The 57,671-nt window shown below is 41.4% G+C and carries 46 protein-coding genes (2 of these 46 cut by a window edge); 2 read left to right on the top strand and 44 right to left on the bottom strand.

Annotated elements, in window-relative coordinates; translation table 11 throughout:
• Positions 1-1,169, top strand: the 3' portion of a protein-coding gene (locus tag JNN12_08785) for a hypothetical protein (protein ID MBL7978423.1). The gene continues 520 nt to the left of window position 1, outside the view; the window shows 1,169 of its 1,689 coding nt (coding positions 521-1,689); its start codon lies beyond the left edge, outside the window; it ends in the stop codon at positions 1,167-1,169.
• On the opposite strand, the gene JNN12_08780 is transcribed toward JNN12_08785, so the two are convergent.
• The 43 genes from JNN12_08780 to galE all read right to left on the bottom strand — a co-directional run bounded on the left by JNN12_08780 (position 1,113) and on the right by galE (position 53,818).
• Positions 1,113-2,375 (bottom strand): glycosyltransferase family 4 protein, encoded by a 1,263-nt coding sequence (locus JNN12_08780; GenBank protein MBL7978422.1) that lies wholly within the window; start codon positions 2,373-2,375, stop codon positions 1,113-1,115. The two genes, JNN12_08785 and JNN12_08780, sit on opposite strands and share 57 nt — an antisense overlap.
• A 39-nt stretch (positions 2,376-2,414) precedes the next feature.
• Positions 2,415-4,142: a hypothetical protein gene (locus JNN12_08775; protein MBL7978421.1), complete on the bottom strand. Its 1,728-nt coding sequence runs from the start codon at positions 4,140-4,142 to the stop codon at positions 2,415-2,417.
• A 7-nt stretch (positions 4,143-4,149) separates the two neighbouring features.
• A complete protein-coding gene (locus JNN12_08770) occupies positions 4,150-4,926 on the bottom strand; it encodes a glycosyltransferase family 2 protein (protein ID MBL7978420.1) in 777 nt (258 codons plus the stop codon).
• Complete coding sequence (locus JNN12_08765; protein ID MBL7978419.1) at positions 4,917-6,044, bottom strand: glycosyltransferase; 1,128 nt, start codon at positions 6,042-6,044, stop codon at positions 4,917-4,919. The genes JNN12_08770 and JNN12_08765 overlap by 10 nt, the downstream gene beginning before the upstream one ends.
• Positions 6,045-6,058: 14 nt before the next feature.
• A complete protein-coding gene (locus tag JNN12_08760; protein MBL7978418.1) occupies positions 6,059-7,096 on the bottom strand; it encodes a glycosyltransferase family 4 protein in 1,038 nt (345 codons plus the stop codon).
• Positions 7,093-8,469 carry an O-antigen ligase family protein gene (locus JNN12_08755; GenBank protein MBL7978417.1) on the bottom strand — a complete coding sequence of 459 codons (1,377 nt, stop codon included), beginning with the start codon at positions 8,467-8,469 and terminating at the stop codon, positions 7,093-7,095. Before JNN12_08755 ends, JNN12_08760 begins: the two co-directional genes overlap by 4 nt.
• Before the next feature lie 13 nt (positions 8,470-8,482).
• The gene (locus tag JNN12_08750) at positions 8,483-9,994 is read right to left on the bottom strand and encodes an oligosaccharide flippase family protein (protein MBL7978416.1); all 1,512 of its coding nucleotides are present in this window, start codon (positions 9,992-9,994) and stop codon (positions 8,483-8,485) included.
• A 6-nt stretch (positions 9,995-10,000) separates the two neighbouring features.
• Positions 10,001-10,942: an SDR family oxidoreductase gene (locus JNN12_08745; GenBank protein MBL7978415.1), complete on the bottom strand. Its 942-nt coding sequence runs from the start codon at positions 10,940-10,942 to the stop codon at positions 10,001-10,003.
• A 5-nt stretch (positions 10,943-10,947) separates the two neighbouring features.
• Positions 10,948-12,282: a UDP-glucose/GDP-mannose dehydrogenase family protein gene (locus JNN12_08740; GenBank protein ID MBL7978414.1), complete on the bottom strand. Its 1,335-nt coding sequence runs from the start codon at positions 12,280-12,282 to the stop codon at positions 10,948-10,950.
• 59 nt (positions 12,283-12,341) lie between these two features.
• The gene (locus JNN12_08735) at positions 12,342-13,463 is read right to left on the bottom strand and encodes an undecaprenyl/decaprenyl-phosphate alpha-N-acetylglucosaminyl 1-phosphate transferase (protein ID MBL7978413.1); all 1,122 of its coding nucleotides are present in this window, start codon (positions 13,461-13,463) and stop codon (positions 12,342-12,344) included.
• Positions 13,464-14,520: 1,057 nt separating this feature from the next.
• Entirely contained in the window at positions 14,521-15,216 is a 696-nt protein-coding gene (locus JNN12_08730; protein ID MBL7978412.1) for an acylneuraminate cytidylyltransferase family protein, read from the bottom strand.
• A 15-nt stretch (positions 15,217-15,231) separates the two neighbouring features.
• The gene (locus tag JNN12_08725) at positions 15,232-16,206 is read right to left on the bottom strand and encodes an NAD(P)-dependent oxidoreductase (protein MBL7978411.1); all 975 of its coding nucleotides are present in this window, start codon (positions 16,204-16,206) and stop codon (positions 15,232-15,234) included.
• A 15-nt stretch (positions 16,207-16,221) separates the two neighbouring features.
• Positions 16,222-17,187, bottom strand: a complete 966-nt coding sequence (locus tag JNN12_08720) for a nucleotidyltransferase family protein (protein ID MBL7978410.1) — start codon at positions 17,185-17,187, stop codon at positions 16,222-16,224.
• A gap of 289 nt (positions 17,188-17,476) precedes the next feature.
• Positions 17,477-18,820, bottom strand: a complete 1,344-nt coding sequence (locus JNN12_08715; protein ID MBL7978409.1) for a nucleotide sugar dehydrogenase — start codon at positions 18,818-18,820, stop codon at positions 17,477-17,479.
• 358 nt (positions 18,821-19,178) lie between these two features.
• Positions 19,179-20,702, bottom strand: coding sequence for an NAD-dependent epimerase/dehydratase family protein (locus tag JNN12_08710; GenBank protein MBL7978408.1), 1,524 nt, complete (start codon positions 20,700-20,702; stop codon positions 19,179-19,181).
• Positions 20,703-20,742: 40 nt separating this feature from the next.
• The gene (locus JNN12_08705) at positions 20,743-21,927 is read right to left on the bottom strand and encodes a DegT/DnrJ/EryC1/StrS aminotransferase family protein (GenBank protein ID MBL7978407.1); all 1,185 of its coding nucleotides are present in this window, start codon (positions 21,925-21,927) and stop codon (positions 20,743-20,745) included.
• A 34-nt stretch (positions 21,928-21,961) separates the two neighbouring features.
• Positions 21,962-22,609: an acetyltransferase gene (locus JNN12_08700; GenBank protein MBL7978406.1), complete on the bottom strand. Its 648-nt coding sequence runs from the start codon at positions 22,607-22,609 to the stop codon at positions 21,962-21,964.
• A gap of 13 nt (positions 22,610-22,622) precedes the next feature.
• A complete protein-coding gene (locus JNN12_08695; protein ID MBL7978405.1) occupies positions 22,623-23,186 on the bottom strand; it encodes an acyltransferase in 564 nt (187 codons plus the stop codon).
• Between the two features lie 13 nt (positions 23,187-23,199).
• The gene (locus tag JNN12_08690) at positions 23,200-23,796 is read right to left on the bottom strand and encodes a sugar transferase (protein MBL7978404.1); all 597 of its coding nucleotides are present in this window, start codon (positions 23,794-23,796) and stop codon (positions 23,200-23,202) included.
• Positions 23,797-23,865: 69 nt separating this feature from the next.
• Positions 23,866-25,083, bottom strand: a complete 1,218-nt coding sequence (locus JNN12_08685; GenBank protein ID MBL7978403.1) for a glycosyltransferase family 4 protein — start codon at positions 25,081-25,083, stop codon at positions 23,866-23,868.
• A 29-nt stretch (positions 25,084-25,112) separates the two neighbouring features.
• A complete protein-coding gene (gene wecB, locus JNN12_08680) occupies positions 25,113-26,198 on the bottom strand; it encodes a UDP-N-acetylglucosamine 2-epimerase (non-hydrolyzing) (GenBank protein MBL7978402.1) in 1,086 nt (361 codons plus the stop codon).
• A 64-nt stretch (positions 26,199-26,262) separates the two neighbouring features.
• Entirely contained in the window at positions 26,263-28,278 is a 2,016-nt protein-coding gene (locus tag JNN12_08675) for an alginate lyase family protein (GenBank protein MBL7978401.1), read from the bottom strand.
• A gap of 99 nt (positions 28,279-28,377) precedes the next feature.
• Complete coding sequence (asnB, locus tag JNN12_08670) at positions 28,378-30,345, bottom strand: asparagine synthase (glutamine-hydrolyzing) (GenBank protein MBL7978400.1); 1,968 nt, start codon at positions 30,343-30,345, stop codon at positions 28,378-28,380.
• Positions 30,346-30,384: 39 nt separating this feature from the next.
• The gene (locus JNN12_08665) at positions 30,385-31,659 is read right to left on the bottom strand and encodes an O-antigen ligase family protein (GenBank protein MBL7978399.1); all 1,275 of its coding nucleotides are present in this window, start codon (positions 31,657-31,659) and stop codon (positions 30,385-30,387) included.
• Positions 31,660-31,668: 9 nt separating this feature from the next.
• Entirely contained in the window at positions 31,669-33,009 is a 1,341-nt protein-coding gene (locus tag JNN12_08660) for an oligosaccharide flippase family protein (GenBank protein MBL7978398.1), read from the bottom strand.
• A gap of 46 nt (positions 33,010-33,055) precedes the next feature.
• A complete protein-coding gene (locus tag JNN12_08655) occupies positions 33,056-34,876 on the bottom strand; it encodes a hypothetical protein (protein ID MBL7978397.1) in 1,821 nt (606 codons plus the stop codon).
• A complete protein-coding gene (locus JNN12_08650) occupies positions 34,869-36,104 on the bottom strand; it encodes an N-acetyl sugar amidotransferase (GenBank protein ID MBL7978396.1) in 1,236 nt (411 codons plus the stop codon). Before JNN12_08650 ends, JNN12_08655 begins: the two co-directional genes overlap by 8 nt.
• Before the next feature lie 84 nt (positions 36,105-36,188).
• The gene (neuC, locus tag JNN12_08645) at positions 36,189-37,352 is read right to left on the bottom strand and encodes a UDP-N-acetylglucosamine 2-epimerase (hydrolyzing) (protein MBL7978395.1); all 1,164 of its coding nucleotides are present in this window, start codon (positions 37,350-37,352) and stop codon (positions 36,189-36,191) included.
• Complete coding sequence (gene neuB / locus JNN12_08640; protein MBL7978394.1) at positions 37,353-38,384, bottom strand: N-acetylneuraminate synthase; 1,032 nt, start codon at positions 38,382-38,384, stop codon at positions 37,353-37,355.
• Positions 38,381-39,580: an L-2-hydroxyglutarate oxidase gene (lhgO, locus tag JNN12_08635; GenBank protein ID MBL7978393.1), complete on the bottom strand. Its 1,200-nt coding sequence runs from the start codon at positions 39,578-39,580 to the stop codon at positions 38,381-38,383. The genes neuB and lhgO overlap by 4 nt, the downstream gene beginning before the upstream one ends.
• A 769-nt stretch (positions 39,581-40,349) precedes the next feature.
• A complete protein-coding gene (locus JNN12_08630; protein ID MBL7978392.1) occupies positions 40,350-42,110 on the bottom strand; it encodes a hypothetical protein in 1,761 nt (586 codons plus the stop codon).
• A gap of 69 nt (positions 42,111-42,179) precedes the next feature.
• Positions 42,180-43,223, bottom strand: coding sequence for a pseudaminic acid synthase (gene pseI, locus JNN12_08625; protein MBL7978391.1), 1,044 nt, complete (start codon positions 43,221-43,223; stop codon positions 42,180-42,182).
• Positions 43,223-44,626: a UDP-2,4-diacetamido-2,4,6-trideoxy-beta-L-altropyranose hydrolase gene (pseG, locus tag JNN12_08620; GenBank protein MBL7978390.1), complete on the bottom strand. Its 1,404-nt coding sequence runs from the start codon at positions 44,624-44,626 to the stop codon at positions 43,223-43,225. The genes pseI and pseG overlap by 1 nt, the downstream gene beginning before the upstream one ends.
• Positions 44,627-44,630: 4 nt before the next feature.
• Positions 44,631-45,350 carry a glycosyltransferase family protein gene (locus tag JNN12_08615; protein ID MBL7978389.1) on the bottom strand — a complete coding sequence of 240 codons (720 nt, stop codon included), beginning with the start codon at positions 45,348-45,350 and terminating at the stop codon, positions 44,631-44,633.
• Positions 45,344-46,108, bottom strand: coding sequence for an SDR family oxidoreductase (locus JNN12_08610; protein ID MBL7978388.1), 765 nt, complete (start codon positions 46,106-46,108; stop codon positions 45,344-45,346). Before JNN12_08610 ends, JNN12_08615 begins: the two co-directional genes overlap by 7 nt.
• The gene (locus JNN12_08605; GenBank protein ID MBL7978387.1) at positions 46,108-46,989 is read right to left on the bottom strand and encodes an aldo/keto reductase; all 882 of its coding nucleotides are present in this window, start codon (positions 46,987-46,989) and stop codon (positions 46,108-46,110) included. The genes JNN12_08610 and JNN12_08605 overlap by 1 nt, the downstream gene beginning before the upstream one ends.
• Positions 46,979-48,133, bottom strand: a complete 1,155-nt coding sequence (pseC, locus tag JNN12_08600) for a UDP-4-amino-4,6-dideoxy-N-acetyl-beta-L-altrosamine transaminase (GenBank protein ID MBL7978386.1) — start codon at positions 48,131-48,133, stop codon at positions 46,979-46,981. The genes JNN12_08605 and pseC overlap by 11 nt, the downstream gene beginning before the upstream one ends.
• Before the next feature lie 4 nt (positions 48,134-48,137).
• Entirely contained in the window at positions 48,138-49,160 is a 1,023-nt protein-coding gene (gene pseB / locus JNN12_08595) for a UDP-N-acetylglucosamine 4,6-dehydratase (inverting) (GenBank protein MBL7978385.1), read from the bottom strand.
• 728 nt (positions 49,161-49,888) lie between these two features.
• Positions 49,889-50,536, bottom strand: a complete 648-nt coding sequence (gene hisH / locus JNN12_08590; GenBank protein ID MBL7978384.1) for an imidazole glycerol phosphate synthase subunit HisH — start codon at positions 50,534-50,536, stop codon at positions 49,889-49,891.
• On the bottom strand, positions 50,533-51,393 hold the full coding sequence (hisF, locus tag JNN12_08585; GenBank protein ID MBL7978383.1) for an imidazole glycerol phosphate synthase subunit HisF: 861 nt from the start codon (positions 51,391-51,393) through the stop codon (positions 50,533-50,535). Before hisF ends, hisH begins: the two co-directional genes overlap by 4 nt.
• Positions 51,394-51,556: 163 nt before the next feature.
• Entirely contained in the window at positions 51,557-52,078 is a 522-nt protein-coding gene (locus tag JNN12_08580; GenBank protein MBL7978382.1) for a UpxY family transcription antiterminator, read from the bottom strand.
• On the bottom strand, positions 52,063-52,596 hold the full coding sequence (locus JNN12_08575; GenBank protein MBL7978381.1) for a hypothetical protein: 534 nt from the start codon (positions 52,594-52,596) through the stop codon (positions 52,063-52,065). The genes JNN12_08580 and JNN12_08575 overlap by 16 nt, the downstream gene beginning before the upstream one ends.
• A gap of 214 nt (positions 52,597-52,810) precedes the next feature.
• Complete coding sequence (gene galE, locus JNN12_08570) at positions 52,811-53,818, bottom strand: UDP-glucose 4-epimerase GalE (protein MBL7978380.1); 1,008 nt, start codon at positions 53,816-53,818, stop codon at positions 52,811-52,813.
• Between the two features lie 285 nt (positions 53,819-54,103).
• Between galE and JNN12_08565 the strand changes: the two genes are divergently transcribed.
• Positions 54,104-55,501 (top strand): phosphoglucomutase/phosphomannomutase family protein, encoded by a 1,398-nt coding sequence (locus JNN12_08565; protein ID MBL7978379.1) that lies wholly within the window; start codon positions 54,104-54,106, stop codon positions 55,499-55,501.
• Positions 55,502-55,721: 220 nt separating this feature from the next.
• Here the strand turns inward: JNN12_08565 and JNN12_08560 are convergent, their stop codons facing one another.
• Positions 55,722-57,671, bottom strand: partial view of a valine--tRNA ligase gene (locus tag JNN12_08560; GenBank protein MBL7978378.1) — the 3' portion only. The gene runs 714 nt beyond the window's last position; only the last 1,950 of its 2,664 coding nucleotides appear in the window; its start codon lies off the right edge, out of view; its stop codon occupies positions 55,722-55,724.

Below are 57,671 nucleotides of genomic sequence, written 5' to 3'. Positions count from 1 at the left end.
ATGTGGAACAGGTCCCGTATCCCGACACCGACGGCCACCCGCCCCGTCATGCCCATTTTATGTATTATCAGGACTTTGGAGGACGCCAGGATAACTACGACTACTTTGATGCAACGGGGATCGTAGGATACCATTCCAAGCATTTTGAAGTGCGGTTTGGACGTGATAACAACCGATGGGCCGAGGGTATGAATAGTGTTTTGCTGTCGAATTATCCCGCCAAGTATGACCAATTGCAAATTCGTACCACGCTGGGCAAACAAATACAATATGTGAACCTTTTTGCGGCCTTTAACGATTTATCCCGTCCTACTTTGGTCAATGGAATGGTTCCACGCCGTTTTGCGACCTTTCATGAACTTACACTCAGGATTGCTAAGCGCTTGGATGTTTCGGTATTCGAAAGTATTGTCTTTTCACGCCCCAGTGAGACGGGCAAGGAATTGTACAATTTTGAACTGACCTATTTAAATCCCATCATTTTTTATCGTTCCGTGGAACGTGACCGGGGCAGTCCAGACAATGCCTTGGTTGGTGCGCAAGCATCGTGGCAAACCCGAAAAAACATTCGCCTCTATGGCCAAATGATTCTGGACGAATTTACCTTCAAGGAAATTAAGGCACAAAATGGGTACTGGGCCAATAAGTACGCGGGTTTGTTGGGCTTCCACTGGGCTGGCCTCCAAAAAACCGATATTCGGATAGAAGCCGGATCGGCAAGGCCCTTTTTATATTCCCATTTCAATCCCAGTTCGGCCTATATACATGGCAATGATGTTCTGGGTTTGCAATCTGGCCCCAACTCCAGAACATTTTTGGCCTCCCTGCATCACCTGATGAATGACCGTTTATATGGCAACCTGACGCTTACTTATACGCAACGGGGACGTAATTCTTCCGATAAAAATGATGGCGCGGATCCCACCATCACCTATCATAGTACGGATTTGCTTCCGCGAAATACTTATGGCAACAACATGCTTCAGGGTATTCGGGTAAACACCCTGTTGGCAGAGTCGCGCATTTCTTGGCGGATGTTTAATACGGCGTTTTTGGATGTGGGGGTTATTTTCCAGAAAGAAGAAGACGCTATGTTGGGAAACAAGCAGTTTTTACTCCCGTTCTTGCAATACAGAGTGGGGCTGCCGTACACGTTTAGTCGGTATTAAGGCTACCGGGCCAGTAAGGACCTCCTCTAATAGCGGTTGAAATACCGCTTCAAAATGGGTTACCACGTGGGTCAGACCTTTGTTTTCAATGGCATTACGTGCATTAAGCCCAGCGATTTCTCTTTTACGTGGGTTCTGGCTCCACCATTCAATTCGCTTGACCAATTGTTCGGTTTGGAGGTTTTCCAAAACGTCTCCTGCATCGTTTTCCTGAATGAGCCGCGCCACTTCACTTTCCGGCGAACCAATGAACAACGCTGGTCGCCCGACGGCCATAATGCCATAGACCTTACTCGGAACCACCAGCCCCCGCAAAGTGGGGAACATTGTGGCCAAGTGCAAATCAGCCGCACTGAGGCTTTGGGCCAAGACATCTTTGGGCTGATAGGGCAATAAAAGCACATTATCTAAATGTTGAGCCTGGATAACGTGTTCAATCTGTGATTTTCTTGGGCCATCGCCAATGAGTACAAAACGGATGCGAGGGTTTTGTTTTTTGAGAATCCGAGCACTCTCTAATATTTCATCGAAGGGATGTGCCAACCCGAAATTACCCGAATACATGACCACAAACTTCTCTTCTAAGTGATGCAGGTTTCGGAAAGGGTTTTCTTTATGGTCTATGGGGAACACTTTTTGAACATCAGTCCAATTTTGGATAACCCGTATTTTTTCAAGGGGGATTCCGCGTGCTTGTAAACGATCTTGCATGCATCTGCCCACGCAAATTATCGTGTCTTGTTGTTTAAGGGCCCATGTGGAAAGGTGTCGGAACCAACCCGCAACGAAACCACCTTTTTTAAGTACCTGTAACTCTTCTGCCACTTCTGGATATAAATCTTGGCTCCAGTGAACCAATTTTGCCCCCCGCAATTTCTTGAGCAACACCGCAAAGACATAGTGCAAAGGCGGGTCTGTAGAAGTTACAACAACCGCATTGCTCGCCAACTTCCATGCTTTCCGGTAGAGGTGCGGATACAGACGAAGGTAAGACCAAGTACGGGAAGTAAAGGTGTTTCTCGAAAACACAGGCTCTCCGCCCACTTTGTGCAGGTACACCCCATTTTTGACACCGCTAAACTGACCATTGGTGGCCAATACTTCTACATGGAAGCCTTTATCGGCGAGTGCCTCGGCCAATTCGGTGAGTAACTGCCCTACCGCTTCGCTATCTGGGGCATATGTTCTATTGATAAATAAAATCATTCGTTTGTATCGCTAAACCTTTTCGAGAAGCAAAACTTTTCAGGTGCGGGCAATAACGAGATTACCCAAAACCAACAAGTCCATGTGCGTCCGAAGGTAGCAGTCCAACGCATGTTCGGGCGCATTGACAATCGGCTCGTTTTCGTTAAAGGACGTATTTAATAAAATTGGTACGCCAGTTTTCTGGCCAAATCGCTGGATGAGGGCATAATAGCGCGGATTATCTTTTTCCTCTACCGTTTGCAATCGGCCCGTACCATCCACATGAACCACGGCAGGTATCAAGGCTTGTTTTTCGGTTTTGATTTTAAAAACTTTCTCCATGTAAGGCGCCTCATCGTTCTGCTCAAAAAAATCTGGTACGGCTTCTCGCAAGATAGAAGGTGCAAAAGGCCGAAAACTTTCGCGTCGTTTGATTTTTGAATTCAATAAGTCTTTTGCATCTGCCCGACGCGGATCCGCCAAGATGGAACGATTGCCTAATGCGCGTGGCCCAAACTCTGCCCGTCCCTGAAACCATCCTACCACACCGCCCTGCATTAGACAATCCGTAACCCGGTCGTATAGTGCATCATCCGTCAATTCTACAAAAGCGATGCCTTTTGCTTTTAAGAGGTCTGCGACGATCTGATCCGAAAAGGTGGCCCCAGTATATGCCTGATGCTCGTATGGGCGACGTGTATGCTGTTTTTCCTGATGCCAAACATATAATGCAGCACCAATGCTCGTGCCCGCATCATGTCCGGCGGGCGGGACAAATACCCGCTGAAACGAAGTATTCTGAACCACTTTCCCATTGGCCACCGAGTTTTGAGCAACCCCACCTGTTAGACACAAGTGCGCCATGCCTGTTTTTTGGTACAGATCTTCCGCCATGTGAAAAATAACCTCTTCGGTAATGCGTTGAACAGATGCTGCAAGGTTTCGGTGTACTTCGGTCAATGGATCTTCTTTTTCTCGTGGAGAACCGAACAACGCTGCCATACGCGAAGTGAACATTGGCTCAATGTGCGGAATACCGCCCTCCCAACTCATACTGACCCCTTCTTTGAAATGCCGGAAATAAGCACCGTTGAGTTCGAATAATCCATTCGCTTTAAAAATTAAGATGTCTCGTAATGCGTCAACATAAACAGGATTCCCATAGGGTGCCAAACCCATTACCTTGTACTCATCGCCATAATAAGGGAAGCCCAGAAACTGGGTCATGGCTGTATAGAATGCACCCACTGAATGAGGGTACGAGACACTATCCAAGACCCTGAATTGCGTATTTTGTCCCGTTGCGCGCATGGTGGAAGAAAAATCGCCGAATCCATCAATCGAGAGAATGGCCGCTTCATGAAATGGTGAAACAAAAAAGGACGAGGCAATATGGCTACGGTGGTGTTCCACGAACCGTAAGGTTGCCTTTATTTCGGATTCCTCATGGCCTAAAGCAGTTGCTACGTCTTCTTTAATCTGTTTGATTTTAAATGAGTTACCAGCGCGATCTTTAATGGCTGCCCAAGAAACCATTTTTTTTAGTGAATGGAAAATCTTCTGCTCAATTTTTGCCATCGGATCACGAGACACCGCCATTACATCCACTTCTTTCAACGTAATTCCTGCCTCCTTCAAGCAAAATCGAATGGCCTCCGTGGGTAGTCCTGCCCAGTGTTTGATACGCCGAATACGCTCCTCTTCGGTCGCCGCGATAAGCACACCATCTTTTAGAATACAAGCAGAGGCATCGCCATGATAGGCATTTATTCCAAGTATATACATTTTGATTTTAGTTCGAGGGTGAGGTAAAATCTCGCTCCATGAGGTATAAACACAGTATCACTTCAAAACAGGTTCGTTGCCAAGTATAAAACCAGCCAGCTGCGCCCTGAAAAACAAGCCCTTTTCCGAAAAGACAATACAAGGGCATCACCAAAATAGCGGGAATCCTAAGCCACCTCATCTTTTGCGCAATACCCATATCCTTCCATGCCATGGCCGCCAATTTTTCGGCTTCGAGACGGGCATATTTCTGCTGAGACGCCAGCCAATGATCCATCCGCTTCCGATCATCATGGCGAATCGTCGTTTTGAGTGTACCTACCTCGCCTTCAAGTACCAATCGCTGGGTGTGACCGTCTTGTACATAATGGGCTGCAGCTTTTCGGTATAATACAACCCTTGGCGGATAAAGGGAGGCACCCAACTCGGTTTCATAAATACAATAGGTAAATGATGCTTCATAGCCATTCACCAATGAATCTTCAGGCAAGCACTTCAACTCATGAGGGGCCTCTTCCCTGAGTATGTAATCGGCATCCAGCGAAAGAATCCATTCCGACCTCACCTGATCATGTCCATATTGCCATTGAGCGGCATGGTTATCAAACGGTCTTTCCAAAAATCGGACGTTGGGGTATTGGGCGGCAATGGTTTTGGTAGCATCATTGCTCATACTGTCTATCACCAAGACTTCAGCAGCCCAAGTAAGTTGGTCTAAAACCCGCCCAATGTTAAGGGCTTCATTGTACGTAAGTATTAAAGGGGTTATGTGCTCTATGTGCATGTACGTAGGCTCCGGTATTTGTCTAAAAACGTAGATGCGATCTGATCCCACGCGAATCTCTTGGTCACATATTGGCGGGCACGTGCTCCCATCAAAGACCGGGCTTCTGGCGAAAGTCCAATGCCCTCCTGAAGCGCCCCCGCCAAGGCTGGTAGCGTAGGTGCCACCCACCAACCCATTTTTTCGGTCTTTAAAACAGGCCAAGGTGCTCCTGTGGTAGTGATCACCGGCAACCCAGCCGCCATTGCTTCGCCAATCACGATGCCAAAATTTTCGCTTTTGGAGGGCAATACAAACAAGTCGGCCTGTGTAAGAAGCTCCCATTTCTCGGTATCACTTACTGGCCCAGTGACCCGAACCGTGGCCGTAAGATTGTTTTCCGTTACTTTTTGTAACACTTCAGCAGCATATCCGCCTTCGTCTGGCCCCGCTATTTCGAGCACCCAGCCCTCTGAACGAATGTTTTGCCAGGCATCTAACAAAAGCATGATGCCTTTGATGGGATGTAGCCGAGACAAAAATAAGGCTTTACGCGGCATAATGAACCGTTTCGTCGGCATGGTATCTGGCAACCGAATACCATTGGGGATCACCCAAGTAGGTTTATGAATCCCTAAAGCCGATAAATAAGCCCCTTCTACCTCCGAAGTAACATGAAGTGCACTGGCTCGCTGCGTTACTGGTCTTTGGTAAAACATCCAACTCATGCGTTTCAGGAGGCTTTTATGTGCCAACGATGCGGGCATTAGCATCCCATTTGGGCTATTCACCAAAGGGATGTTGTGTTTGTGGGCAATTTTAGACACTAACCAATTGCTCCAAAGCCAGACCCCATGATCGTGTATCACGTCTGGCCTTTGGGTCTGGATAAGGTGTTCGAGGTGTACTTCAAATTCACGGGCCATTTGAAAGCGTTTATCAGCATACGTTTTAGGCCGTACCACACGAACGTTGACCTTATGTTCGTCTGGCAGGGACAACACTTCGTCAGGGCTCCCAATCGTTAAAAGGCTAACTTTGGCTCCTTGCTCAGTAAGTACTTCGCACAAATAAGGAACTGTTCGAGAAGTTCCCCCATTGTTTATATTTAATCCGGCAATGGTTTGTAGTATGTGCATGTTTAGTAAAAGCTTTAGTTCAATAACTTTGCCAAACGATTAGCCCATATTTCTGGAGCGTTTTTCATGCTCAATATCCGAGAACGCTTTCCCATCTCAATGACCTCCTCTATGGGTTGAGAAAACATCAACGTCGAGAGGGCTTGTTGAAGAGAGGTGTTATCCCGAGACGCAAACAACACGCCATTATAGCCATCCACCAGGTATTCATCCCCTGCGTGTACGCCATCAGAAAGCAACAAGGCACATCCCGCCATCGCCGCCTCGTGTACCACCACTCCGAAATGCTCGTGCCAACTTGGTAAACAAAAAACAGCACTTTTCTTCATGTATGAAGCAATCATTTCAGGAGGAGAAAAGGATATGAAGTTAATTTTTTTATGCGGCTTTAATTGCTCCTTCATTGGACCGTTTCCTATAACAATTAACTTCCAATCATGTTCTTTTTCTTCGGACACACGAATAAATGCGTTATTAAGTTCTAATATTCCTTTCCAATCTAAAAGTCTTCCTATAAATAGAATGTTTTTTTCCTTCTTAGCAATATCATCTTCATCAATTAAAAAGAGTGTATCATCAGCAGTATATAACCCGAATATAATATTTTTTCGCTTAAATCCTAATCTTTTCGCATACTCATACTGGCTAATAGAGGGAACCCATACATATGTAAATATCCGTCTTATTAAGAACCATGAAAACAAACACAGCAGGTCTTGTTTAAAAGTATTTTCCCAAGGATTATCTACACCAATAACCGTTTTTTTTCCATCTTTTTTTGCTCTTCGTGCAACTCCACGAAACACTTTTCCACTCCAACTACCCAAAACAACCATAGCTGGATTAAGTTGGTCATAAATAGCCAATACTTGTTCTTTGTCTGTATCATCCACCTGGAATATTTGTATATCAGGAGATATTAGAAAGGAATATGGCGCATCTTTATCTTTTTTCGTTACAATAATAGACACTTTAGAGGTTTTAGAAAAAGTATTTATGGCACTATAATAATACCAAGGTAAATCACGTAATACAAACAATACATTTTTCATGTCATATACGAGTTGGTCATTGACTGATATGGTATCTTGTTTTTATGAGGCTTCTTTTCCTTAGACCTCATTTGTGCCCAGGCTATAAACCCCATAAACACTCCTCCAACGCCATTAGGCGCCAATAAACATGCTTCAGCCAGGTTTACCAATAAGATGGTAATAAAGATTGCCATTAGTATCGGCTCTCTTTTTTGATATATAGACCAAAATAAAAATCCAATTAGTATAAATAATGCGATTCCTCCAAGAATCCCTGCTTCTGCAAAGAATGCAATATACAAGTTCCCTGGCTCTACGGAATAAGATATTGGCATATTCCATAGCCATTCACTTCGTACCAAGCGCCCTTCTTCGATAGGGAACGTAAGCCCAAAACCAGAACCAATTAGAGGGCTTGCAGAAAAAGCCGTCAAGGATTTCTCGATTAAATCACCTCGGCTCTTGTTATAACTTTCTATAATAGATACCGAATCCATTTTCTGGTTTTTCTTTACAAATTCCACTACACCGTTTGTAATAACTTCAGAATAGGAAATAATAAATATAAGTCCAACTACTGAAGCCAGCAAAACTCCTGGCATTTTTAGGATTTTACGCATACTTTCAATTAATGAGCTATTAAAAATTAAATAGGCCAGTCCAATCGCAATGACTGCACTCAGTAACGCTGTTCGCGCTTCAGAAAGGACAATTAATATACCTGTTAATAATGCCATTATAACAAAAAAATATTTTCTTTCATCAATGAATCGGACCATGAAATATACAAAAATAACCGCTGAAATGATACCAAATGTTTGTGGATGACTAAATATACCAGATGATCCAGATTGATAGACTTTCCACTGTTCAACAAATACATGCTGATCATAAATAAACCAACTTCCTATGATAATTGCCAAAAAAGTATGAAACATAAACTCACCCAAACCCTGATTGGTGTACATAACAGATTCAAAAAAAATAAATACCACAATATAAAGCAATAACAGTTTCAATACCGATACCAACGGAAGCAAGCCCGCAACAGAAAACAATAATATTAATCCAATAAAAGCACCAAATCTTACCGTATTTTGCTGAAGTTTTAGTTCGCCAGATCTAAATTTATGCAACAATAGCCTGCCGAAAAATACAAAGGTAATCAAATAACGAAGAAGTACAGGCAATCCACCAGACAACACATTAGGATGTAACAAGGCAACGATACTGACCATTAAAAATGCTTTAAATATATTTTCTACTCGCAGTACTCCCCAGAACAATAAGACTATTCCACATATAATGGTACCAACAATCCCAAAAGCATTAACATAAATCAATGCCAATATAGAGATTATTTCTATTATATTTTTTTTATTTATCAGCACTATTAAATCAGCATTAGTTTTTTTCTCTTAAAACTTTTACTAAAGTCGGAATTTGTGTAATTTGAAAGACGCCATATAATATAAAAAACAAAACACCTGTTATGATTAACAACATTAATGGAGAAATTTTATTTAAATAAGTTTTTTGTATCAAATCAATGATAAGGACAACAAAACTAATTTTGAATAAAGCAACAGTAAACAGTTTGATGATTTTGGTCACTGTACCCAAATTCATTCTGCAAAAGAGGTACCAGTAGCCTATAATAAAATAAATACTATTTATTATAATACCAAAATATGCAGCCCCTAATAGTTGATATTTCTTGATAAAAAAGTACAATAAAGGAATACCTATTAGAATCATTATTACATTTTGGAGAACAATAAATTTTGTATGTCCTGTAGCCGTAAAAACAGTTATTGGTATATTCATTAGTGACAATAATGTAGTACTAATCAATAAATATTTTAAAACAATTTCAGTCTCTTTTGTGACTAAGCTATTTTGTGTCCACACCAATAAAAATTCATAAGAATATAAAAATAAAAACACAGATATAGGCAAGATAATAAAAGTTGATATTGAAACATAATGATATAAATTATTTTGCAAATTTACTAAATCTTTTTCAAAATAATATTTAGTAAATTTCGGAAGTAGGTAGGTATTAAATGTACTCCCAATGATAATAATGCCACTACAAATACTGGCAGCAATAGTGTAGTAGGTTAAATCTGAAAGAAGCAACATTTTAGAGACAAATAACTTATCTAACTGAGAAACCACAACCGTCAATATACCGACAACAGACATTTGTCCTAAAAAACCTGCAACTTCTTTTACAGCAGCTAAATTATAGCCAAATACTTCACCTTTCACAATCAAACATTTCCAAACCCAGATACGTTGGATGATCATAAAAATGACTGAGACAACAAATTGATATATAAAATATTCTATAACACCTATTTTAAAAATATAAAAAAATGGAACTACGCCAAATATCCGAGTAAAGCTATAGACCAGATAAAAACCTGAAGCATCTAATTGGCGATTAAGTCCATTAAAAACACCTGCATACATTTGCAAAGGCCAATTAAGTGCCAATACCCCTCCCATGAGCCATATACATTGTTGAATCAACCATTTTGGAAGGGTGTCGGCATTCATCCAGGAAGACAAGGGATATGCAAAAAGACCTATCACCAAACCAACGCCAATCCCTAATATCCAAAAAAGAACTTCCAAAGTATGTATCACTGTATTAATATTCCCCTCTCTCATTTGAAGTGTCTTCATTCGCGGAATTTCTCTACTCATTACGGCACCAATATTAAAATTAAGCAAACTGGTTGTTGCCAACAAGGTGGCATAAAAGCCTATTAATCCGTAACTCTCTACACCTAAAAAATGCAAATAAATGGGCACCGATATCAAATTAAATATAATAACCAATACGTTTACAACGGTATTGCCTCCGGCAATAAATAGGGCTTTATATTGGGCAAATATACGTTTCATTCGTATTTAGGATGAAACCATTGTCTCTCTAAAGAAGGAAATGGTTTTTCGGACTCCTTCACTCCGACTAACAACGGGTTCCCAGCCTAAGACTGTTTTTGCTTTAAGGATGTCTGGCTGCCGAATCTTAGGATCATCTTCCGGTAAGGGTTCAAATACAATCTTACTTTCGCTCTGAACCCAAGTAATCACTTCTTCAGCAAAGTTCAAAATGGTGATCTCATTGGGATTACCGATATTTACAGGCTCAGCTTCATCACTGTGCAAAAGTCGCCAAATCCCTTCCACGAGATCGTCGCAATACTGGAAACTGCGGGTTTGCGACCCATCTCCATATACCGTAATGGGTAAATTACGTAGCGCCTGATTAATGAAATTAGAAACCACACGCCCATCATTTGCACGCATTCTGGGGCCATAAGTATTAAAAATGCGAACAATTCGGGTCTCGACCCCATGATAACGCTGATAGGCCATGGTGATGGCTTCGGCAAATCGCTTCGCCTCATCATAGACACCCCGCACACCTACAGGATTCACATTCCCCCAATAGGATTCATGCTGAGGATGTATAAGTGGGTCACCATACACCTCGGAGGTGGAGGCCAATAACAAACGTGCATTTTTTGCTTTCGCCAATCCTAAAAGGTTATGCGTACCCAATGCACCGACTTTCAGGGTTTGAATCGGCAACTTCAAATAGTCTATTGGAGAGGCGGGGCTTGCAAAATGGAGAATATAGTCCAGATTACCTGCAATATAGACGTGATTCGATACATCATGCCGGACTAAGTGGAATTTTGGATGTCCGACCAGATGGGCAATATTATCAGGCGAACCCGTAATAAAGTTATCCATACAAATCACGTCATGCCCTTCTTGGATAAACCGATCACACAAGTGAGACCCGATAAATCCGGCACCACCGGTAATAAGGGTTCGTTTCATCTCTTTTATACTCCTTTGTGGTACGGACGACCTATGCTATGGTAAAAGAAGCCTAATTCTTCCATCTGACGTGGGGCATATAAGTTGCGTCCATCAAAAATGGCCGGAAACCGTAACCTCTCTTTCACAGTCTCCCAATCCGGTTTACGAAAGGCGTTCCACTCGGTACAAATAGCCAGTACCTCAGCTCCATTCAAGGCATCATAGAGGTCGGTGGCATATGCAATCTGGTTGCCAAAAATAGCACGGGTTGTCTCGATGGCTTCTGGATCGAACGCACGCACAGACGCCCCTTCTGCCAATAGTTGCCGAATCATGGCATGGGCAGATGCTTCTCGGACATCGTCGGTATTGGCCTTGAAAGCAAGACCCCAGACGGCAACACATTTGCCCCGAAGGCTGCCTCCCAAATAAGAGCGCATGGGCGGCAACAAGGCCAATTGCTGTTGTTGATTTACGTTCAGAACAGCCTCTAAGATTTTAAACCGATAACCGAATTGTTCAGAGGTTTGTGCCAATGCCTGTACATCTTTGGGGAAACAAGAACCGCCATAGCCAATTCCCGCGTAAAGAAACTGTTTCCCGATTCGGCTGTCCGAACCAATACCCACCCGAATGGCATCCACATTGGCGCCAACCTGTTCACAGAGGTTTGCAATTTCGTTCATGAACGTGATCTTGGTTGCCAAAAATGCATTGGCAGCATATTTGGTCATTTCGGAAGAACGTTCATCCATGATGAGAATCGGATTACCATTCCGGACAAAAGGCTCATAGAGTTGTTTCATCATTTCGCCTGCCTGAGAACTAGAGGTCCCAATGACCACGCGTTCCGGCTTCATAAAATCATCTACCGCAACGCCTTCGCGTAAGAATTCAGGATTTGAAACCACGTCAAAATCCACCCCCACCCGTTTTCCCTGCTGTTCAATCACCTCCCTTACCATATCTGCGGTACCCACTGGAACGGTACTTTTATTGATAATCAACTTATAACCGTTAAAGAATGGGCCTATTTGTCTCGCAACCCCTAAGACATAGGATAAATCAGCTGCCCCATCCGCGCCCGGCGGAGTAGGAAGGGCGAGAAAAATGAAGGTAGATTTTTCCACAGCCATTTTTAAGTCCGTGGTAAATTGTAATCGGCCATTTTTTCGGTTGCGATCAAACAATACATTGAGCCCCGGCTCAAAAATGGGCATAATGCCCTTCCTCATTTTTGCAACTTTGGCTTCATCAATATCCACACAAAGAACGGAATAGCCCATTTCTGCAAAGCAGGTACCCGTTACCAGTCCAACATACCCTGTCCCGACAACTGCAACAGATTGATTTTTCATATTGTTTTTTAATTCACCTTATGATACCGACATTTAACCGCATACAATGTCTTTTTTTCTTAAAGATTACCTTCATTGGGGGCTTTAAAGTGTTCAGAAGGCCAGACTGCGACTGGTAACTGAGAAGTCCTCAGTTTTATAAAAAAGAGAATAATCCCCCCAGTAACGACAGATAATGTGATGACTTTGCCTCCTCCCCCTAAATTGGCATACAGCCATGCGGCTAACCCAAGGAAAAAACCTACTGCATACAAAAGCAAGACTGCCGACAAATGAGATAGCCCCCATGCCTTCACAACCCTATGGTGTATATGGTCTTGATCTGGTGCAAAAATTGATTTTCGTGACAAAATCCGACGAAAAATACTACTCAACGTATCTAAGATAGGCAAGCCTAAGATGAGAATCGCAGGCACCCATGCATCTGCCACAGCAGTTCCGGTAAAATAGAAAGGGGCATTGAAGCTCGGAATAGCATATACAGCCAAGAAAAAGCCAATGGTTAAACTGCCCGTATCCCCCATAAAAATAGAAGCTGGACGAAAATTATACACCAAAAAACCCAACAAGGTACCTAATAGCACTATCCCTGCTACCGCATTTGGGATTACTTGCTGAGAAGCATAGATAGCCGTAAACGAGACAATCGCAATAACCGAAATCCCCGCAGCCAAACCATCCAAGCCATCAATGAGGTTCATTGCATTGATAATACCCAATAGCCACAAAACAGTCACCAAGACGGCCACTGTGTGATGGTCTATGCCCATTATCTTAAATTCCGGCAGATAAATCCGGTGTGCCGCATCACTCATTACCACAATGAGGATGGCTACAATTTGCCCGATTAATTTATGCCGCACGCCCAGATGAAAAAAATCATCCAACACACCCGTCAAAACAAGCACAGATGCCCCTGCCAGAATATACCCGTCTGGCAAATTGGGTGAAAAATCCAATATCAGAGCAAACAAAAGATAGATACCCAGCCCCACTAAGGTTGAAAGTACCATCGCGATACCTCCAAATCGTGGCGTGGGTACTTCATGCACTTTCCGATACAAGTCGGGATGATCTAACCGTTCATGACGAATAGCCAAATCACGAACCAATTTTGTACAGACCACAGCCGTGACGAAACTGCACAAAAAACCTATGACGAGCGCCAGAACTTCCATCACCTTATCTTGAAAGGATGAGATCGTACCAGCAATATCTTCTATCCGCCACTTCCAGTCTGTTACCGATTGTGAATTTATTTGTTATCATATCAGGATGGGTCTATGTAGGAGAACACTTTATTTATAGCACGTATCGCCTTTACTAAAGACACTATATGTTTCTATAAATCAAGTGTATTCTTTTTGATGTAGGTAACACTACAGCGAGGAAAAAGGATCAAGTCACGTATTCATTTTGTTTACGTATCTTTGAACACTATGAATTACCTTTAGGCCATTCACACAAATCGTGAAGCAACATTTTTTGCCTTCTTTCTTAACCATATAGGTTCACTACCAAACAAATAAAACATGGAGGAATTACTTCAAATAGGTGCTTCAATTGTGCGTCTTTAAATATAATAGCTTTATGCCAACGATATAAATTTAGTATCCGGTTTTTCATATACAGACCCAAACAAAAAGCCCTCGGTAAAAAACTGCCGAGGGCTTTTTTTACTTGATAGGATACACTCCTCAATATTGACCACCGCCAAATAGGAGATAGTGTCAATTAGTGAGGGAATCGTATCTGTATCGAAATGAGTAACAACTGAAAACAAATGCTGTAAAAAACGTCATTCTCAGAATACAAGTGTAGAGTTTGCGATTTTCACGGATTATTTTAAACTTTTTGTCCACTCTAAAGAAATGAAAGGAACTTTATTGCGAGTAGCGCGGGAATGGTTTCAGGCACTGTAAGCGCTGGTTTCGGAGGCTATCGCAGGTCAATGATTTATAGTAACTTTTACGCATCTTATAAAAGACCTTGGAAAACACACAGCATCAAAATGTTAGTAAAGCCACTCGTCAGGCCAAAAATATGGAACGCTGGGATAACACATTGCATCAAAGGATTTGTAAGTTTGTTCGTTGTGCATTGTCCTATTCAAAATCAAAACTCCTCCTGAAGTATGTCCAGAATTTTCATTTCCAACCACAACTTATCACTCATGACTTGGCTCTACCTTATGCCACAAAGCAACATGCTAAATGAGGGACAGAAAAGGGATCATATTTATTTATGAGTGAAATTACTTTCAGATGCAAGAATAAAGGAAGCCAGCGCCAAATCAAAAGGCGTGTCAATATCAATGGCTTCGTACTCAGACGTTTCGTAAAGGGCAGTATCTTCGTTAAAAAACACCCGATGCTGCCGCAAAAAAGCGGGCGTTGCAATATAAACAGAGCCTGTAATGAAGTAGTAAGGCGGATAGTCCTGCCGCCGGGTGGGGGTTGGGTTGATAAACTTGTTTTTCCCATCCTGTATCGTAAACGTACTATATGGATGCTGAATGCAAGCACTTACCGCCACTAAGCTTTCCTTACCACTTTGCTCAAAGGCTTTAATACAGCGATCTATTAAACCTTCGCTTCGGATGGGGCTGGTCGGTTGTAAAAGCACAACCGCATCAGGCAGAGCCATACCTTGCGCCTCCATAAAATCGAAGTGGTAAAGCATAACTTCAATACTGGTGGCATGGTCGGATGCTAATGCCTCTGGACGTTTATACAAGACCCCAATACCCATTTCCTCGCCCAATACCATCGCTTCGTGATAATCAGAGCTTAAGTGGGTTTCTGCCAAAGACTGAGCGGCTAAAGCTGCTTCATAGGTGTATTGAATCAGAGGCTTACCGTTAAGCAGGCGCATGTTTTTATGCGGAATGCCTTTGGAGCCTGCGCGTGCGGTGATAAAGCCTAAATATCGCATAAATGCCTTGCTCTCTTATACGTTTCGGTAGGCAGCATCATAAGGGTCGGCGATAATACCGTCTTGAATGAAACGATGAATTTCCTCAACGCCATCAATGACTTTTTTGGTAATCGAAAACCCAAGCTTGGTTTGGATTTTGTCGAAATTGACACGGTAATCGCGCGGATCATCTATTTGAGGCGTGTACTTAATCTTGGTATTAGGAACTACCTTCGCTATTTCGTCAATAATCATTTGCTTTTGGTAATTCTCGGTAGAGTCCCCGACATTGTAAACTTCGCCCCGAACAAGCGCTTCATCTGCTTTTAAAGCAACCATGACCGAGCGCGCCAAGTCGTTTACATGGCAATAGGGCCGCCAAAACTGAGGTCCAAAAATATCTAACTCCTTCCCTAAAGAAAGATCACGTGTAAATTCGTTTACCGTCAAGTCAAACCGAATGCGCGGCGAAAGCCCATAAACGGTTGAAAAACGCAAAATGATGGGCGCTGTCACCCCATTTGTTTTATCCAATAAAAACTGCTCGAAAGCAACTTTAGTTTTGGCATAGTGTGAAACAGGATTGAGCGGCGAATCTTCTTTAACAAAGCCATCTCCTTCCATCTTACCATAATTGGAACAAGTAGAAGCAAATACAAACCGTTGTACAGCTGCGTCATTACAAATATCAAAAAGGGTTTTTGGGGTTTCTAAATTGACCTCTGTCGCCTCTTGCTCAAATTTGCGGCATGCAGGATCGCCCACAATAGCCGCTAAGTTTACGACACCATCGATTTGATAGGTTTTTAGGATTGATCGGAACCCTTCTATATCTCGAATATCGCCTCGAACAAACGTAAAGCTAGGATGGTTATAAATATCAACCAAAGCCGCTCCGCCAAACTTCAAGCTATCTAAGCCCACAACTTGGTATCCATCATTTAAAAGCAAGCGAGTCAGTACAGAGCCAATATACCCTGCACAACCAGTAACCAAAATACGATTCATAAAACTTTGTTTATATTAAAGTTGTAAATGTTTAATATCATGCTGCGCACGATGGTAATCTTCCATCTGCCCAATGTCTAACCAGTAACCCAAAATTGGGTACGAGGAAAGCTTCATTCCTTTAGCGATGACCACATCCATCAAGTCCGTGGTATTAAAAAAAGTGTTTTGAGGAATGAACTCAAGTACTTTTCGCTTCATCAAATAAATGCCAGCATTGGCATAATAGGTATAGATCGGTTTTTCTTTTAAAGATAAAACAGCATCGTCTTCATTGGTCTCTAAAACCCCATAAGGAACCTTGACTTCATAAGGAACCGTTGCAACCATCATATCCGCCTCTTTTTCGATAAAGGTTCTGAACATTTCCTCAAAGTCAATCGTCGTGAGAATATCAGAGTTCATCACCAAAACATAGTCGTTCTTAAAGGCAGAGATTTGGCTCACTGACCCAATGGTGCCTAATGGCTCATTTTCGATAAGGTATTGTATTTGAACCCCTAAATGCCGCCCATCTTTGAAGTAGCCTGCTATTTGCTCTCCCAAATATTTAATAGAAATCGTAAAATTATAAATCCCAAAACTGATTAAGCGATCAATATTGTGCTCAATAATAGGTTTATTCCCTACGGGTAGCATAGGCTTAGGTTTGTCTAAGGTCAAGGGCCGCAAACGTATTCCTAAGCCGCCAGCCATCATCACGACATCACATGGCAAAACAGAACGTTTTTTGGAGAGGTCTATAACATCTTCTATACACCCTTCTTGATTTAATAAGGGGATCAAACTTACTTCTGCTTTTCGAATTTCATCTACTTGGGCTAACGTAAAATCACCCATTTTTAAATAACGAAAAGACGTTCTCATGATAGAGGTTACGGGGGCGTTCACTGTAAGACCTGCCAGCAAGCCACGCCGAACATCCCCATCAGTAAGTGTTCCAACTAATTCACCCTTTTCGGAGAGGACAAAGAGGGTCAATGCATCATGGAGGGTATTGAGGCAGGCTAATGCATCTAGGATGGATAGATTGTCACGTATGAGGTGGTGAGAGAACATTATGGGGTACTCAATATAATAGAGGTAATTTTGGTGCAGTAAACATCCATATATGTTTTAAAATACCAACTTTTTTTTCTATGTCATAATCTTTAAAGTTAATTTTTATTTAGCGAAACTATAACATTATAACGAGAGGCCCCATCTATCCGTAAGGTAGATAAAGAGCCTCTCTTCTAAAATTTCATGTGATATGAAGCCGTTTGCAAATTTATTGACCACCGCCAATCAACGTAATATTGGTTCGGTTTTTAATTTTTGCAAATGCGTTGCGCGAATCTACTATATGCTTGGCATGTATTGCGACCATTTCATAGTCAAATGCTGAATGATCGGTGATTAAAATAACCACATTAGATTTTTCAACAAGTGCCTGTGTCAAGGGTTGGGTCGGAATTGTTTCGTGCTTTCCATCCCACCAATCGAAGGAAAAACTATCTACAATCGGGTCTGCTAAGGTAATGTTTTGGACGTTCTTTTCTCGTAGAAGCCGTAAAATAGGTTCTGCCAGTGAATGCCGCGAATCTGCAACATCTTTTTTGAAGGTGGCGCCCATAACCAAAACATTGGCATCTTTTAATGCAACGGGTTGTTCTGCGATAGCACGAATCGTAGCATCCACCACATAAAACGGCATAGACTCATTGGTTTTTGCTGCTAGCGTGATAAAACTGGTTTCAAAATCATACCGTTTGGCAAGCCAAGAGAGGTAGTAAGGGTCAATAGGAATGCAATGCCCCCCTACACCTGGGCCTGGAGTAAACTTCATGTACCCAAATGGTTTAGTGGCAGCTGCATTGATCACCTCCCAAATATTAATACCGCCCATGCGATCACAAAGTTGGGCAAGCTCATTCACTAAAGCAATATTAACGGAGCGGAAGGTGTTTTCAAGCAGCTTTTCCATTTCACCTACTTTCGGCGAACTAACCTCATGTACATGCCCTACAAAAAGCTTAAGGGTTGCCGAGGCTAACTTCAAACAAGCTTCTGTTACACCTCCGACTACAATAGGCGTATTGCCTGTATGCCATATTTCATTCCCAGGATCTACCCGCTCTGGGCTATAGGCTAAGAAATATTCTTCTCCAAGTTTAAGCCCAACCTTCTCCAAAATAGGCTGAACAACATACTCCGTTGTACCAGGATACGTTGTTGATTTTAGAATAACCAATTGACCTGGGCGTAAAATTGCAGCAATCGCTTCAGAAGCTTTTTCAATATAGGTAACATCGGGATCTTTATGTAAAGACATTGGGGTTGGTACACAGATGACAAAGACATCTATGTCGCTACCTGTTGACCAATCTGTTGTGGCTTGAAGCTGTCCCGAAGAAACAGCAACAGCTAATTCTTCATCTTTTACATCACCAATGTAGTTTTGCCCTTTATTGATTAAAGCAACTTTTTCTTCGCTTACATCCAAGCCCAACGTTTTTACGCCAGCTTTGGCAAATTCTACTGCGAGTGGTAGCCCAACATAGCCTAGTCCAACAATGCCAACTTGAACTGTTTTGTTTACAATTTTCTCTTGTAAATGTGTATAATGTTTCATTTAGACAAATTTGTTTGTGATCAAGATAACCTATATGAATTTTAGTAACTGTTTAGCACCCCCTCGATTTTAATGCTGTCACGTTCGTCAAAATCTTTTTTGCTACAATTTGAGAGATTTGGCGCACCACAATCGATTTCTCAGGGGTTGCTTTGTTCGAAAAACACCCAATTTAGGAGGGTGCTAAGTAGTTACAAATTTTAATGCTTGTTTGTGAGGCAAATAAACTAATTTAGCACTCACCTTTTTAAGGTCCAAGCTAGGTTTTATCTTGGCTGAACTTACGGTTACTCTTAAAAGCGAGGTAGCATCACTTTTAAGTAAAGAAGTGATGCTACCTCAATCTTCAATAGAAGACTTAGTTACTGAAAACTTCTAGGAGCTTTAAGTCATGATCTTTTTCCAATTGCTTAAACAATTCCGAGTTTTCATGTTCTTTTAAAAACTGAACATTGCTATACATAGGGTTTTTGTAATCTTTTACAGCCCCTACGTGCAATGCTTCTAGCACCTGGGTAATCCCAGCTTCCATTGTCCAATCTGGCTTAAAGTTCAAAACTTCTGCAATTTTTTTGAAGCTAACCCGATAATTACGGCGATCTCCGTCCATTCCTAAGTCTAAAAGTTCAGCGCTTGGGACTTGCTTTTTGATTAGCTCGCCAACTTGCCAAAGGGTCATATTCTGAGCATCTGATCCAACATTAAATATTTCATTCTGGACTAGTGAAAGGTCCGCCTCTAAGGCTAAAAAGACTGCTTTTGCCACATCATTTACATGGATAAAAGGCCGCCATTGATCTCCACCATAAACCGTGATCTTACCTTCTTTCACGGCCTTCGCTGTTAATAGGTTGGTAACAAGATCAAAGCGGGTACGCCCAGAAAAACCATAAATTGTTCCAAAACGCAAAATGACAGGACAGAAATCTGGCCCTGAAAGTTGCTGCAAAACTTTTTCGGAAGCAATTTTAGTTTTTGCATAAAGTGAAACTGGACTTAAGCTAGAGAGCTCATTTAAGACTTCATCACTGGCGCCATATACACTGCAAGAGGAGGCGAAAATGAAACGCTGCACACCATACCCTTTTGCAATTTCTGCAACCATACGAGTAGCAGCAAGATTTACATCAATGGTTAGCTGCTCATCTAGAGAGCAAGCTGGGTCGCCAACAATGCCGCCTAAATGAATAACCGCATCCACGCCATGAACCGCTTCAACAACTTTATCTATTTGCCGAAAGTCTGCACGAATAATCTGTAAGTTAGAATGGTTGCGAACACTCTTAATTGGCTCATAACCAAACATCATTATGTCTAGAAGTTTGACATTATAACCTTTTTCGAGTAAACGAGGAATTAAGCCTGATCCAACATACCCTGCCCCACCAATAACTAAAACGTTACGAATAGATTTAATTTGTCCAGGATTGCGCTTTTTAGAGATAGATACTTCTGACCGTAAGACATATTTCCACACCACAGACCAGAGTCGCGCTCCAACTAACAAGATGGAGCTAAAAATCCATGATACCAACAAAACTGAGCGAGAGTACCATAGTAGCTTACCCGAAAAAAAGGTTAACGCAGTGAATATCAAGTATGTTAAAGCAACTGCTTGTAAAACAGTGATTGCTTTATACTTGCCTTGATAAAAACGGCCAGAAGTATAGAAACCGCTAAGCATGAAAACTGGTAATGCAATAGCAACAAGTGCCGCAGCAGTTTTAATCCAGTCTTGAACATTGTACACTACCGTTTCATCTTTAGAGAAGGCTAAACGGAGTACAAATGCAGCGATGATGCTAAAAGACAACATCAAAACATCCGCAGCCATGCGAATGATGCGTTGAAATGTCAGGTTGTTAGATAAGAACGTTTGCATAAAGATGTAAGTCTTGAGTGAGAAAGGGTGAAAGATTGGTTTAGGCGACAGCTTGAGCCATAACTATTTTTAAGGCTAAGGCTGTTTGTTCAACTTCTTCTTTAGACATTGTCGGATGTACCATGAACATTAGAGAGGTTTCGCCTAAGTTTTTTGCAACAGGAAGGCGTTCAAGCGGCTGTAGTGCACAGCGTTCAAAAGCTTTTTCTAAATAGATTTCGCTACAGCTACCACTGAAACAGGGAATACCCAAAGCGCCTACCTCTTGCATGATGCGCTCGCGGTTCCAGTCATTTTTCAGAAGCGATAAATCTAAAAATACATAATATTTGTAATAAGAATGAAAAACATCTGAGGGGGGAATTGTAACCTTCAAGCCTTTAATATTCTCAAAAGTCCGATTTAAAATGTCGGCATTTGCCCGACGCTTCGCTACCCACTCATCTAATTTACGGAGTTGAATGCGCCCAATAGCACCTTGCATTTCTGTCATACGCATATTCGTACCGAACGACTCATGGAGCCAACGGAAGCCTGGAGGGTGCTGCTTGTGATAAACTGTATCATAGTTTTTGCCATGATCTTTATATGCCCAAGCTCTTTCCCATAGTTCTTTATCATCAGTGGTAATCATTCCTCCTTCTCCACCAGTTGTCATGATCTTATCCTGGCAGAACGAAAAAGAGTTAATATGCCCCCATGCTCCTACTTTTATACCTTTATAGGAAGCGCCATGTGCTTGGGCGCAATCTTCAATGACTTTAAGGTTGAACTCCTTAGCCAATCCCATAATTTCATCCATTGGACAAGGCCAACCTCCTAAGTGAACCGCCATGATAACCTTTGTATTAGGCGTAATAACTTTGCGGATCGTTTCGGCTGTTACGTTTTGTGTAATCGGATCAATATCTGCAAAAACAGGTTTAATGCCCCTGATTGCTGCCGCGCTGGCAGAAGCCATGAATGTTCTACTTGTCAAAATCATCTCTGCTCCACGCGGAATGCGGAGAGCATGAAGAGCGAGTTCAATAGTATTTGTGCCATTTGCAACAGCAATGGCATACTGAGTACCAACATAAGCTGCAAACTCTTTTTCAAATTGTTTACACTCTTGCCCTGTCCAATAATTAACTTTTCCTGATTGCAAAACACGCATAACCGCATTAATTTCATCCTGATCAAAATGCGGCCATGGTGCTAAAGGAGTTGTCCTAATTTTATCCATGGTTTTAAAGTTTTTTTGTTTTAATTGACAAATCTTATTTATTGCTTTTAATCACCTTCGCGGGAATACCTACCGCTGTTACATGATCAGGAATATCTCTAATGACAACTGCGCCTGCGCCTATCGTACTCCATGATCCTATTTTACGTCCTTGGATGATACTGGTACCAATGCCGATATAGGCCCCCTCTCCAATTTGAACACTCCCTGCACATCTTACCCCAGGATTTAACCCTGTGTACTTACCAATTATACTATCATGGCTTACGCTTGTCCCAACATTTAAGGTTACACATTCTCCAATTTGAACGTTTGCACCAATAGAAGTGTGAGGAAATAAAATACTCCCATCACCAACTTGGGCAGAAGGTGAAACAAGTGCGTCTGGAGAAATGGCAGTTGTAAGGGCAATGCCGTGCTGCTTAATTTCAGTGACAACTTTTTTTAGTACCTGTAAATTCCCTATCGCCACAACCACCTTATAAGCATGAATGGGCTGTGTGAAGAGCCAGTTAGTATTACCAAGTACTTGTAATCCGTTTATATAGGCTCCGTATTTGGCGGGATCTTCGTCTATAAAACCTGCAACTACGGTAGTTGTGCTCTCTTTATGTTGTGCAAGTAAGATGTCTGCAACCTCTTTACCATGTCCTCCTGCACCAATAATTACAAGTTTTGTCATTATCGCAAATGATTTAGTACCACGTCTCTACTTGTGCAATGGGTTTTGCGGGGTTTCCAGCATAAATCCACTTGGAAGCCAAATCTTTTGTAACAACAGAACCTGCGGCTACAATCACATCATCTGCAATGGTTACACCCTTTAAGACGGTTACATTTGCTCCAAGCCAAACTCGATTTCCTAAGTGGACAAAGTTTCCGCGTTCTTTAGGTGTATAATTAGACGGGTAAACTATTGTGTGCATGTCATCATCAATAATTGTGCAGTTCCATGAAATAGCGCAATTGTCACCTATAATAATCTCATGCCTTGCACTAATGACCGTGTTGTACCAAATTGTTGTTTGGTTACCAATTTGAACCAATGCTTTTTTTTCTGGTGTACCTGTTGCAGAAATCATCACGCGTTCATGTAGCTCACATTTATGCCCCAGCATGACACTTCCCTTCCACTCTTTAATTCTAGCCCCTGAATGAATGGCTGAAATATGTTTTAAAGATGCTTTGCGAAACCATATAAAAGATCTTAGTACACCTTTTACAAGATCAAAAAGCCTCCACCAAGGCAGGTCTGTCAATCGGATCGTCCTGTTAGTCATAGTGTGATCCTGTAAATAATGGCATTGTCTCATGTCCTACTGCACTAATACCGTCCCTATTAAAAACTTTGACAATTGTCATCCAAAGTATTTTAATATCAAGCGCTAAAGACTGATGATCTACATACCATGTATCTAACTTAAACTTTTCTTCCCAGGTAATAGCATTACGTCCATTTACTTGTGCCCACCCTGTAATACCGGGTTTTACATTATGCCTTCTTGCTTGTTCTGATGAGTAATAAGCAAGATACTGTGCGAGTAATGGACGAGGCCCTACCAAACTCATTTCACCCTTTAGTACATTCCATAGTTCTGGAAGTTCGTCTAAACTAGTACTACGTAAAAAACGTCCTATAGGGGTCATCCGCTGGGCATCTGGTAATAAAGCACCTGAAGCATCTCGCTCATTTGTCATCGTTCGGAACTTGTACATTCTAAATATTTTTCCCTTATAGCCGGGGCGGTCTTGGGCAAATAAAACAGGCGCCCCAATTTTATAAGTGACACAGGCTGCCAAAAGTAAAATGAATGGAGCAAGAACAATGAGTGCAACCAGAGACACTATAATATCAAACGCTCGTTTCATTGTCGTAGTTCTTTACCTAAAAATGTTATTGCAAGCAGGCTAAAGGGAGATTTATATACAAAAACAAATTTATGTACGTCTCTGAGCCAACTTGTTTAATAAGGCTAAAAAAGCTTTTGCATGATCATTTCTGTTGAAATTCTTTGCAACATATTGTTTACCACGCTGTCCCATTTCTGTTAGTTCACCTTGCTTATGTTCTAAAGTTAAAATGGCTTTTGCCAAGGCATCTGAATCGCCAGGAGGAACAAAAAGTCCCGCATCAGCTTTTTCCACAACCTCTCGAATTACCCCATCAATATTAAATATAATCGGTTTTCCTGCTGCCAAATAATCAAAAACCTTATTGGGATAAGTTGTTGTAAACATTGGAATATTTTGCAGGGTTGCGATAGTTACATCTGCCGCAGCTAAAACATCAGCCATTTCAGACTTTGGTAAGCCACCTACAAATTTAACATTTTTTAGATTCAATGTTGCTGTAAGAGCTTCAGATCGTGTACGCTCTTTACCATCCCCTACAAAGACAAAAAAAACGTTCGATGTATCTTGAATTTTAGCCGCAGCTTGTAAGATCGTTGGGATATCATTTGCGGGCCCTAATGCGCCTGCATAAACAACCGCAAACTTCTCTTCAATGCCCCATATTTTGCGATAACGACTTGCATCGCCTTGAGTATTAAACATTTCAGGGTCAACGCCATTGGGAATAAAACTTACCTTATGCTCTGGTACACCATATTCGATAAGATATGTTTTATAGGCAGGAGAATTTACTAACAGATGATCCGCATTTCTATACAAAAAATTTTCAAACCAACGAGATATTTTAATTAAAAATACGCTTTTTAAAACACCCATATCTATTGCAAACTCAGGCCATAAATCTCGGACTTCTAATAAGAAGGGTTTTCTTTTTAGTTTTGCAATAACTAACGCGGAGCCTGCTTGAAAAATGGGGGGGGATGTTCCCATGATAATATCTAAACTGGGGACGCGTAAGGCTTTCCATAAAGAGGAAAGCATAAAAACTAAGAAACCATATACGCGCCAAACAAAACTTTTATGGTGTGCACTTGGTGTATGGGCACGCAAAACCATTATGCCATCCAAGTCGCCTTCAACTTGTGCCGTCGTCATCTTACCACTTAAGTAGTTACGTGTACTGGCGACAACCGTAAACTTATTTCCTCGTTTTGTAATGTATCGTGCAAATTCATAATGGCGTGTTCCTCCTGCCTCTTTAGGAGATACAAAACCTTGGTGAATAAGGAGGGTATGAAACATATGGATATAAGCAACAAAGGGCTTTAGTTTTAAGAGAGTTGTAACGCTTGGACAATGCGTGCGCCCACTTTACCATCCCAATAAAGCGGGATTTGACCTTTTTTATACGTGCCATTAAGAACAAGCTGGCACTCTTGAAGCATTAGATGTACATCACGTCCAATAAGTTTATTAGTCCCAACCGTGACGGTTACTGGTCGTTCTGTATTTTCTCGCATCGTAAGACAAGGAACGCCAAGATAGGTTGTTTCTTCTTGAACACCGCCAGAATCTGTAACAACAACTTTAGCGTGAGCCTGCAAAGCAAGAAAAGCAAGATAACCTAAAGGTTCAATAAAATGAAGCGAACTTCTTTTAAAGTCATATCCTTGGGATACTAAACGATTGCGAGTACGTGGATGTAAAGGAAAAATGATCTTAATATTTGAGCTTAATTCCTCTAGTGATGCTAAGAGAAGCGTTAGTTGTGCTGCATCATCTACATTTGAAGGTCGGTGTAACGTTACAAGTATAAAGCATTTTTTTTCTATGTTTAAGTCTTTGCTTAGTGTAACCCATTGCTGGTCTGAAAGTGGTTTTAACTGGATAAGCGTGTCTATCATTACATTACCAACAAAATGAATTTTATCAGGATGTATGCCTTCTCTTATCAGGTTATAATTGCCATCTAATGAAGGTGTAAGGAGTAAATCAGCCAATTGATCTGTTACCAATCGGTTAATTTCTTCAGGCATTTCTCGATCAAAAGAGCGAAGCCCTGCTTCTACATGGGCGACTTTGATGCCGAGTTTGGCACAAACCATAGAGGCGGCGGCTGTGGAATTAACATCTCCATAAACCAAAACCCAATCAGGGCGATCTTTGAGCATCAAAGCCTCGAATAAGATCATGACCTGTCCGGTTTGATAAGCATGGGTTCCACCCCCTACTTCTAAATTGACATGTGGTTTAGGCAAACCAAGTTCATTAAAAAAAATAGTGGACATATTATCATCATAATGTTGTCCTGTATGCACAAGGGTTTGGATCCAATCTGTTAAAGTAGAAATTGCTTTCCAAACAGGGGCTATTTTCATAAAATTGGGGCGTGCCCCTACGACATGTACGATTTTCATAACTATTTTACTTAGAGAAGAGAGGTTTTTTAATCGTAAAAAGGAAACTAAGGAACTTTTGATTCTATAATTGTTTAGAAATTGTCATGATTTGATCGTTTACCGTTAATACATGATCTTTTAATGTAACGGAGCAAGGTTGTGGGGCAAAGACGGTTACAAATAAACAAGATTGAGCTTGAACACTTGCTTTCAAAGCTGTTGTTGCCTTTAGCGCATAATAGTTTGGGGCAAACTGCCCTTCTGCGGATAAAGGTGTTCCTTTTGTTAAGTCAATCCTTAGCGAGGGATGATTCGATAGCACCTTCCCATAGAAATTGCCTTTGGATGTTTCATATATAAGTTGGTCACCCTCTTGTTTTACTGGGAAATTTCCCCATAACCAATGTAACGTGTACTGCTCTGGTTTTTGAGCTTCTAACCAGTCTAATATTACCCATTTATCTTGCCCTAAGCTTATAATTTGGCGCTCATAATAGGTATTAAACCGTACTTCATAGCCGTCATGTTTGCCATAGAAGATAGGGCGTTTGGTTTTGGTTTCTACTTTGTTTTGCCCTTTAACCCAAGGCAGCCATAAAAAACGGCTGAAGCGTATCATTTGATTTGCACCATTTACGGTAACGACATTATGGAAACGGCTTTCTTCAAATGCTAAATGCTCCTTGCCCTTTCCATTATAGCTAAAAGTGCCGGGGTCTATGGCTAAGTTGATTCCTTTCCACCATAAATCAATATGCAAGGCATCAGCGTGGGCTGGGCGGTCTTTTGTATAAATGGCGTTTCGAGTGAAAACTGTACTTGCCTCGTCTTGTAAAATGAAATAATCGCTCGGAGAAGCAAATAAAGGCTGGCTATCAATAGGTTGATAGGGGCTATTTAGAGCGTTTAGACCTAAAAGCCAAATGCTATCTTCATTACCACTGCTTAATTTAAATGCTTTATGCTGGTTTGCCCAAATAAGCCCTGCTTGTAAAATCGGGCGAAAATCATGAAAATTTTGGGTGCTTAAGGGCATATTTAGAGAACCATCATTATATCCATAGTTTGGTACTTCTCCTTTTTCACCGATGACAAACCGAGCAAGAAAATTAAAACTGGTTTTTAAGCGGGTCTCATATGTCTGTGAAAATGCAAGCTTATTTAGTGTCGCTAATTGAACCGTTATTAAATAAGTCGTTAAAATAATCCGATGGTAATTGTGTCCGTGCATGACAAAAGAGCCATCAGGCGCGATGAGTTCCTGCGCCTCATATTCTAACCATTTTTGCCCTTTTTGAAACCAACGGGGCGCGCTTTTAAACTCTGGGAACAATAATCCGATAAACCAAAGCCCAAATGCTTCATTAATGCCATGGTTATTGCGTTGGCTAATGGCATAAGCTAAGTTGGCTTCTACCCTTTCGGCAGATACACCGATCATAAAGACCAAACGGCGGATGCGCTCTGGTGTGGAAGCTGGGCAGTCGGCAAAACCATATAGTCCAAACGTCCAAGCAAAGGCGCGGAGGCTGGTTTCTTGTCCGCACTTCCAATTTGGGCCCAGATTAGGAGGGTTGTGCAAAACCCAATCTTCAATAAGCTGCCAAAAGACTTCTGCATAAGATGCGTCACCTGTTCGCCAGTACAGACGCACCAGTTTATAGACCATCTTAAAACGGCTCATTTCCCAAACAAGTTTTATATCGCCAAACGCAAAATCGCTTAAGCGGCTCCAATGCACATCGTTTGGAATTTCAATTTCATCAATGCAATTGAAGTTCCATCGGGGGGGAAAACCGATGGGTTGATAAGCACCGTCAAAGAAACGAAGCTTCCCTTCTAAAAAAGCCTGTACTTCTTCTCGTAAAGCTTGGGGATTCTCAGCTTCTTGATCTAAGGCATGCAGAAAAGGGGCATATTTTGCACGGTCTTTTGGATCAAATAAAAATTTAGGCTTACGTTCTTGAAACTTGGCCCAATAAGCAACAGAAGCTTGGTTCGGGGTTTGGGTTAATTGCGATAAAGCTTCCCAATCCCACGCCGTCCTCTTTGTCTTGCGGGCTAAAATACCGAGTTTAGTGTAAAGTGCATAATACACCCGAAAGAGAATCCACTTAAGCCCAAGATGCTTTACAAGGTCAAGTACCCGACGGAGTTTGGTGATCATACATTACCTTTTTGCGATCTCTCAACTATATTAAGCGTCCAAAACAACAACTTTGGGCTGAATGAGCTTAACTGGCGAACGCATGGAAAGGGTATTTGTAATGAACATTTGATGCCAAAGCTCCAAACATAAATACATCCAAACAGAAAACTCCCAGCGCCGTGTCCGTTTTTCAGGCGCAAGGTTCAGGTAAGCTTCCAGCCTTTCCTTATGGATTAATTCATGAATCCAAGCATTTTTATCTAAGAGTACACTTAAAATCCATTCGCGATTGCTTGTATTGATCCAACGGCTTAAGGGGGTTGGGAAACCCATCTTACGTCGTTCAATGACTTCGCGGCTAATGTGCTTTGCAGCAAGTTTTTTAAGAGATACTTTCGTTTGGAAACCCTGCATTTTAGCCTCATCAGGTGCATGGCTCATCATTTCGATCAAACGATAATCCAAAAGGGGCACACGGGATTCCAATGAATGCGCCATACTTAAACGGTCTTCTAAGTGTAATAAGCCTTGTAAATAGGTTTGCTGTTCTAAAAACATCACCTGTTGCAAGGCGCTATAAGATTTAACCTGCGTTAATATTTCGCGTACTTGCTTGCCATTTTGCAAGTTTCGGATCGCATTATAATATTGATCGCGTAAAACTTGAATGGATTCAGGGCTGTCAAAAGGAGATAGTTGTTTTACGTACCGCTCTTCCATGCTTGATAAAAAGAGTTGGATATTGTCTTTTAGCCACTTTTGCCCACCTTTATCTAGCTGCTTATGCGCCGTACTTGGCACTGACTCTTGAGCACCCACTCCTAAAGCCGACTTAAGGCGCTGGGCAAGCACTTTACCTACCGTTTTAAGTGGATTGGAAAGCAAATATCGCGCATAGCCCCCATAGACCTCGTCGCCACCTTGCCCCCCTAAAACGACCGTTACCTCACTTTTTACTAGGCCAGAAACTAAATATTGTGGTAAAATCGCTGCGCCAATTCTCGGTTCGTCTAAGTGCCATAAGATTTGAGGCAAGTGGCTTTCTAATTTTTGATCGGCTACATTTAAAACATGATGATTGGTTTTTAAGCCTTCTGCGACTTTTTGACTGTAATGCAACTCTTGACGGCTATCTTCAGAATCAAATACTGCCACAAAGGTTTTGAGGTCTGGTGTGGACTTTACCGCCATCGCTGCAACTGTACTTGAATCTATTCCGCCTGTTACATAAGCACCTAAAGGCACATCACTCATCAACTGTAAGCCTACAGCATCTTTAATCAAAGCCTCAAAACCGTCTTGAGAAAAAGGCTCCGGCTTGGCCAGAGGTTGATTAAAAGGGTGCCAATAAGACACAATTTGCAAATCCCCATCCGGTTCGACAGTGATATAATGCCCTGCAGGTAAGGTTTTAATTCCCTCAAATAAGCTGTTTGGCTGCCAGATATTAGAATAAGTCAAATATTGGATTAAACTATCCCAGTGAACTGCTTGTGTTGCTGGTTGATGGGCGATAATGGCTTTTGCCTCAGACGCAAAAACGAACCCTTGATCCGTGTTTGTATAGTAGATGGGTTTTACCCCTATATGGTCACGTGCGACTAAAACTTGATCTGTTCGACGATCCCAATAAGCAAACGCAAAAATACCATTTAAATGCGGAAGTATTTTCGTGCCATGTTCGCGTAATAATTCTAATAAAATCTCTGTATCAGAGCTACTTTTGGGCTGATAATTCGGAAGCCACGCTTGATGAAGCGCTTTATGGTTATACAACTCGCCATTAAAAACAAGCCAAGCATTTCCATCCTCGCTTGCCATAGGTTGTTGTCCTGCACGCAAGTCCACAATACTAAGCCGTACATGCCCTAAGCCTAGTTGTCCTTGTTTGCCTCCAATGACAACTCCCGAAGAGTCTGGGCCGCGATGCGCAATCGTTTCCAACATGCAAGTCAATTCCTCTACTTGCACATGCTTCGATGACTTGTTATTGACAATTCCTAGAATTCCACACATATTTTAAATAGGTTAGCTTGATAAAATTGCAATTGTATATCATACATGGACAAAAGAAGAGGTGCTTTGGGTATTATACAACTTTTTTGATACTTGCTGATTTTGCAATCGTGCTTTTTTAAGATTGATTAACATACTGCTTAAGTGCCCTGCCATAAACATAAATAACAAGTCGTTCATAATAGAATATGCCGTAAACGAGTAGATAAAGGCTCCTGTTACATAGAGCAGCGGTACTTTAAAATGGTTGAAGTTCTGAACTTTCCACGTCCAGTAAATACCCCGAATGATCAAACTTATAATATTCAAATAAATTAGAGCTGTGACAAAAACCCCGTAACGGGTAGTCAAAGACAAAGGAGTAAAGTGTACATTATGAATCCCTTCTGAATCTGCATAGTCTTCGATATAATAACTAAAACCATGACCTCCACCAATAATCCAATCTATGGGTTTCATTGCATTCATCGCGCTTTCTGCTTCCGTAATGCGTCCTGAACCTAGACGGTCTAATTGTCTCTGGTTTGAGATATCTACTTCTAAAAAACCCAGAACTTTATAATCAAAAATAGTGATGACATTATTGAGTTGTTTGTTGATCCAAACATTTCCTCTAGGATTAAGTGCGAGTGCTATCACAAGAATAACAGCAAACAATCCAATTAAAATATTACGATATAAACTATTTTTTGTTATTTCTTTTTTAAAATATTTTCTTCCTAAAAACAAGCTTAATAAAGAAACTCCTAATGCCATCAAAATGGCGCCACGTTTTGTTGAAAAGAAAATGAGCACCAAAACAAAAGCCATTGTAGCATTATTTAAGTTTGCATAATATGATAATGGGAGTAGTAGGGTGTACCCAGGGCCTGATAAATATCCAATTTGGCCAGTATTTACGCCAATAATTAGGACGATAGTTGCTAGTGTGCAAGAAATAGTTGAAAAGAAAATAATTCTTTTAAAACTTTTAGTAATTGTAAGTGGTGTAGAAAAATTCATTCCAAAGGAATACAACATAATTGCCTTTAGAATATTAAACGAATCTGCCAAGTAATTGCGTAAAAAATCTTGTTCGGAACCATTTTTAATGCCTACAATGGAGCCAAGAATTAAACCAAAAGCTAGAGTTTTTAAAAATACATCATTTTTACCATAATAGGTACGTACTGCTTCTGGTGCTACCATAAAAAAAGCAACAATGCCATAGATAATAACGAGAACCGCTGTATTGTATATGTTTGCCTGTCTTAGGATCGAGATAAAAGGGTCAAAAACTAAGATGAGCCAAAGGTAAACATTAAGACGTTTCATGAAGTTATTTTATTTAACTATGAAGCCAAGTATTAAGCCAATGCTCACAGAAACAGCGGCTAAGGTGTAAGGGTGTTTAAATGAAATTTTGAGGTCGGAAGTTTTTCTCATCAAATAAACATGACCCATTGAAAGTAGGGCATAAGATGCCACATTGATACAGGCTGCGCCATAAACTCCCCATATAGGAATAGTAATGTAATTTCCAAGCATATTACATCCTGCTACGATCAAGGAAACAAGGCTAAATAAGCCTGTTTTACCGTAGAACATTGCAGGAATCCCTGCAACTGCATATATAAAATGAAAAACAAAAGAAGGAGCAAGAATACAAACTAATGGAATACTGTCTATATACTGATTTAAAAAGTAATAAACAATCATATAGAATGCAAAGATTCCAATAAAAGAAATCATCAAAACAATACCAGAGATCATACTGATTTTTTTCGAGATACTCTGTAAGGAAACCACATCCCTATTTTGCAAAGATTCATAAATAACGGGGGTTAGGTAGGTGACCACTGCCATAGTAAACATTGAAATCACAGAAGTTGCTTGGTAAGCAAAACCATATATACTAGATGTTTGTTCACCAAGTAAGTATTTAATCAAAAAGAAATCAGCAGAGGTTAAAAAGTACATTCCTAGTAAGTGCGGCAACAAGGGTAAGGCATATGCCAATGGCTCTTTCCATTTTCTTATATTTGGTAAGCCAACAAGCTTGTAGGCATAGTAAGTAGCCCAAATAAGCGTGATCAGTACTGCAATAACATAAAATAAAGTTGCTTGAAAAACTCTATTATCCCACCCCCAGAAATAAAGCAAGATAATAATAAGTAAAACAAAGATAGATAATAATATGTAATATTTTTCATACAAGTCACTTCTACTCTTTAGCTGAAAAATACTCATGCAATTTGCTTCTTGGGCTAAGAGGAAGCTAAATAAGCAAGTAATAGCACCCATTTCCAAGGGAAACCGTAAAGTAGTTGCGCCAATGAAAAGGTATATAAGAAATAAACAGGCACTGGCAATAACCCCTATGGTTAAACTAATGCCCCAAACCCCTTGTGCTGAAACTTGGTCAGGCTCTTCTTTTTGATTAATTACACCGAATCGTAGGATTGCAGCTGGCATTCCTGCATTAATTACACCAGAAATAAGTTGGCTTGCCAGCATAAAGGTTAAGAAGTGAGAATATGTTGTTTTATCTTGTAATTGATAGCCTAAAAATAATACGAATACCCAAAGAATAAGTCTGGCAGAAACCTTCCCTAACAGGTAGCGCCTTACATGATTAAGCCAGTTTTGGGCGTTTAAAATATTTACGAGATGTTTTTTTATCATAGTATCAAGAGTGGTTCCTAAATATATAGCTACTATGTTGTAAAAATTAGTCGAAGACCCATTTGAAAGTGGATTCTAAGTTATGTTGAAGGAATTTTTTTCTATTTGAATAAAACGATCTTTGATATTGAGTATAATTGTTAATTTTGGAGGTAAAGTCGGTAATATGATGGCTTGTTACGCCTAAATCTGGATGCAAAAAATCCCACTCTAAATTTGCTCGCTGATCAGTATTGAAGGCAATATAAGGAACCCCCAAGAAGAGCGACTCTTGAAGGGTGGAAGAAATTCTCGCAACTACCAAATCCGAGGCTTTAATTAAATCTGTGCTTAAAACGCCAATTCTCGGTTGTAACACGACATTGGGGCTTGTTGCAAATCTTTCATAGGATGTAGTATCCCTAGGGTGCGGTTTGACGACAACCTTAAACCCGAGTTGGTATGCAAGCTCATTTAGAACCTCTAACAAGACTATGTTTTCATGGTTAGGAAGAGGTGGCGGTTGGGTGAAAAAGGTAACTGTTTTTAAGTTAGCGCTGGTGTTTGACACTTCTAAGCTAAATTCTGGAAATCTAAAAAGCCCGATATGGTATATTTTATGCGCTTCGTCGGGGTGGTGGTGCGCAATAATATTGGCTTCATGATGGGAAGAAGCTAAAAATCCTTCGCCCGGTGCTTCCCGAATAGCCTCTAAAGGATCGCAACTTGCCACTTCTGCATTCCAGTACTTAAAGCCATGCTTTTGACAAAGATTTGCCTCTAAGGTTGCATCTACACTGACCATTTCACCAGAAAGAACGGAAGCTTGTTTTTTGGGCAATGCTTTTAGCACCTTGTCAAGTACCGTTTTTCGTAACTGTTTGTCTATCATCGAGCGCATTAGGTGGATTTCAATGGGCTTGATGGGAATGGAAAACTGAACGTTGGGGGTTGCTAGTTGGAGGGTCTCTTGTGCCTGTGCTGTAGCGCTGCGAAACCTATTTTTAAACCATTCCTTTATAAGGGTTGCCATACTCTGATGCTTGAGCAAGTTGATATATGGAAGCTTTGGATATAGCTTTTTAACCATTGTTAAGCAACCTATTCGTTGTAGCATTTCGTCGCAAATCAGTAGAATCTTTTTCTTTTTATGAGTACCTGCCCAGTGTACAAATGACGCAAAGAAAGATGCGCCTATTTCATTTCTTAGTAGCAAAATGAGGTCATAGTCTTCTTTTACTAAAGGCATTTTTTCGCTAAATAAAAAAGAGCCTTTGCGTGCTTGGAAGCGCTGTCGCAGAAGGTACAAGAGTTTTCCTGTGTCAATCGTAAGGTCTCGAAAAGCGAGCTTTAGAGGAGTTAGGAAAGAAAGTGCCTGCGAGTTAGCTAAACGATAGGGTGCAGGGTGTTGCTTACATAAGGCTATAAGGTATGAGGTATAAAGGAGCATCGGGAAGTACTGAAACCGAGAGACGACCTCTCCTTCTGCGCCAAATACAGGAAAGTGTTTATGGTATTCTTGCCCATAGATAATAACCTCTTGATAATTAAATTGATCGAGCTGCGCCTGAAGCTTATAAATAATCAGCCCTATACGATAGACCAAGTTAACTAAGATTGTATTCGCATATTCCCAAATAATGGGGTGCTTTGTTTTGATTTGTTCAATCTGATCCCGATAAGCGGCATGGAGTTGAGCATAAAATTCCATATTATCGCTTACAGTAGAAACATAATCCCCCACAACGATTGCATTTTGATAAGGCAAATCTGCAATGTTATGTTTGGGGTCTATGGCAAAAAGCAAAACATGGTCATGCTCCTGTTTGTCGTTTGCCAATGCGAGCGCATCTTCATAACTAAACGCAACAAATAATCGCTTAGTCATTTAATCCTTTACCTCCTACTGTATGGCGTAGTTTCCATTCGCCTTTCTCATTTTTACCCCAAAGGTGCGGTGAACGGAATTTATCACAGAGGACCATAAAGTGTTCAGGGTTCATGCCGATGTAATCCATGATACCATTGAAGTACCGGTCTGGAAACTCGCCATCAAAGCGTTCGACAAGGGCAACACCTTCTTCTCGGGTTAGATGGCGATTACGGATTTCTTGGGAGGCATCATAGGTTGCACGTCCAATGCCAAACTTGATATAGGTGGTGTAATAGTGGAGATCGTCTATTTGGTCGTCAATGCTATTGTATTTGCTATAAGTCCCTTGCGTGCGGAAGGGGCGGGCTTTAAATCCTGTATTTTCAACAGCATAATAATAGACTTCTTGGGGAGTCCACTTAAGGTAGTAGCCCAAATAATGCACCTGAACATTGGTTTTACTTAGTTCTTCGGCCGTTGGCGGCAAAAAGGCCATTAAGTCATTTAGGCTTACTTCATATTTCTCACGTAGCTCACGAATGGAAACTCCACCTAAATAGAGTTCATCTATGTTTTGGAAGGTATGATAGGATTTATCCCGAAGTGAAGAGGTATTATCAGCAATGGGATTGCCATACTCGGCTTCATTTTCGCCATAAAAAACAAGCGGAATGCCCATTTTGGCGGCAATTTTGGGCCCAAAGTTTTTTTGGCCTAAAATGAAGGTTTGGAAAGGATGTAGTAAGTTTTCGATGGACAGTTTGGTTAAGAGTTTCATAACCCGTCCGTTTCTGCGGAAGGATAGATTGTCGAAACCGCCTATATCAATCCAGTTTTTCCAATTCTCATATCCATATTCGGTATAAAGAATGGGAGGCCAGGTCACCGTTAACGGGTTCATTCCATATTTGTATTTCAATACATGGGCTTGGTAAGCGCTGTCTTTGCCGCCACTGCCCGGTACAATACAATCATAAGAGCCATCTTTGCTTCGATGTTTATCTAAAAGCTGTAAAAGTTGCTCTTCGCGTACTTGCCAATCTATTCGGTTTTTAATTTCAGCTTGCCTGCATGCGTCACAAACGCCTTCCTCATCCAAAGCCATGGTAACTTTTTTTGAGTTGATGTTATGTTTAAACTCTATGGCGGAAGCGGGGCGTTGGTTAGAAATAACACATTGCTTGCAAAACTTTACTTCTGTTGGAAGCCCATAATATGCTTCTAATGGCTGTGCTGTATTCATCGCAAGAGCTAAAATTGAAAGGGTTAAAACGATTTAGTCGTTTAAATTGGATTAAGGGAGGTTATACGGTGGGGTATAAGCTCGCTATTGAGAAAGATCGTAAAAAGTTTTAAATAAAATGCCCTCTAAAGGCATACTTTTGACAACGGCCTTGATTCTTTTTGCGACTCCTACTTGTCCATAAGGCGAAGCAGTTTCCTTTGCTTGTGCTTTAAAGCGGGAGCTAAGCCCTGTTTTAATGGCATCTATAATGGCTTCTTTGGAGGCTTCGCAGTCCAAAATAGATGAAGTTCTAAGGCGACCAGCTTGTCTTAGACCAATGTTAATAGTAGGCTTACCAAATAGAGGCGCTTCAATGATGCCGCTTGAAGAGTTCCCTAAGACTAAATCACATTCTTGTAACATACTCAAATATCGAACCTGTCCCAATGAAGTAAAAGCAAAAATACGATGCGGTTGTGTGGCAACATAGGTTTCGATCAATTGGTTAATAACCCGCCCAGCCGTATCCGCATTTGCTTTTGTAATCACCGCTTTTGCGTTAGGGAAGGCATCTATAGCTTCAAATAAGGCTTTAAGCTGGCTTTCTGGGGACTCTTCTGAGTTGGTTACAGGATGGTAAGTCACTAAAAGCATGGGGTTGCCCCAGGTAATATTCAGGTTTTCGATCAATTGATTGCGTGACCAAAGCGGAACTTGCTTGAGGTTGTCCACTGCCAAGGCTCCTACATTCCAAACGCGGTTTGGCGCTTCTCCCAATTGAATAACGCGGTTTCGATAGACTTCGGCTGAAGTAAAGTGCAAGTGGGCCATTTTGGTAATACTATGGCGTATGGCTTCATCGAAGTTTCCTTCTGTGGTTTCGCCGCCGTGTAGATGGGCGATAGGGATGCGGGCAAGCATGGCTGCTTGGGCGGCAGCAAACACTTCAAAGCGGTCGCCGAGTAAAACCAGAAGATCAGGCTTAAGGCGCTCAAAGGCATCTGCAAACCCAATTAGCCCCAAACCAACACTTTTTGAAACGCCTTGGGCGCTATCGCTCGAAAGTAGGATTTCGACCCTTTCATGGATTTCAAAGCCATCTTGTAGAATAGTTTTATAGGTTAGTCCAAATTCTGGCGAGAGGTGCATGCCTGTGACGACCAATTGCAAGCAGAGGTCAGGGTCTTCTTGGATTTCTTTCAAAAGCCCAAAGAGCAGACCATATTCGGCACGGCTACCCGTCACAACGCAAATTTTACGAGCCATTTATGCCAAATCCTTTAAATCAAGTTTATGGTCAGCCGCTAAAGCATACTTGAGGCGTTTGCCTAAAACGTTAGGCAGTTCCATCGGCGAGAGACCATCACCGGGGCGCTTCATCACCAAATCTGCTTCACTTAGCAAGGTTCCTTGAGCGAGGTCATGGGCTAAATGGATGCTTTTTCGGGCAATCGCCATATTTTTTATTTCAGAAGGAGAAGGCGTTTTTAGCCCATGTCCTAACGCTTTTTCAATGTTGCGAATGGCTTTAACCATTGCTTTAAGCTCTTCTGGTTCTAAAGAGGCGGCATGGTCTGGGCCTGGCATAGACCGATCTAAGGTAAAATGCTTTTCGATACAAACGGCCCCCAAAGCAACGGCTGCCACGGGTACTTCGATCCCTAAAGTATGATCGGAGTACCCAATTGCCACGCCCAAGCGTGTTTGAATGGTCTGCATCGCCCGCAAGTTTACATCCTCCATAGGCGTTGGATATTCGGTATTGCAGTGCAGGACTGTAATGGTTTCTCGGTCTGCTCCTGCTGCCTGTAAAACCTGAATCGCAGCTTCGATGTCCTCCAAAGTTGCCATACCCGTTGACAAAACAATCGGTTTACCTAAACGACCAAGTTCTTTTAGATAGGGCAAATTGGTGATTTCACCTGATGGAATTTTATATAAGTCAAGGTCAATCTGGCGCAATAAGTCTAAGCTCTCTAGGTCGAAGGCGGTAGAAAGGAAGCGAATGCCACAAGCCTTACAATGTGCAATCAATGTTGCATGGTCTGAAGGGCTTAATTCATATTGCTTAAGCATCGAATATTGGGTGTCATCTTCCGAAGCCGCACCCAAGTTTTCAATTTGATATTTCGCTTTTTTAGCATGAGCACTGACTAAGTTTTTGGCTAAAAAAGTTTGAAACTTTACATAGTCTGCCCCCGCAGCAGCGGCAACTTCTATCAACTTCTTTGCAAGGGCTAAATCTCCATTGTGGTTTACGCCAGCCTCTGCAATGATTAGCACTTGAGTTTTATTCATAAATCAAATCTTTTAATAAGTTCTTGGCTTAGGTAACGACCAATTTCTAGCGAGGCTGTGGCTGCAGGGGAAGGTGCATTACAAACGTGCATGGCGCGATCTTCTACATGGATCATAAAGTCATCCACCAACTGTCCATTTCTAAGCATGGCTTGCGCTCGAATGCCGGCAGGGGAGGGGGTTAAATCTTCCATTTGAATTTCGGGAACGAGGGCTTGCAAGGAGGCTGTAAAACGTTTTTTACTGAATGAGCGAAGCATTTCTTGCACCCCATCTCCCAAATATTTTCCAGCTAAAATCCAAAAGCCGGGAAAGGTTAGGGTGTCTAAAGTATCCCGCAAACTAAAGTCTAATTTAGAATACCCATCTCGCTTAAAAGCAAGTACCGCATTGGGCCCTGCATGAATACCGCCATGAACCATGCGGGTGAGGTGTACGCCCAAAAACGGAAAATTGGGATTGGGGACCGGATAAATCAAGTTTTTGACCAAGTGGTTTTTTTCTGGCTTTAGCTCAAAATACTCCCCCCGAAATGGAACAATCTTGACCTCTACAGTTGCTTTGGATTTCTTGGCGATGCGGTCGCTCCATAAGCCACCACAATTGATAAAATATCGTCCTCGCACCAGCGCCTGGTTGGTCTGAACCTCAATGCCATCTTTATGAGAAACGACCTCCTTTGCCTCTATACCCAAACGGATTTCCACCCCTGATGCCAAGAGCAACGTTTTGAGCTGTTGGACGACTTGTTTGTAATCAATAATGCCTGCATCCAGCACTTGAACCCCTTCTTCGCCGCGCAAGTGCGGCTCAATGTCTTTCATCTCTGCTTTGCTCACGCGCGTCACTCGAATCTGGTTCTCAAGTCCACGCTCATAAAGCTTATTCAAACCTTCTCGCTCGGAATCATGGCTTGCCACGATGAGTTTGCCACAAATATCATGTGCAATGCCATATTCTCTGGCAAATGCGACCATACTTTCACGGCCTGCACGGGCAAACTTTGCTTTAAAGCTACCGGGCTTATAGTAAATTCCGCTATGGATTACACCACTGTTTCGGCCTGTTTGATGCTGAGCAAGTGTTGCTTCCTTCTCTAATATGACCAACTTTAAGGCGGGGTTGGTTTGAATAAGGGCCCAGCCGGTCGCTAAACCTACAATTCCACCTCCAACAACGACGACATCGTATTGCATAAAAGTCTTTGAAAAGTTGAAAACTTGTTAGGAGAAACATTTATGGTTAACTCGGAACTTACAGCCGCCAATGCTAACCAATCAGCAATTAACGGCTGGCTAATTATAAAGTGTAAACTATCTTACTTTAGGTTTCTTCCAGAGCGATTTAATAATTATTGAGGCAAGACGAATATGGAGGAGGTAAGAGATTAACTATCTTCTTTCTTGCCCAATACTCAAACGTTATTGAATTTTAAGGGCCACATCTACCCAAGCATTGTCAATGCAAAAGAATAGTTGGTTGATCAATTCTGAAGGAGAAAATATTTAATTATTGCAAAACAGAATTATTTGTAATGACGCCTTACCTTGTATCGAAAAATAATTGGTTGTTGCAGGAGAAGAATCCTCTATATATAGATCGCCTTGCAGATTTATAATTTTCTTTGTGTTGAAATTTTTACCGTTTCGTCTTTAAAGACGCTCCCTAAAAAAAAAACAACTTGACTTGACACCCGTCACTTATCACCATAGAGCAGATCCATTTATCTTATCTTGAATCTATATTGATGCTTTAAAAAACGTTTGCGCTTCTTGAGGCAGGATGTTAAATTCATTTTTTCAACAGTTTATGACTTTGACCAGCCTTGTTCTTAAAAACCTGAACTCCCTTCCTTAATACCCATTCGCCAGCTCTCTACGGTTGCTGAGGGCTTTCATGATCTCTAATTTTCTGTATATACATTTCCTGTTCAAAAAATAACGACTATTTATGTGACCAAAAGACCTAGGTATAAATATCTAAAATCAAGCCTGAAATAGCGGACTCATCTACTTCAAAAAACTTGTATAAAGGATGCTGTATAAAAGATTTTTGCAAATCTACAATACCTTCTATTTTATCCCGAATGTTTGCTATATCTGTTAGGATACCTTCATAATCATCTGGTGTATAAAATAATTTTGCAGCACGGTCAAAGTCACTTAGCTTAACAAAAAGGCAAGGTACTCCATACGCCCAAAAATCAGTTCCTACAGATGAAATCCTTGTAATGGCAAGATCTGTATCAGCTAATATCTGATCAATCGTTACTTCATTAGGTATGAGCCTGTTTTCAGGTACATTCCATGGATTACCCCGTTGACGAGGGTGAGGTTTAATATATAGCTTAAAAGCTAATTTGTGGGATAGCTCTTTAAGGTACGCGGTGATTTTTAGTTCATTTTCTGTTTCATATGGTTGCCCAAAGAAAACAACTTTATGAACACTACTCTTTAGATGTTTCTTGTTTATTCCTAAATATTTAAACCATGAAATACAAGAAAATAAAGATTCCATTTGAGGGTTTACTTTGCAAAAACCTTCATACGTATTGCGATCTGTAAATACAAACTGGTCTGCAAAAATAAAACGAGGGCTATAAGTTGGTTCCATTAAAGTTGTTTGTAGTTGCACAACTTTTTTATCCATATATACTTTCTTTACATAAAATGGAATAGAAGTCATCATTTCCATAGTGATGACTTTGCTAAAGGACAGCCCTAAGTCTCGGCTAAGTTTTTGCTGAGCAGCTGCCAAACTTTCTTGATAAACTTGAATATCAAACTCCTTTACCAGTAGTTCGGAAATGAAGTCTTTAAGCTTGAAGCTAATACCTTCAATATGTAGTGAATCTAAATTGTATTTTTGTCGTGTAAGCTTTTTTTTGTAGAAAACATTTTTTAATAAGATCAAAAGTTGGCGGATAGGCAATGCCGATTCTATGTAAAAAGAATTAATATCTTTACTTTTTTTAAATAAATTGTAATTCACAAAAGGCCTGAAAGATTGTTCAGAAACTAAAATAAGTAGGCTTGGAGCATACGCTTTTAGAGCTTCTTGTATAAACTGCGATTGAACAATTCCACGAGTTAGAATAGCACTTTTAATTGTTTGGTTTTGATGACCTTCTTGTAAATTGTTCCGTTCTCGAATAATGAGCTTATAAGCAATAGTCTGAATAAGCTTAGCTACCAAAAAGATGAGGCCTCTCATGAAAAAACTAAGTGATGCCTTTGTTTTAGATGTTTTTTTTTCGATATGGATATGGATATTGGGTAGTTGTGCTTGTAGGTACTGATGAATGTAGTAGGGTAGGTAGTAATATTTTTTATATAAAAAAGAGCCGTTTGCCTCACCCTCTGCCTCAATAAAAAAAACTTGATTTGCATTATTGTATTGTGCAAAAGAAATGGTATCAATCTTTGGATGTTGAGCTAAAATATGATGAATGGCATTGATCCAACAAATAAAAGGAGAAATAACTGCATCATAAAAAGTGCGCTCTGCTGCAATAAGGGTGTCTTGAAGAAGTGGATGTTCTTTTGTCGTTTTAATGAGCTTAGACCATTCTGTAATATAGTGGTCTATTTGATTTTTACTTGGCTTAAATGCTTTTACATTTGTAACTCTTTCTCCTTCATATAAAGAAGTTAAAATGTGAATATGAGGTGCTGTTTGGGCTGCCCCATATTCATAACTAAAATCCAAAATCAGCTTTGTAATCATAATACAAACCTTACCTTTACAAAGGCTAAGGTGAATTTATAAGGCTTTAATTCTTTAGATTGTTGAATCTTAGATAGCATCAAAGGTAAGAGGAGTGCCTGCCTTATATGCTTGTTTGGCTTGTTTGCCTAAAAGGAGATCGTAAAACTTAGGAGGAAGACCATTCCCAGGGCGGATAACACGAATGTTTTCACTTGTAAACGGTTCCCCAATTTCAATGTCCTTGGATACATAAATAGAACGCTTAAATAACAGGCTATTTTTTTCTTTGTCTTGAACATTAAATTGAGGCGTTCCTAAGCCTAAGAAGGCACGCTCACTTTCTATAACCAAGGTTGCCAATTCTTCTGGCTCTAAAGAAAAGGCACTATCTACGCCCCCATCTGCACGCCGTAAGGTGAAATGTTTTTCAATAACCCGTGCGCCAAGGGCGACAGAAGCAACTGCAACTCCAACGCCCATTGTATGGTCAGAAAGCCCTATAACACAATCTTGGAAAACTTGTTGTAAAACGGGAATTGTATTTAAGTTGGTATTCTCAGGAGAGGAAGGGTAAGTACTGGTACATTTAAGCAAAATTAATTCTTTGCATCCATTGTTTTTTAGCACTTGAACAGATTCAAAAATATCTGCAATGGTGCTAACACCTGTGGACATAATAACAGGTTTACCAGTCTGTGCCACCTTTTTTAGCAGTGGATGATCTGTATTTTCAAAAGACGCAATTTTATAAAGTTCGACCTCTAATGACTCTAAAAAGTCCACAGAAGTTTCATCAAAAGGAGAGCTAAACGGAATCATCCCCCGCACTCTTGCCCGATCAAATAAGGGTTTATGCCATTCCCAGGGCGTATAAGCTTTTTTATATAAATCGTATAACTCTGCTCCATGCCACAAAGAATTTTGATCTTGAATGGTGTAAGCTCCCTTAATTGTCATGGTATCTGCGGTATAAGTTTGAAGTTTTAGGGCATGTGCACCTGCATCAGCCGCAGCATCTACAATACTTAAAGCGCGTTCTAAGGAGTGATTGTGATTGCCCGACATTTCAGCAATCACAAAGGGTTTATGTGCTTGCCCAATTTGACAGGTAGAAAGCCGAATAGAAGCCATTATTTTAAGTTTAAAGTGTATAAATAGGTTTCTGGATAGTCTGTTGTGTGATTTCGTTCAAAAGCTAATTTTTCAAAAGCACGCATAGATGCCGGGTTGGAAAGTTTTACATAGCCCCATAAGTTCTTTGTATTACGGCGCGTTGTGAGCCAGTCTATAGCAAGCCTTAAAATACTGTAGCCAAGCCCATGTCCTCTGTATTTTGGGGCTAGCCCGTAACTAATTAAAGTATAATCTGTACGGTGATCAAAACGAACTTGCCCAATTGCTTCCTCTCCGAACCACGCGATTAATAGATCGCTTTGAGGATCGTTTAATTTACGTTGGAACCATGTTAAATGTTGGTCCCATACAATAGGCTCGGTAGAAAAAGATTGAGACCTTGTAATAGGATCGTTTGCCCAATTATATAAAGCTTGTGCGTCATTAAGGTTAGCCTGCTGAATTTTTATACTCAAATCAAAAAACACTTGGCGGAGCCGCTTTGCTTGTTGGCCATCAAATAAAGTGGCAATTTTATTGGATGGATTGAGTGCCTTGTTTAGATTCGATATTGTACCCTCTTCTGCAAGCCCTTCAGAAACAAGAAACTGGAATAGGTGTTTTTGGTTACTTGCTGTTTGAATAACGAAGAGCCTACCCCCAGTAGATAAATATTCATAAGCAATTGTACTTGCAGAAGTGATCCCTATATCGCAACGTGCCATGAGTTCAACCATTTCCTGGGCCGATAAGTTATAATGAATATGGAGGTTTGAGTGTATTTGTTGTAAGTCTGAAAGTTGTTGCTGATGCTGGTTAGCACTTCCAATGACGACTTCAAGTACACTTCTGGCATGATGGGTAAAACACGTTTGTAACATCTGCATCGTGTAATTCTCTGGATCTGCTCCACCAAAGCAAATAAAAATATGAGGTATAGATCGCTTCGCTGCCAAGAAGTTAGTGCGTAATAAAGCGTATTGAGGGCCTAGGTAAAAATGTGCTGGCTGTGCTGTCTTATAATCTGTCGAAGAAAAACCGCCTGTATGATTGATAATAGCATCTGCATAGTAAAGTCCATTTGGTATATCATCTATACAAACGACTTTGATAGATAAGTTTTTTAGCGCTTTTTGGTATGCTGTTTGGAATGTGTATCCATCTAAGATAATCATATCTTGGCTTGTGATATGTTTTGAAAGCTCCTCCGTTACTTCGTTTGCATCAACCTCCTGCTGAGGTAAACTTATTACAAAACTTCCTGATGCTTCTATTTGTTGTTTTAGTAAAACAGATGGTGCTTGTATTAAAAATACGCATTCAAAATGCGTTTGTAGCATTTCTGCAAGTGCTAAGCAACGCATAATGTGGCCAAGGCCAATCTTTTCGTTTCCATCTGCTCTAAAAAAAACGCGAGGCATAACTTCAACTTGCTTGTTTAATATGACGATTGATCTCAGTCATCCAAGGGTGGCGATGTATCACCTCTTGAATTGCGGGCAATGTAAGGGGAAGATTTGCTTCCTTCAAGGCTAAAAATAAACAGCATTGAAATGTATAATCTTGCGCGGTGTCTAATGTCAGCCTCAGTTCTGGGTCAAATCCTTTATAAGCGATGGTGTGGAGCATGAATCCATTTTGTATATTTTTAATATATGGCGTTACATGTTCTCGTTCATAGGGCGTATCGGCAGCTTTAAATGCTTTCTCTAAAGCCGTAAAAGAGAAAACTTCTAAGTTTGTTCCTAAAGGTAAACCTTGCGAGTTTGTGTAATCGGCACCTGCCGCCAAGTGTGTGACTAAGGTTTGATGGATAAATGTAGCATCAATACAAGGATTGTCTGCTGTAAAGCGCAAAATGGTTTGAAGTTTATGCCTATGGCTTGCTTCATAGAAGCGGCTCAAAACATCTTGTTCGCTACCTCTATAGTATAAAACTTTTTTATCGGCTAATATTTGGGCTAAAGAGTCATCTTGGGGTGTATTGGGAATTGCAATGATGACCTTATTGATTTCTGGAATAGATTCAAGAACCTGAATAATGCGATCTAAAACAGTTATATGACTATCATAAGGTAATGTTTTTAAGACTTTGGCTGGCAGGCGACTCGATCCCATACGTGCCTGAATAATAGCACCTACCATGCAGTCCATCCTCCATCTACAATAAAGTTCTGACCTGTGATAAAATCAGATGATTTTGCACATAGCAAAACAAAAATGCCTTTTAAATCCTCTGGTTTTCCAATACGATTTAAAGGCGTCTTTTGCTTTAGCCGCTCAATAAATGCTTGGTTTTGTTGAACCGCCTCGCTCGGGAAAGCCCCTGGAGTTACGGTATTTACTTGGATATTATACTTTCCTAAATAAGCAGCATAGTATTTTGTTAGTTGAATAATGCCTGCTTTTGCTGCGCCGTAATGAGGAGGATTTAAAAAAGGGTTATTTTCATAAACCCTAAAGTCGGGCGCAACCACACCGTACATGGATGCTACATTTACAATTTTGCCGCCTTTTTCCTTCATATATGGAATTGCTTCCCGAATACATTTAAACAAACTACCTAAAGTGCCTTCCATGCTCACATTCCACTCTTCATCTGTCATGGTTTCAGGGTTTTGCCCTTTTAAGTAAAAAGCATTGTTAATCAAGCCATCTATACAACCAAATCTTGTCTTGATGTTCAAAAATGCGGTTTGTATGGAAGTTGTTGATGCGACATCACATGGCTCAAAGTGGATATTGGCTTGATGGAGAAACTGCTGTTGAAATTTTTCAATAGAACGCCCTAGTACAACAACCGTTGCACCTGCTTGCGCTAGTCCTTGAGAAACCGCACTACCTAAGTAGCCATAACCGCCTGTAATTAAAATGACCTTTCCTTCTAGAGATAAAAAATCCATTAAAGCTTCCAGTTAAATGGTAATAGAATCTGCTCATCCTCGCAAGCTATTCCTTCAAAGATTTGGTTTATGAGGCTAACTGAGGGAACTTGGTTTAACTTCAAAAAATGAGTGTTTTCTTTTAGATTATCCAAAGAATCTACCCCAACGATAACACGATCTATGTCTTTATTCATAAGTGCAAAAAAGAGCAAGGCCTGCGTTAAAGGAACCTGGTAAGTTTGACAATTCTGTCTTATTCTTTGTAAAATTGGTCGAATTGTATCAAATAAAGATGGCAAATGTTCTTCGCCCCTAAAAAATAAACCTTGCAAAAAAACAGACCTAATATGTACTTCTACACCTAATGCTCTGAGCTGGGGAAACCATGTTTCAAATCTTCGATCTAGGACACTGTATGGAACTTGAATTAAATCAAATGAGATATTATGGTCGAGTAAGTATTTGATATCATCTGGGTAATACAAGGAAAACCCTATTTTTTCTACATGACCCTCCTTTTTTAATACCCTAAGCTCGCCTTCCAGTGAAGGGTTCGTTTGCACATCTTCTATGCGATGAAACATGAACCCATAAAGTCTTGGGATCTGAAGTTTTTGAAGAGAGGCTTGTAAAGCACTACGTATATTGGAAGTATTAGGCGCAATCTTTGAAATAATTTTGAAGCTATGGCTTTGCCTTGCTAAAATATTTCCTAATACTTCCTCGCTACGTCCGTATGCACTGGCCGTATCAATCACTTCTATTCCAATGGAGGCACCATAAGATAGAATGTGGGCAACTTGATTGGGCATAACCTGACCAGAAGAATTGTTGATGCCGTAAGGAAGCCCAAACTGAACAGAGCCAAGTCCGATTTTTTTGACAAGATCAGATTCCATAATAGCCTAGTACCTGCTCAATCACATAGCTTTGCTCTTGGTCGGTCATACTTGGGTACATGGGTAAGCTTAATGCCTTGCTATAGTATGCCTCTGCTAAAGGAAAATCTCCTTTTTTCCAACCAAGCTTTTGATAATAAGGAAGGGTATGAACAGGGATATAGTGTACTTGTGCATAGATGTTTTGCTTTCGCAAAAAGTCATATAAGCCTTTTCGGTCTTCAACTTCAATCACATACAAGTGGTATGCATGTCCAACGTGCGAGCTTGGACGTAAGGCATGAATAGGGGTATTCAAAAAGGCTTCGTCATAGCGACGAGCAATTTCTCTTCTTCTACCTAAACCTGCATCAGCGCGCTTTAATTGAGAGAGCCCCAATGCGCTTTGAAAATCGGTGAGACGGTAATTATAACCTAGGTCAACCATCTCATAGTACCATCCACCATGATTTTCTTGCATCGCCTCTGGGTCGCGTGTGATGCCATGCGTCCTTAAAACCATCAACCGATCATATAGGGCTTTATTATTGGTTGTAATCATTCCCCCTTCGCCACAAGCAATATGCTTCACAGGGTGAAAGGAGAAAATGGCCAAGTCGGCAAACTGTCCATTTCCACAAAATTGTTTTTGTCCTGCATGATCTTTAATCCACCCACCCGGTGCATGGCAGGCATCCTCAATAATCCAAAGCCCGTACTCATCTGCTAAAGCCCGAAAAGCTTCTAAATTAACAGGGTATCCTGCAAAATCTACAGGAACAAGGCCTTGATATGTCCCCTTGGGAGCGGATGCTAATAAAGCTTGTACCTGGTTAAGATCAATAAGGGCCGTTTGTGGGTCAATATCGGCAAAAACCACCTCTCCACCACAGTATCTGATACAGTTTGCGGATGCTGCAAATGTAATTGGGCTTGTAATAACTTTGGTCTGTTCGTTTACATCAAGCGCTAAGGCACAAAGATGCAGTGCCGCAGTACCATTTGCGACAGCAACGGCATACTTGGCACCCACATATTTAGCAAACGCGTCCTCAAAGATTTTAATATTAGGACCTGTTGTAAGATAATCGGATAACAAAACAGCATTTACGGCATCTAAATCTTCTTGCGTGATGTGCTGTTTTCCATAAGGGATTGCCTGCATAAAATTATTCGCTAACAGTGAAGCTGGGATCTACATAGCTTTTAATTAAGTGACGAATATCTTCGACAGAAAGCCATTCGGTATTTGTACCAGAGTTGAACTTAAACCCAATTTCAACAGGTGTTGCCTTAAAATGGGCTAAGTAGTCTTGCAAATCCCATTTGGGAACTTGTGGTAGAATAGCATAATACTTCCCTAAATCTACCGTCGTAAAAGAATCCGCTTCTGTAATCATTTCCTCATGGATTTTTTCACCAGGACGAATACCAACAACAACTTTTTGTGCATGTGGCGCTACAGCCTCTGCAACATCTAAGATACGATAGGATGGGATTTTAGGAACAAAAATCTCGCCACCCCACGCATTTTGTAAGGCATTTAAGACCATCTGCACACCATCTTCTAAGGAGATATTGAACCGGGTCATTCGTTCATCCGTGATTGGTAAGATGCCTTCCCCTCGTTTACTTAAGAAAAAAGGGATCACAGAACCACGAGACCCCATTACGTTGCCATAACGTACCACAGAAAAAGAAAGGTCACGCTTGCCAATCATATTATTGGCTGCAATAAATAATTTATCTGAGCAAAGTTTGGTTGCGCCGTATAGATTGATAGGTGCGGCTGCTTTATCGGTAGAAAGAGCAACAACTTTTTTTACACCTAAATCTAGTGCTGCTTCAATGACATTCTGTGCGCCAATAATATTGGTCTGAATGCACTCAAAAGGGTTGTATTCAGCCGTAGGGACTTGTTTAAGTGCAGCGGCATGTACAATATAATCAATCCCTTCACATGCACGTTTAAAGCGGTTCCCATCTCGTATATCCCCAATGAAGTATCGAATTGCGGGGTATTGGGTATGAGAGAATATTTGAGACATCTCAAATTGTTTCAATTCATCTCTTGAGTACACCACAAGTCTTTTAATATTGGGATACTGATTAAGAATGGTTTGAATAAATTTCTTACCGAAAGAACCTGTCCCACCTGTGACAAGAATTGAAGCGTTGTTTAAATCTAACATTGATTTTGGAGTTAAGTGTATAATCTGATTTGTAATGACATATGCTGGATGATCAATTTTATTGAGGCCGTCTAACGCCGATCTAGGTGACCTGCTCTCGCATCATGCATTCCAAATCATAAAGGTTACGGCCAGCAAAGATGATACGGTTTTTGAGCAGCCGTTCAAGGTAACTAAAGTCTGAAGACCTAAATTCGTTCTACAACGAATCCCCAAAAATTTGGCGGAGACGGCCTCATGTACACATCGGTATTTGCTTTGAAGGCAAGCCCGGCAATTTGTTTGCTTTTTTAGGCTTCCTTTAAAGGAGCGACAAATAGAATCAAACAAGATCATTTATTTATTGTATATTTATTGTCAAGATTTTTTTAGAGTTTTAAAGTTATAGCCAAGGGTGCAATTCACTTTGTTTAACCGCATTTTTGGAGAGACGATAAAGTGGATTTCCTCTCCTCGTTAGGTTGCGTTTAGAAGACAATTTTCTTCCATATTTGTAAAGAAGACATAAATAGTTTGTACTCTTATTTTTTGTCAATCAATGACTTTTTTATTAAGCATTTCTACAAACATCCCACCTATAATGCTCATTAAAATTCAAAATATTTTGTACACTTAATAATTATACATTTATTTTTTTATCAGAGATATATATTTGATTAGACGTGCCACATTTCTGAAAATTTTTCCTCCACAAAATAACCTGTACTTTACCTAAAGCATATTATATTTTATGTTAAAGAATTATTATTTAACCAATTCTTATATATTTTAATACCGTCTAATCCACTCTTTTCAGGATGAAATTGACAAGCGAAAATATTATTTTTTAATATAGATGAACAATAAGTATGTCCACCATAATTTGTAGTAGATAAAACTACTTCATCAGCAGCAGGCTGTACATAAAAAGAATGCACAAAATACATATAATCACCAAAACCACATACTGAAAGTGGCGAGTTATCCCACGTACTTTTTTGGTTAGGAAAAATTGTATTCCAAGCAATTTGAGGTACTTTTAGTTTCCCCCCCTGAGTATCCTGAGTTGGAAACTTCTTCACAACACCTTCTATCAAGCCTATACCTTTATGAATGCCAAATTCCTCACTTTCACCAAAGAGTAATTGCAACCCTAAGCAAATACCCATAAAGGGTTTATTAGTTGAAACAAAATCCTTAATGGGTTCAATTAAGTCGAACTTTTGCAGATTATACATTGCATCAGCAAAAGCACCAACTCCAGGAAGAATGATTGCATCTGCTTTTGCAATACAATTGGCATCTGATGAGATTTCCGCATCGAAACCTAAATATAGACAAGCTTGTTGTACACTAAATAAGTTTCCTAACTGATAATCGATTATTATTATTTTCATGATATTTTAGCACGACAAAAAATGCCATTTTTATGCAAGTAACTCTTAATCTCCGTCAAATTATGTGGAGATATTTTATTAAATGATACTCGACCACTTTGTAAAAAAGACACATTTCCTTCTGAACTATTTTCCATATCACTATGTTTATTGGCTATGAATTCATAATGAACCATAGATGCGACTGCTATAGCGTCAGCTTTTCCTTTGAGAATTACGTCCGAGCAATGCTCCAATTTGCCTGCACCACCGTGTGCAATAACTGGTACACAAACATTTTGGGCAATTAATTTTGTTAATTCAATATCGTAACCTTTTCCTGTACCTTCTGCATCAACCGAAGTAATGACTATTTCTCCAATACCAAGTTCCTCCAATTGCTTTGCCCATGACAGCGCCTCCAGCCCTGTTTCTTCTCTACCATTATCAATAAAAGCAAAATATTGTCCTGAAGGATGTTTAATCGCCTCTATTGCTGCCACAATCGTAGATGAACCAAATTTTTTGGTGGCTTCTCTTATAAACGAAGGATTTTTAGTGGCTGCGGTATTAATACATACTTTATCTGCACCGGCACGCAAGGCTGTTTTTATATCATCAACCGTTCTTATACCACCTGAAACAGTTAAAGGAATAAAACTTTTCTTAGCTGTTTGAGAAATAATATCATTTAAACTATTACGCCCATAAAGACTTGCAACAACATCTTGATAAAATAATTCATCTGCTCCATTTTCATAATAGTATTTGGCAAAATCTTCTGGCTTTCCCAAAACCCTCAAGCCTTCTAAGTGAACTCCTTTTACTAAATTAGGGCCTTTAATATCTAAACGAGCAATTATCCTTATGTTATTCATTTTATTTATATTTTAGTACATGCTTGTTCAATATATTAAAATACACACTGTATATTATTGGCATCATATTTTTTTGAATACAATTTTATAGTAGTAATTCTTATAAGACATACAAACTAATGAATCTATTAATTCGAATAAATAATTTTTAATCTAAATTCATTCAGTTGCAGATGTGTTTTTTGTTGATGGATATTATAATTGAGTGATTAAGGCTTTGCATAAAAATGACCACTTTATTTTTCCCTTGCTCTTCTACCACTTTGCCTTCGTAGCCAGCCAAAGGTCCAGACACGATTTTGACGGGTGTTCCTTTATCCCACTTGCCTTCCACCACCTCTAAGTCTTCCCACTCTCCGTTGAAGCGGCGTAGGATTTCAATTTCTTGTTCGGGGATGGCGTTGAGGCTGCCATGATTGTGCAGAAATCCCATTACCCCTTCTTGCTTAAAGACTGTTACGTACTCATCCTTTATAATTTTAACAAACAGATAATTGGGGATGAGGGGTAAAGTGGTTCGCTTGATGACTTTTTCGTAGCGCTTGACTTTTTCGTAAAGGGGCAAATAGACCTCTATAGCTGCATTTTGCAAGTTTTCCACCACTTTTTTTTCCCATTTGAATCGGGTTCGCACCGCAAACCATTTAGGAATCTCTTTATCAACTGCCGCTACGCCTTTTGCCATATGAGCAACGGTTTAATGTCATCTTCTGAAAAGGGGTTGGTCTGAAATTCGTCGGGACTATAAACCAAATACCGAATTTTGCGATTTATGGCCTCTTCGGTTTTGGTGATGAGTCCAATGAGGTATGACACATCTACAGAACCAACAAAAATCAGATCAATAACCTTGCTTTCTAACCCCCGCACCAAACGTCCACTCAGATAGACTTGCTCCACATCACCTAATCGGTCAATCACTTGCTCTACCACCTGATCTATGCCTGTATGTTTTAGTAGCAGGTTGTGGATATCTTTGAAGAGGGGGTGGCTTTCATTCGCACGGTAAAACTTTTTATTCCCTTTGGTCGCTGCAGTAAGTAATTCTGCTTGCTCCAAACGGTTTAGTTCTACGCGAATGGCATTACTAGATTCCCCAAACTCTTGCTCCAATCCTCTTAAGTGCGCCTCAACGTGTTTATTGAGGAAGAGTTTGAGTAGAAGTTTGATTCTTGTTTTGGAGGAGATCAGTACGTCCATCATGCGAGAAGGCTCCGTTTTTCACGGCTTCGCCGTTAACAAGTAGGAAAATACTTGCATTCGGGGTTGAAGGGCATCCAATAAGATTGGAGTTGAGTTGCCTTTTGTATTATTATTGAGTATTTAATTTACTCAATAATAATACAAAATACATTAAAGAAAAGTTAAATTGCTGTTTAAAAGCCATAAACTTTTCTGGAGAAACAAAGAAAGTGGATTAAGAGAGCCGCAATTGCCACCGCCAAGCGTCTTGCAAGGCTTCTTCGAGGGACCGTTTGGCGCTCCAGCCAAGGCAGGTTTCCGCTTTCTCGACGGATGCAAAAGTGGCCTCTACATCTCCGGCTCTGCGGGAACCCCGAACAAATTGCAAGGCGGGTGTAACGGTGTTACGGAACGTTTCTAAAACCTCCAAGACTGAACTTCCTTTACCGGTGCCCACATTCACCGTTTCATAGATGGAACTGGGTTGGTTTTGTAAAAAAGCCAATGCCTTCACATGGGCCTCCGCCAAATCCATGACATGGATATAATCTCGGATGCAAGTTCCGTCTGGTGTGTTATAATCGGAGCCAAAGATTGTGACAGGTGGCCGTAGGCCGGCGGCGCTTTGGGTGACATAAGGGATTAAGTTTGCTGGAACACCAACCGGCAATTCACCAATTTCCGCAGAGGGATGTGCCCCAATCGGATTAAAATAGCGCAAAGCAACCGCTTGTAAAGATACACCCGAATGCACCGCGTCTCGCAACACATCCTCACAGATGGCTTTGGTGTTGCCATAAGGCGATTCGGCTGGTTTCCGAGGCGTATCCTCTGTCACCGGAACCACATCTGGTTGGCCATAGACCGTACAAGAAGACGAAAACACCAACTTGGTAACGTCGGTTTCTTGCATGGCTTTTAGCACCGTAAGCAGCGATCCGATGTTGTTTTCATAGTACTTAATGGGTTCTACTACCGATTCTCCAACCGCTTTATAAGCAGCAAAATGGATAACCCCGTCAATTTCTTCCTTTTGTAGGATATGCACCATTCGCTCCAAATTGTTACAATCGGCTTCGTAACAAACGGGCGTTTTCCCAAAAATACGGTTCAACCCTTGCAAAACACCACGATCTGCATTGGAGAAATTATCCACGATGATGGGCTTCCAACCTGATTCCACCAAGGCTACACAGGTGTGAGAACCGATAAATCCGGCACCGCCGGTTACCAGAATATTCATAAAAACGAACCAGAAATGCTGAAGAACAACTTGTTCATAAACATGCGCAACAATAAATTACATCTTTTACAGAAAGACTGTGTATTAAAATTGTGCATAGACGGATTATTTGCTGATCCAAGACGCATTGAGGGCTTTTCATCAGCACGTATTGGTTCCTGACGAAAGATAAAATTTTTCGGACATCGTCTGTATTGGTGGAATGCTGCATGGGATGATCCGTATCTTTAATTTTTAATATTGTGCCGAAACTCCGGCCTTTTCACGAACTCACCCTTTCAGTCTATGTCAGACATCAAATTTGGAACCGATGGTTGGCGGGCCATTATCGCCGCTGATTTCACCTTCGACAATGTAGCCAGAGTAGCCCAAGCTACGGGTCAATGGCTTATCAAAACATATGGCGATCGCCCGAAAGTTGTAATCGGACATGATTGCCGTTTCCATGGCCGCCATTTTCAGCTACATGTGGCACGGGTATTGGCCTCTATGGGTTGCAAAGTGCTTATGGGCAATGGTTTCACGTCCACGCCGGCGGTTAGTTTGGCTGTTTTAAAGAACCATTTCAACTTGGGTGTTGTTGTTACCGCCAGCCATAATCCACCTGAATACAGCGGCTACAAGCTAAAAGCAGACTTTGGCGGCCCAGCTACACCCGCACAAATTGAGGCTGTAGAGCACGAATTAACCCAGCTTTCTGCTTTACCCCTGCGTCCGATGCATGGCCTGATGGAGGGAGGCTTGATTCAAGAGGCAGATTTGCAGTCGGCGTATTTAGACCATGTTCGGACGGTGTTAGATATTCCGGCCATTCAGGCATCTGGGCTAAGAATCATTTATGATGCCATGTTTGGCGCAGGTCGTGGCACGGTATCTGCCCTCTTGGGTGGCGGTGTTACGGAACTGCGGCATGAAGAAAACCCTGGATTTCTTGGCCAAGCCCCAGAACCTATCGAGAAAAACCTGACCGGACTTTCGGCGGCGATCTTGCATGAAAAGGCCGATTTGGGCTTGGCGACGGATGGTGATGCGGATCGGATTGGTTTGTATGACGAACAAGGCCGTTTTGTGGATTCTCACAAGATATTGTGCCTGCTTGCAAAATACCTTTATGAGGAGCGCGGTCTCCGAGGGGACATTGTCAAGACGTTTTCCACCACCACCATGCTGGATAAAATCGGGGCTACCTATGGACTTACTGTGCATACCACCAAAATTGGCTTTAAGTATATTGGGGAGATGATTGTCTCTGGGGACGTATTGGTGGGCGGCGAGGAATCGGGTGGAATGGCTGTCAAGGGGCACATTCCAGAGCGTGACGGCGTGTTTATTGGGTTACTGGTGGCCGAAATGATGGTGAAGCGTGGTAAAAAACTCTCGGAGTTGGTTGCAGAACTTTTTGTACAATTTGGGCCGCATTACCACAGCCGGAACGACCTGCATACCTACAAGAAAGATGCCGCATTGGTGCATTTGGCCTCGGGAGCAGTGAAAGAGGTGAATGGAAAGCCGATCTCGGCCATTGCGGACTTAGACGGCGTGAAGGTCTTCACGGAAGATGGATGGCTGATGTATCGTGGGTCTGGTACAGAGCCTGTTCTACGCGTTTATTCAGAAGCCACTTCTCCTGAATTGGCCGACGAGATGGTTGCGGCTGGGGTAGCCATTGTGGATGCCCTCTGAGATTACTTCCAAAAATACCCTCCGTGCATGGCAGCGATCACTTTGCACACAATGTACGGAGGATGGTTTTTAAAATGGCCAGCATCCACTTCCTGAGCACTTTATAGCTTTAGCGGCCCTTGATTATCCAGCAGATATTTTAGCCTATAGGCCCAATACTGCATAAAAAACGCCCCTACCAAAAGATAGCGGCGTTATAAACATCAGCCTTGGCCGTGTCTTAGGCCAATCCTGTCAGATTTTCCCTTAGTTTTTCCAACTCCAGGGTAGCATCGCGCTCTTTTTGACGCTCCCGTTCCACGACCTCGGCTGGGGCACGATCCACAAATCCCGCATTCCCTAACTTACCCCGAACCGACTTGAGGAAACCTTCTTTTTGTACAATTTCCTTGGAAAGACGGGCGCGCTCTGCCTCCAAATCTATCAGATCCGCAAGTGGTACAAATACCTGATGCCCTTCTACGACCACCGCAGCACTTGCGGGCGGCTTGACAAGTCCCATCCCCGCCGTCAGGTTTTCCACCTTCGCCAATTGTCGGAAATAAGCATTTTGCGCCTGAAGGGTTGCCAATAAGTTTTCGTCGTTGTTCGCAACAGACACCACGGCCAGTACCGTTTTTCCGGGTGGAATACCCATTTTGGCTTTGATATTGCGGATGCCGGAAATCATCTGCTGTATCAGGCCAAAGTGTCTGGCGGCCTCCGGTGTCTTGTCTGCTGGTTCTGCTTTTGGCCAAGTAGCCATAATCAAGGCTTCTCCTTCGTCGCGTGGGCGCAGTCTCCACCATAGGTCTTCGGTAATGAAGGGCATAAACGGATGCAATAACCGGAGTAGTCGTTCATAAATCTCGATGGCCAACGCCACATCGGCTTCGGGCATCGTTTGTCCATAAGGCGGCTTAATCAGTTCCAAGTACCAGTCGCAGAAGTCGCCCCAGAACAAGTCATAAATCTTCAGCAGCGCCTCGTTGAGTCGGTATTGCGTCATATCGGCATCAACGGCTTCGATGGTTTCCGCAATGCGATGGAGCATCCAACGGTCTGCCAACGATAAATCCGTTTTCGTGATGCCACGATAGTCCTTTCTAGGTTCGATAAACCGTCCGAACACATTAAAAGCATTCCAGATTTTATTGGCAAAGTTCCGACCCATCTCCATTTTAAGCGGATCGAGCTTGATGTCTTGGCCTTGCGCACACAGTACCGTCAGCGAGTAGCGCACGGCATCGGCTCCGTACTGATCTATCAAATCCATCGGATCAATACCATTTCCGGCAGATTTGGACATTTTTCGTCCGTGTTTATCGCGAATAATACCCGTAATAAAGATGTCGCGGTAGGGCACATCGTCCATGCAGAACAAGCCGCCCATCACCATCCGACTAATCCAGAAGAAGAGAATATCGTATCCAGAAACCAAGACCGCTCCCGGATAATAATGCTTTAGCTCCGGCGTTTCCGCAGGCCAGCCAAGCGTAGCAAAAGGCCAGAGCCACGAAGAAAACCACGTATCCAATACGTCTTCGTCTTGCACCATGCTGGGTTCCGGCTGTTCCACCGAGACCAAAAAGCCACGCGCTTCGTCTCGGTTTCCGTGTTCGTCTGTCCAGTACCACGCCGGAATCCGGTGGCCCCACCAGAGTTGCCGGCTAATGGTCCAGTCGCGAATACCCGTCATCCAACGCTCGAAGTCATTTTCCCAGCGTTTGGGATAAAACCGAATTTTTCCGGCACGCCATGCTTGTAAGGCGGCATCGGCCAAGGGTTCCATTTTTACGAACCATTGCAACGAGACCCGTGGCTCCACAACAGCTTTGGAACGGCTCGAAACCGGAATCATGGTCTTGTAAGCCTCCGTTTTTTCGAGTAATCCGGCAGCCTCCAAGTCCTTAGCCACCTGTTCGCGGGCCACAAAACGATCCATTCCCGGATAGGGCGTGTTTTCGTTGAGGGTTGCATCTGGATTTAGGGTTTCTCGAAAAGCAAGGCCATGCCGCTTGGCCACCTCAAAGTCGTTTTTGTCGTGATTAGGGGTGATTTTGAGCGCACCCGAACCAAATTCGATCTTTACGTAATCGTCTGCAATAATAGGAATCCAGCGGTCTGTGAGCGGAACCCGTGCTTTTTTGCCCACGAGATGTTGGTAACGCTCGTCTTCTGGATGGACAGC

Source organism: Bacteroidetes Order II. bacterium (genome assembly GCA_016788705.1).
Classification (GTDB): Bacteria; Bacteroidota; Rhodothermia; order Rhodothermales; family UBA2364; genus UBA2364.
This window is presented reverse-complemented; position numbering and strand designations above follow the sequence as displayed.

Coding starts and splice junctions, on each gene's coding strand:
- JNN12_08710 (MBL7978408.1), bottom strand. CDS start 20,702: ATGCAAACGTTCTTATCTAACAACCTGACATTTCAACGCATCATTCGC.
- JNN12_08705 (MBL7978407.1), bottom strand. CDS start 21,927: ATGGATAAAATTAGGACAACTCCTTTAGCACCATGGCCGCATTTTGAT.
- pseC (MBL7978386.1), bottom strand. CDS start 48,133: ATGCAGGCAATCCCTTATGGAAAACAGCACATCACGCAAGAAGATTTA.
- JNN12_08650 (MBL7978396.1), bottom strand. CDS start 36,104: ATGAATACAGCACAGCCATTAGAAGCATATTATGGGCTTCCAACAGAA.
- JNN12_08575 (MBL7978381.1), bottom strand. CDS start 52,596: ATGATGGACGTACTGATCTCCTCCAAAACAAGAATCAAACTTCTACTC.
- JNN12_08765 (MBL7978419.1), bottom strand. CDS start 6,044: ATGCACATACTACAAACCATTGCCGGATTAAATATAAACAATGGGGGA.
- asnB (MBL7978400.1), bottom strand. CDS start 30,345: ATGTGTGGAATTCTAGGAATTGTCAATAACAAGTCATCGAAGCATGTG.
- pseB (MBL7978385.1), bottom strand. CDS start 49,160: ATGTTAGATTTAAACAACGCTTCAATTCTTGTCACAGGTGGGACAGGT.
- JNN12_08730 (MBL7978412.1), bottom strand. CDS start 15,216: ATGCGATATTTAGGCTTTATCACCGCACGCGCAGGCTCCAAAGGCATT.
- JNN12_08690 (MBL7978404.1), bottom strand. CDS start 23,796: ATGAAACGAGCGTTTGATATTATAGTGTCTCTGGTTGCACTCATTGTT.
- JNN12_08615 (MBL7978389.1), bottom strand. CDS start 45,350: ATGGTAGGTGCTATTATTCAGGCACGTATGGGATCGAGTCGCCTGCCA.
- JNN12_08725 (MBL7978411.1), bottom strand. CDS start 16,206: ATGAATCGTATTTTGGTTACTGGTTGTGCAGGGTATATTGGCTCTGTA.
- hisF (MBL7978383.1), bottom strand. CDS start 51,393: ATGAATAACATAAGGATAATTGCTCGTTTAGATATTAAAGGCCCTAAT.
- JNN12_08660 (MBL7978398.1), bottom strand. CDS start 33,009: ATGATAAAAAAACATCTCGTAAATATTTTAAACGCCCAAAACTGGCTT.
- JNN12_08780 (MBL7978422.1), bottom strand. CDS start 2,375: ATGATTTTATTTATCAATAGAACATATGCCCCAGATAGCGAAGCGGTA.
- JNN12_08665 (MBL7978399.1), bottom strand. CDS start 31,659: ATGAAACGTCTTAATGTTTACCTTTGGCTCATCTTAGTTTTTGACCCT.
- JNN12_08580 (MBL7978382.1), bottom strand. CDS start 52,078: ATGGCAAAAGGCGTAGCGGCAGTTGATAAAGAGATTCCTAAATGGTTT.
- JNN12_08740 (MBL7978414.1), bottom strand. CDS start 12,282: ATGAAAAATCAATCTGTTGCAGTTGTCGGGACAGGGTATGTTGGACTG.
- JNN12_08715 (MBL7978409.1), bottom strand. CDS start 18,820: ATGAAACATTATACACATTTACAAGAGAAAATTGTAAACAAAACAGTT.
- wecB (MBL7978402.1), bottom strand. CDS start 26,198: ATGAAAATCGTACATGTCGTAGGGGCACGCCCCAATTTTATGAAAATA.
- JNN12_08610 (MBL7978388.1), bottom strand. CDS start 46,108: ATGGATTTTTTATCTCTAGAAGGAAAGGTCATTTTAATTACAGGCGGT.
- JNN12_08655 (MBL7978397.1), bottom strand. CDS start 34,876: ATGACTAAGCGATTATTTGTTGCGTTTAGTTATGAAGATGCGCTCGCA.
- JNN12_08685 (MBL7978403.1), bottom strand. CDS start 25,083: ATGTTTCATACCCTCCTTATTCACCAAGGTTTTGTATCTCCTAAAGAG.
- JNN12_08745 (MBL7978415.1), bottom strand. CDS start 10,942: ATGAAACGAACCCTTATTACCGGTGGTGCCGGATTTATCGGGTCTCAC.
- JNN12_08700 (MBL7978406.1), bottom strand. CDS start 22,609: ATGACAAAACTTGTAATTATTGGTGCAGGAGGACATGGTAAAGAGGTT.
- JNN12_08565 (MBL7978379.1), top strand. CDS start 54,104: ATGTCAGACATCAAATTTGGAACCGATGGTTGGCGGGCCATTATCGCC.
- JNN12_08775 (MBL7978421.1), bottom strand. CDS start 4,142: ATGTATATACTTGGAATAAATGCCTATCATGGCGATGCCTCTGCTTGT.
- JNN12_08760 (MBL7978418.1), bottom strand. CDS start 7,096: ATGAAAAATGTATTGTTTGTATTACGTGATTTACCTTGGTATTATTAT.
- JNN12_08770 (MBL7978420.1), bottom strand. CDS start 4,926: ATGCACATAGAGCACATAACCCCTTTAATACTTACGTACAATGAAGCC.
- galE (MBL7978380.1), bottom strand. CDS start 53,818: ATGAATATTCTGGTAACCGGCGGTGCCGGATTTATCGGTTCTCACACC.
- JNN12_08630 (MBL7978392.1), bottom strand. CDS start 42,110: ATGATTACAAAGCTGATTTTGGATTTTAGTTATGAATATGGGGCAGCC.
- neuB (MBL7978394.1), bottom strand. CDS start 38,384: ATGAATAAAACTCAAGTGCTAATCATTGCAGAGGCTGGCGTAAACCAC.
- pseI (MBL7978391.1), bottom strand. CDS start 43,223: ATGGCTTCTATTCGGCTTTCTACCTGTCAAATTGGGCAAGCACATAAA.
- hisH (MBL7978384.1), bottom strand. CDS start 50,536: ATGAAAATAATAATAATCGATTATCAGTTAGGAAACTTATTTAGTGTA.
- JNN12_08605 (MBL7978387.1), bottom strand. CDS start 46,989: ATGGAATCTGATCTTGTCAAAAAAATCGGACTTGGCTCTGTTCAGTTT.
- neuC (MBL7978395.1), bottom strand. CDS start 37,352: ATGGCTCGTAAAATTTGCGTTGTGACGGGTAGCCGTGCCGAATATGGT.
- pseG (MBL7978390.1), bottom strand. CDS start 44,626: ATGCCTCGCGTTTTTTTTAGAGCAGATGGAAACGAAAAGATTGGCCTT.
- JNN12_08750 (MBL7978416.1), bottom strand. CDS start 9,994: ATGAAACGTATATTTGCCCAATATAAAGCCCTATTTATTGCCGGAGGC.
- lhgO (MBL7978393.1), bottom strand. CDS start 39,580: ATGCAATACGATGTCGTCGTTGTTGGAGGTGGAATTGTAGGTTTAGCG.